At 72.5% G+C, this 57,671-nt stretch carries 46 protein-coding genes and 1 tRNA gene (1 of these 47 running past the window's edge); 21 read left to right on the forward strand and 26 right to left on the reverse strand.

The features are described from left to right. Nucleotides 1–105 precede the first annotated feature (105 nt). From ACIRJT_RS20490 to ACIRJT_RS20510, 5 genes are all read right to left on the reverse strand, one after another. Complete coding sequence (locus tag ACIRJT_RS20490; RefSeq protein ID WP_003966321.1) at nt 106–291, reverse strand: DUF6104 family protein; 186 nt, start codon at nt 289–291, stop codon at nt 106–108. Nucleotides 292–435: 144 nt separating this feature from the next. Further along, nucleotides 436–4,233: a multifunctional oxoglutarate decarboxylase/oxoglutarate dehydrogenase thiamine pyrophosphate-binding subunit/dihydrolipoyllysine-residue succinyltransferase subunit gene (locus ACIRJT_RS20495; RefSeq protein ID WP_403911120.1), complete on the reverse strand. Its 3,798-nt coding sequence runs from the start codon at nt 4,231–4,233 to the stop codon at nt 436–438. 281 nt (nt 4,234–4,514) lie between these two features. Next, nucleotides 4,515–5,591, reverse strand: coding sequence for an ATP-binding protein (locus ACIRJT_RS20500; RefSeq protein ID WP_371625891.1), 1,077 nt, complete (start codon nt 5,589–5,591; stop codon nt 4,515–4,517). Continuing rightward, complete coding sequence (locus ACIRJT_RS20505; RefSeq protein WP_267001914.1) at nt 5,588–6,325, reverse strand: response regulator transcription factor; 738 nt, start codon at nt 6,323–6,325, stop codon at nt 5,588–5,590. Before ACIRJT_RS20505 ends, ACIRJT_RS20500 begins: the two co-directional genes overlap by 4 nt. Nucleotides 6,326–6,558: 233 nt before the next feature. Further along, nucleotides 6,559–7,269, reverse strand: a complete 711-nt coding sequence (locus ACIRJT_RS20510; protein WP_403911551.1) for a spermidine synthase — start codon at nt 7,267–7,269, stop codon at nt 6,559–6,561. Nucleotides 7,270–7,525: 256 nt separating this feature from the next. On the opposite strand from ACIRJT_RS20510, the gene lon reads away from it, so the two are divergent. Beyond that, nucleotides 7,526–9,970, forward strand: a complete 2,445-nt coding sequence (lon, locus tag ACIRJT_RS20515) for an endopeptidase La (protein WP_403911123.1) — start codon at nt 7,526–7,528, stop codon at nt 9,968–9,970. A 94-nt stretch (nt 9,971–10,064) separates the two neighbouring features. Here the strand turns inward: lon and ACIRJT_RS20520 are convergent, their stop codons facing one another. After that, nucleotides 10,065–10,817: a polysaccharide deacetylase family protein gene (locus ACIRJT_RS20520; RefSeq protein ID WP_403911553.1), complete on the reverse strand. Its 753-nt coding sequence runs from the start codon at nt 10,815–10,817 to the stop codon at nt 10,065–10,067. 187 nt (nt 10,818–11,004) lie between these two features. Beyond that, a complete protein-coding gene (locus ACIRJT_RS20525) occupies nt 11,005–11,865 on the reverse strand; it encodes a lysozyme (protein WP_403911125.1) in 861 nt (286 codons plus the stop codon). Between the two features lie 252 nt (nt 11,866–12,117). Between ACIRJT_RS20525 and ACIRJT_RS20530 the strand changes: the two genes are divergently transcribed. Then, nucleotides 12,118–12,600 carry a MarR family winged helix-turn-helix transcriptional regulator gene (locus ACIRJT_RS20530; protein ID WP_403911127.1) on the forward strand — a complete coding sequence of 161 codons (483 nt, stop codon included), beginning with the start codon at nt 12,118–12,120 and terminating at the stop codon, nt 12,598–12,600. 22 nt (nt 12,601–12,622) lie between these two features. Here the strand turns inward: ACIRJT_RS20530 and ACIRJT_RS20535 are convergent, their stop codons facing one another. Further along, complete coding sequence (locus ACIRJT_RS20535) at nt 12,623–13,417, reverse strand: hypothetical protein (protein WP_403911129.1); 795 nt, start codon at nt 13,415–13,417, stop codon at nt 12,623–12,625. A 363-nt stretch (nt 13,418–13,780) separates the two neighbouring features. Here ACIRJT_RS20535 and ACIRJT_RS20540 point away from each other — a divergent pair, with 363 nt between their 5' ends. The 5 genes from ACIRJT_RS20540 to ACIRJT_RS20560 are packed head-to-tail and all read left to right on the forward strand — an operon-like array spanning nt 13,781 to nt 19,900. Then, a complete protein-coding gene (locus ACIRJT_RS20540; protein ID WP_403911555.1) occupies nt 13,781–17,086 on the forward strand; it encodes a nitrate- and nitrite sensing domain-containing protein in 3,306 nt (1,101 codons plus the stop codon). Next, nucleotides 17,083–17,562, forward strand: coding sequence for a roadblock/LC7 domain-containing protein (locus ACIRJT_RS20545; protein WP_403911131.1), 480 nt, complete (start codon nt 17,083–17,085; stop codon nt 17,560–17,562). Before ACIRJT_RS20540 ends, ACIRJT_RS20545 begins: the two co-directional genes overlap by 4 nt. Further along, the gene (locus ACIRJT_RS20550) at nt 17,559–17,975 is read left to right on the forward strand and encodes a DUF742 domain-containing protein (protein ID WP_403911132.1); all 417 of its coding nucleotides are present in this window, start codon (nt 17,559–17,561) and stop codon (nt 17,973–17,975) included. Before ACIRJT_RS20545 ends, ACIRJT_RS20550 begins: the two co-directional genes overlap by 4 nt. Beyond that, nucleotides 17,956–18,606 (forward strand): ATP/GTP-binding protein, encoded by a 651-nt coding sequence (locus ACIRJT_RS20555; protein ID WP_050360430.1) that lies wholly within the window; start codon nt 17,956–17,958, stop codon nt 18,604–18,606. The genes ACIRJT_RS20550 and ACIRJT_RS20555 overlap by 20 nt, the downstream gene beginning before the upstream one ends. 58 nt (nt 18,607–18,664) lie before the next feature. Further along, on the forward strand, nt 18,665–19,900 hold the full coding sequence (locus tag ACIRJT_RS20560; protein WP_403911134.1) for a styrene monooxygenase/indole monooxygenase family protein: 1,236 nt from the start codon (nt 18,665–18,667) through the stop codon (nt 19,898–19,900). A gap of 70 nt (nt 19,901–19,970) precedes the next feature. On the opposite strand, the gene ACIRJT_RS20565 is transcribed toward ACIRJT_RS20560, so the two are convergent. From ACIRJT_RS20565 to ACIRJT_RS20585, 5 genes are all read right to left on the reverse strand, one after another. Next, on the reverse strand, nt 19,971–21,335 hold the full coding sequence (locus ACIRJT_RS20565; protein WP_403911135.1) for a C40 family peptidase: 1,365 nt from the start codon (nt 21,333–21,335) through the stop codon (nt 19,971–19,973). A gap of 171 nt (nt 21,336–21,506) precedes the next feature. Then, nucleotides 21,507–24,431: a PQQ-binding-like beta-propeller repeat protein gene (locus tag ACIRJT_RS20570; RefSeq protein WP_403911136.1), complete on the reverse strand. Its 2,925-nt coding sequence runs from the start codon at nt 24,429–24,431 to the stop codon at nt 21,507–21,509. A gap of 104 nt (nt 24,432–24,535) precedes the next feature. After that, nucleotides 24,536–24,823, reverse strand: coding sequence for a hypothetical protein (locus tag ACIRJT_RS20575; protein ID WP_403911138.1), 288 nt, complete (start codon nt 24,821–24,823; stop codon nt 24,536–24,538). A 4-nt stretch (nt 24,824–24,827) separates the two neighbouring features. Next, entirely contained in the window at nt 24,828–25,604 is a 777-nt protein-coding gene (locus ACIRJT_RS20580; protein WP_403911140.1) for a TetR/AcrR family transcriptional regulator, read from the reverse strand. Nucleotides 25,605–25,654: 50 nt separating this feature from the next. Further along, on the reverse strand, nt 25,655–26,590 hold the full coding sequence (locus ACIRJT_RS20585) for a diiron oxygenase (RefSeq protein ID WP_403911142.1): 936 nt from the start codon (nt 26,588–26,590) through the stop codon (nt 25,655–25,657). A gap of 247 nt (nt 26,591–26,837) precedes the next feature. Here ACIRJT_RS20585 and ACIRJT_RS20590 point away from each other — a divergent pair, with 247 nt between their 5' ends. The 3 genes from ACIRJT_RS20590 to ACIRJT_RS20600 all read left to right on the forward strand — a co-directional run bounded on the left by ACIRJT_RS20590 (nt 26,838) and on the right by ACIRJT_RS20600 (nt 30,078). Then, nucleotides 26,838–27,950: a ferritin-like domain-containing protein gene (locus tag ACIRJT_RS20590; RefSeq protein ID WP_403911144.1), complete on the forward strand. Its 1,113-nt coding sequence runs from the start codon at nt 26,838–26,840 to the stop codon at nt 27,948–27,950. 225 nt (nt 27,951–28,175) lie between these two features. Next, nucleotides 28,176–29,075 carry an ADP-ribosylglycohydrolase family protein gene (locus ACIRJT_RS20595; protein WP_403911146.1) on the forward strand — a complete coding sequence of 300 codons (900 nt, stop codon included), beginning with the start codon at nt 28,176–28,178 and terminating at the stop codon, nt 29,073–29,075. Nucleotides 29,076–29,190: 115 nt separating this feature from the next. Beyond that, nucleotides 29,191–30,078, forward strand: coding sequence for a hypothetical protein (locus tag ACIRJT_RS20600; RefSeq protein WP_403911148.1), 888 nt, complete (start codon nt 29,191–29,193; stop codon nt 30,076–30,078). Nucleotides 30,079–30,129: 51 nt separating this feature from the next. Here the strand turns inward: ACIRJT_RS20600 and ACIRJT_RS20605 are convergent, their stop codons facing one another. The 10 genes from ACIRJT_RS20605 to ligD form a co-directional block, all read right to left on the reverse strand. After that, on the reverse strand, nt 30,130–30,615 hold the full coding sequence (locus tag ACIRJT_RS20605) for a DUF3291 domain-containing protein (protein ID WP_403911150.1): 486 nt from the start codon (nt 30,613–30,615) through the stop codon (nt 30,130–30,132). Then, a complete protein-coding gene (locus ACIRJT_RS20610; RefSeq protein WP_403911152.1) occupies nt 30,612–31,694 on the reverse strand; it encodes an amidase in 1,083 nt (360 codons plus the stop codon). Before ACIRJT_RS20610 ends, ACIRJT_RS20605 begins: the two co-directional genes overlap by 4 nt. 27 nt (nt 31,695–31,721) lie before the next feature. Next, entirely contained in the window at nt 31,722–33,179 is a 1,458-nt protein-coding gene (locus ACIRJT_RS20615; protein ID WP_403911154.1) for a penicillin-binding transpeptidase domain-containing protein, read from the reverse strand. Beyond that, nucleotides 33,176–34,555 (reverse strand): FtsW/RodA/SpoVE family cell cycle protein, encoded by a 1,380-nt coding sequence (locus ACIRJT_RS20620; RefSeq protein WP_403911155.1) that lies wholly within the window; start codon nt 34,553–34,555, stop codon nt 33,176–33,178. The genes ACIRJT_RS20615 and ACIRJT_RS20620 overlap by 4 nt, the downstream gene beginning before the upstream one ends. Nucleotides 34,556–34,701: 146 nt before the next feature. Next, nucleotides 34,702–35,202 carry an SH3 domain-containing protein gene (locus tag ACIRJT_RS20625; RefSeq protein WP_403911157.1) on the reverse strand — a complete coding sequence of 167 codons (501 nt, stop codon included), beginning with the start codon at nt 35,200–35,202 and terminating at the stop codon, nt 34,702–34,704. 92 nt (nt 35,203–35,294) lie between these two features. Continuing rightward, nucleotides 35,295–36,674, reverse strand: coding sequence for an ATP-binding protein (locus ACIRJT_RS20630; protein ID WP_403911159.1), 1,380 nt, complete (start codon nt 36,672–36,674; stop codon nt 35,295–35,297). Beyond that, the gene (locus ACIRJT_RS20635; RefSeq protein ID WP_403911161.1) at nt 36,671–37,423 is read right to left on the reverse strand and encodes a hypothetical protein; all 753 of its coding nucleotides are present in this window, start codon (nt 37,421–37,423) and stop codon (nt 36,671–36,673) included. Before ACIRJT_RS20635 ends, ACIRJT_RS20630 begins: the two co-directional genes overlap by 4 nt. Nucleotides 37,424–37,640: 217 nt before the next feature. Beyond that, on the reverse strand, nt 37,641–37,958 hold the full coding sequence (locus tag ACIRJT_RS20640) for a zinc-ribbon domain-containing protein (protein ID WP_371625914.1): 318 nt from the start codon (nt 37,956–37,958) through the stop codon (nt 37,641–37,643). Further along, complete coding sequence (locus ACIRJT_RS20645) at nt 37,955–40,186, reverse strand: PBS lyase (protein WP_403911164.1); 2,232 nt, start codon at nt 40,184–40,186, stop codon at nt 37,955–37,957. Before ACIRJT_RS20645 ends, ACIRJT_RS20640 begins: the two co-directional genes overlap by 4 nt. A gap of 223 nt (nt 40,187–40,409) precedes the next feature. Next, nucleotides 40,410–41,300 carry a non-homologous end-joining DNA ligase gene (ligD, locus tag ACIRJT_RS20650; RefSeq protein WP_403911166.1) on the reverse strand — a complete coding sequence of 297 codons (891 nt, stop codon included), beginning with the start codon at nt 41,298–41,300 and terminating at the stop codon, nt 40,410–40,412. Between the two features lie 106 nt (nt 41,301–41,406). Between ligD and ACIRJT_RS20655 the strand changes: the two genes are divergently transcribed. Then, on the forward strand, nt 41,407–42,534 hold the full coding sequence (locus tag ACIRJT_RS20655) for a Ku protein (protein WP_403911168.1): 1,128 nt from the start codon (nt 41,407–41,409) through the stop codon (nt 42,532–42,534). 139 nt (nt 42,535–42,673) lie between these two features. Next, the gene (locus ACIRJT_RS20660) at nt 42,674–44,476 is read left to right on the forward strand and encodes a protein kinase (protein ID WP_403911170.1); all 1,803 of its coding nucleotides are present in this window, start codon (nt 42,674–42,676) and stop codon (nt 44,474–44,476) included. Here the strand turns inward: ACIRJT_RS20660 and ACIRJT_RS20665 are convergent. Beyond that, complete coding sequence (locus ACIRJT_RS20665) at nt 44,445–46,097, reverse strand: hypothetical protein (RefSeq protein WP_403911172.1); 1,653 nt, start codon at nt 46,095–46,097, stop codon at nt 44,445–44,447. The genes ACIRJT_RS20660 and ACIRJT_RS20665 overlap by 32 nt on opposite strands. A 130-nt stretch (nt 46,098–46,227) precedes the next feature. Further along, nucleotides 46,228–46,854 carry a hypothetical protein gene (locus ACIRJT_RS20670; protein WP_403911174.1) on the reverse strand — a complete coding sequence of 209 codons (627 nt, stop codon included), beginning with the start codon at nt 46,852–46,854 and terminating at the stop codon, nt 46,228–46,230. A gap of 144 nt (nt 46,855–46,998) precedes the next feature. Between ACIRJT_RS20670 and ACIRJT_RS20675 the strand changes: the two genes are divergently transcribed. Further along, nucleotides 46,999–47,328 (forward strand): hypothetical protein, encoded by a 330-nt coding sequence (locus ACIRJT_RS20675; RefSeq protein ID WP_403911176.1) that lies wholly within the window; start codon nt 46,999–47,001, stop codon nt 47,326–47,328. Between the two features lie 215 nt (nt 47,329–47,543). Then, nucleotides 47,544–48,116, forward strand: coding sequence for a hypothetical protein (locus ACIRJT_RS20680; RefSeq protein ID WP_403911177.1), 573 nt, complete (start codon nt 47,544–47,546; stop codon nt 48,114–48,116). Nucleotides 48,117–48,248: 132 nt separating this feature from the next. On the opposite strand, the gene ACIRJT_RS20685 is transcribed toward ACIRJT_RS20680, so the two are convergent. Further along, nucleotides 48,249–48,320 (reverse strand) — tRNA-Arg (locus tag ACIRJT_RS20685). A 190-nt stretch (nt 48,321–48,510) separates the two neighbouring features. Between ACIRJT_RS20685 and ACIRJT_RS20690 the strand changes: the two genes are divergently transcribed. The 7 genes from ACIRJT_RS20690 to rho form a co-directional block, all read left to right on the forward strand. Beyond that, a complete protein-coding gene (locus ACIRJT_RS20690; RefSeq protein WP_371625923.1) occupies nt 48,511–48,945 on the forward strand; it encodes a response regulator in 435 nt (144 codons plus the stop codon). 139 nt (nt 48,946–49,084) lie between these two features. Beyond that, nucleotides 49,085–50,272, forward strand: coding sequence for an ArgS-related anticodon-binding protein NrtL (gene nrtL / locus ACIRJT_RS20695; protein ID WP_403911179.1), 1,188 nt, complete (start codon nt 49,085–49,087; stop codon nt 50,270–50,272). Between the two features lie 33 nt (nt 50,273–50,305). Then, nucleotides 50,306–51,697 (forward strand): diaminopimelate decarboxylase, encoded by a 1,392-nt coding sequence (gene lysA / locus ACIRJT_RS20700; protein WP_403911180.1) that lies wholly within the window; start codon nt 50,306–50,308, stop codon nt 51,695–51,697. 153 nt (nt 51,698–51,850) lie between these two features. Beyond that, entirely contained in the window at nt 51,851–53,149 is a 1,299-nt protein-coding gene (locus ACIRJT_RS20705) for a homoserine dehydrogenase (protein ID WP_403911557.1), read from the forward strand. Between the two features lie 7 nt (nt 53,150–53,156). Then, nucleotides 53,157–54,227 carry a threonine synthase gene (gene thrC / locus ACIRJT_RS20710; protein ID WP_371625926.1) on the forward strand — a complete coding sequence of 357 codons (1,071 nt, stop codon included), beginning with the start codon at nt 53,157–53,159 and terminating at the stop codon, nt 54,225–54,227. 399 nt (nt 54,228–54,626) lie between these two features. Next, the gene (thrB, locus tag ACIRJT_RS20715) at nt 54,627–55,544 is read left to right on the forward strand and encodes a homoserine kinase (protein ID WP_403911182.1); all 918 of its coding nucleotides are present in this window, start codon (nt 54,627–54,629) and stop codon (nt 55,542–55,544) included. A 391-nt stretch (nt 55,545–55,935) separates the two neighbouring features. Beyond that, a protein-coding gene (gene rho / locus ACIRJT_RS20720) for a transcription termination factor Rho (RefSeq protein ID WP_403911184.1) crosses the window boundary here: on the forward strand, nt 55,936–57,671 show its 5' portion. Its footprint extends 313 nt past the window's final position; only the first 1,736 of its 2,049 coding nucleotides appear in the window; its start codon is at nt 55,936–55,938; its stop codon lies beyond the right edge, outside the window.

The following is a 57,671-nucleotide window of genomic DNA, read 5'->3' on the forward strand; positions in this document are numbered from 1 at the left end:
CAGACCCCAAGCCCTACGTCTGGACCAAGACCGCGGACGAGATCCTCGAACGCCTCGCCTCATATCTGAACAGAATTCCTGACTCAGAAGACTAGAACGGGCGGGTCACGCGTCCTCGTCGTCCTCGTCGTCCAGCCGGGCCAGCCAGGTGGCGAGGCGCTCGACCGGCACCTCGAAGTCGGGGTTGAGATCGACGAACGTCCGCAGCTGCTCGGCGAGCCACTCGAAGGTGACCTCCTCCTCGCCGCGCCGCTTCTCCAGTTCCTCGATGCCACGATCCGTGAAGTACATGCGCACAGGATATCGAGGGCCGGGACGGCCTCCGGAACGCCGATTACACCGGATACACCGGATACGCCAGGGACCCGGCCCCGCGACGAGCGCGGAACCGGGTCCCTGTGGCGTACGAACAGCTCGTACGGCTGCCGCGTGGTCCTAGGCCTCGAAGACCTCGTTGACCAGCTGCGTCTGCTCCGCCTGGTGACGCTTGGCCGAGCCGACCGCCGGGGACGAGCCGTGCGGCCGCGAGATGCGGCGCAGGCGCTCGCGGGCCGGGAGGTCCGCGCCGACGCCGAGGTCCAGGTGGTCGATCAGGTTGAGCGCGATGAACGGCCACGCACCCTGGTTCGCCGGCTCCTCCTGGGCCCACAGGTACTTCTCGGCGTTCGGGTACTTCGCGATCTCGGCCTGGATCTCCGCACCCGGCAGCGGGTACAGGCGCTCCAGCCGGATGATCGCCGTCTCCGTGTCGCCGCGCTTCTCGCGCTCGGCGTCCAGGTCGTAGTACAGCTTGCCCGCGCAGAAGACGACCTTGCGGACGTTCTCGGGCTTGACCGACGCGTCGCCGATCACCGGGCGGAAGCCGCCGGTGGTGAACTCCTCGATGGACGAGGCCGCGGCCTTCAGACGCAGCATCGACTTCGGGGTGAAGACGATCAGCGGCTTGTGGTGCGGGTTGTGCACCTGCCAGCGCAGCAGGTGGAAGTAGTTCGACGGCAGGGTCGGCATCGCGACCGTCATGTTGTCCTGCGCGCACATCTGGAGGAAGCGCTCGGGGCGGGCGGAGCTGTGGTCCGGGCCCTGTCCCTCGTAGCCGTGCGGCAGCAGCAGCGTGACGCCGGAGGTCTGGCCCCACTTCTGCTCGGCCGAGGAGATGAACTCGTCCACGACGGTCTGCGCGCCGTTGACGAAGTCACCGAACTGGGCCTCCCAGATGACCAGCGACTCCGGACGGGCCAGCGAGTAGCCGTACTCGAAGCCCATCGCCGCGTACTCCGAGAGCAGCGAGTCGTAGACGTTGTACCGGGCCTGGTCGTCGGCCAGGTACAGCAGCGGGGTGTAGTCCTCGCCGGTGACCTGGTCGACCAGGACCGCGTGGCGCTGACCGAACGTGCCGCGGCGGGTGTCCTGGCCGGCGAGCCGGACCGGGGTGCCCTCCATCAGCAGCGAGCCGATGGCCAGCGTCTCGCCCATGCCCCAGTCGATCGTGGCGTTGTCCACCGAGGCCGCGCGGCGCTGCATCTGCGGCATCAGGCGGGGGTGGACGGTGATCGAGTCGGGGATGTTGACCTGAGACTCGGCGATCCGCTTGACGACCTCGGCGGAGACGGCCGTCTCCACGGTCACCGGGAACGCGGCCTGCGGCTCCGGGACGTGCGGGGCGGCGGGCTGCGAGGTGGCCTCGCGGACCTCCGCGAACACCTTCTCCAGCTGGCCCTGGAAGTCCTGGAGCGCCTGCTCCGCCTCTTCCAGCGTGATGTCGCCGCGACCGATGAGGGACTCGGTGTACAGCTTGCGCACCGAGCGCTTCTTGTCGACCAGCGTGTACATCTGCGGGTTGGTGAACTCCGGGTTGTCGGTCTCGTTGTGACCGCGGCGCCGGTAGCAGATGAGGTCGATCACGACGTCCTTGTTGAACGCCTGCCGGAACTCGAAGGCGAGCCGCGCGACGCGGACCACGGCCTCCGGGTCGTCGCCGTTGACGTGGATGATCGGCGCCTCGATCATGCGGGCCACGTCGGTGGCGTACATCGAGGAGCGCGAGGACTCCGGGGCGGCGGTGAAGCCGACCTGGTTGTTGATCACCACGTGCACGGTGCCGCCGGTGCGGTAGCCGCGCAGCTGCGACATGTTGAGCGTCTCGGCGACGACGCCCTGGCCCGCGAAGGCCGCGTCGCCGTGGAGCGCGACGGGCAGGACCGTGAAGTCCGTGCCGCCCTTGTTGATGATGTCCTGCTTGGCGCGGGCGATGCCCTCCAGGACCGGGTCGACCGCCTCCAGGTGCGAGGGGTTGGCGGCCAGCGAGACCTTGATCTGCTCGCCGTCCAGACCGGTGAAGGTGCCCTCGGCGCCCAGGTGGTACTTGACGTCGCCGGAGCCGTGCATCGAGCGCGGGTCGAGGTTGCCCTCGAACTCGCGGAAGATCTGCGCGTACGACTTGCCGACGATGTTCGCCAGCACGTTCAACCGGCCGCGGTGGGCCATGCCGATGACGACCTCGTCGAGGCGGGCCTCGGCGGCGGAGTCGATGACCGCGTCGAGCAGCGGGATGACGGACTCGCCGCCCTCCAGCGAGAACCGCTTCTGGCCGACGTACTTCGTCTGCAGGAACGTCTCGAACGCCTCGGCCGCGTTCAGCCGGCGCAGGATGCGCAGCTGCTCCTCGCGCTCGGGCTTCGGACGCGCGCGCTCGACGCGGTCCTGGAGCCACTTGCGCTGACTCGGGTCCTGGATGTGCATGAACTCGATGCCGGTGGTGCGGCAGTACGACTCACGCAGCACACCGAGGATGTCGCGGAGCTTCATCATCGTCTTGCCGGCGAACCCGCCGACCGCGAAGTCCCGCTCCAGGTCCCACAGGGTGAGGCCGTGCTCGGTGATGTCCAGGTCGGGGTGCTTGCGCTGGTGGTACTCCAGCGGGTCGGTGTCGGCCATGACGTGGCCGCGGACCCGGTAGGAGTGGATCAGCTCGAAGACCCGCGCGGCCTTGGTGACGTCGTCGTCGTGCGAGGCGTCGATGTCCTTGAGCCAGCGGACCGGCTCGTAGGGGATCCGCAGCGCCTTGAAGATCTCGTCGTAGAACTCGTTCTCGCCGAGCAGCAGCTGGGACAGCACCCGCAGGAACTCGCCGGAGGCGGCGCCCTGGATGACCCGGTGGTCGTAGGTCGACGTGAGCGTCATGACCTTCGAGATGCCGAGCTTGTTCAGGGTGTCCTGCGACGTGCCCTGGAACTCCGCCGGGTAGTCCATCGCGCCGACGCCCATGATGAGGCCCTGACCGGGCATCAGGCGGGGCACCGAGTGGACGGTGCCGATGCCGCCGGGGTTGGTCAGCGAGGCGGTGACGCCGGAGAAGTCGTCCATGCCGAGCTTGCCGATGCGGGCGCGGCGGACGATGTCCTCGTACGCCTGCCAGAACTCGAAGAAGTTGAGCGTCTCGGCCTTCTTGATGGCCGCGACGACCAGCTGGCGGTCGCCGTTCGGCTTCACCAGGTCGATGGCCAGACCCAGGTTGATGTGCTCCGGCTTCACCAGGGTCGGCTTGCCGTCCTTCACCGCGAAGGAGTGGTTCATCGACGGCATGGCCTTGAGGGCCTGCACCATCGCGTACCCGATGAGGTGCGTGAAGGAGATCTTCCCGCCGCGGGCGCGCTTGAGGTGGTTGTTGATGACGATGCGGTTGTCGAAGAGCAGCTTCACCGGGACCGCGCGGACGGAGGTGGCCGTCGGCAGCTCCAGCGAGGCGTTCATGTTCTTCGCGACGGCGGCCGAGGGGCCGCGCAGCGTCACGTACTCCGGGCCGCCCGGGGCCTCGGTGGAATCGTCGGCCTTGGCCTTGGCGGGCGCGGCGGCGGGCTTCGCCGGGGCAGGGGCAGGGGCGGCCTTGGCGGGGGCCGGCTGCGCGGGAGCCGCCGGAGCGGGCGCGGGCGCGGCCTTCGCCGGAGTCGGAGCGGCCGCCGGAGCGGGCGCCGGAGCGGGCGCGGCCGGGGCGGCGGGCGCCTCGGTCACCGGTGCGACGCCGGGAACGGGCTTGTCCGCCGTGCCGGAGGCACCCGGCTTGTAGTCGGCGAAGAAGTCCCACCAGGCGCGATCGACCGAACTGGGATCCTGGAGGTACTGCTGGTAGATCTCGTCGACGAGCCATTCATTGGCGCCGAACGCAGCGGCCGGGTTCGTACCCGGGCTGGCTTGGTCGGTCGAGATGCTCGAGTTACTGGGGGACTGAGACGACACGGCGGCAACCGCCCTCTTCCGCTTCACAAGGTGATGGACAGCGGAAATCAAGGCTACGCCCCCCGAACCGTTCCTTGCAGGCCGGGCCGGTGCTTCGTCGTGCACATCACATCAGAAGGCGGGTTTCGGCGCAGGAAATGGCGGGAAACAAGCGAGGTTCCACTGCACTTCGGGTACGCGGGACCGAGGATACGTTCATCCGACCGTATCCCCGTGGGTCCCGTGCTGGAAGGACACAGGAGAACGTGCCCTTTCGGTTCGACCCTATGTCAAGCGCGCCGTCAACCGCGCGGCTCGGGGATTCCCGGGAGGGTGACCTGGATGCGGCAGCCCTTCGCGGATTCGGCCACTCCGATCCGGCCGCCGTGCAGATCGACCGCCCAGCGGGCGATGGCCAGCCCCAGTCCCGTACCGCCGTCGCTTCCCGGACCGTGCGGGGAGGGCGCCTGGCCCCGGTTGAAGCGCTCGAACACCCGGTGGCGCTCCGCCTCCGGGATGCCGGGCCCCTCGTCGACGACCTCCAGCTCCAGGGACTCGGGACGGTCCCCGCGCCGCGCGAGCACGGTGACCCGGCCGTGCGGCGGGCTGTGCTTGACCGCGTTGTCGATGAGGTTGGCGACCACCTGGTGCAGCCGCTCCGCGTCCGCGTGCGCGGTGAGCTCCGGCGGCGAGACGTCCAGATGCAGGTGGACGTCCGTACGGGAGTGATTGCCCGAACCCGAGGACAGGCGTCGGTGGGAGGCGGCGAGATTGGCCTCTTTCAGTACGCCCGACAGATACGGCCAGACCTCGAAACGGCGGGCCTTGAGCGCCACCACCCCGTTGTCCAGCCGCGACAGGTCCAGCAACGTCTCGACCAGCCGGCCGAGCCGCTCCGTCTGCTTCAGCGCCGTGCGCATCGTCTCCGGATCGGCGGCGGACACCCCGTCCACCACGTTCTCCAGCACGGCTCTGAGCGCCGCGATGGGGGTGCGCAGCTCATGGCTGACATTGGCGACCAGCTCTTTTCGATGCCGGTCCTCCGCCTCCAGATCGTCCGCCATGCGGTTGATCGTCTGCGCCAGGTCCCCCAGCTCGTCCCGCCGCCCGGCGCCGCTCACGCGGCGGGTGTAGTCGCCGTGCGAGATGGACCGGGCCACCGCTCTCATCTCGTCCAGCGGCGCGGTCAGACCGTGAGCCACGAACTGGGTGATCAGCAGCGTGGCGATCACCGAGAACACCGTGATGAAGCGGAACTCCGTACGGGTCCGCAACGCGACGATCAGCAACCCCGTGGTGATGAACACCGAGACCACGACGAGCGTGCCGAGCTTGGCCTTGATCGAGAAGGGCCGCAGTCCGGACCCTGGCCGCGTCATGGCGCGGGAGTCTCCAGGGCGTAGCCCACGCCGTGCACGGTACGGATCCGCTCCGCGCCGATCTTCCGGCGCAGCGCCTTGATGTGGCTGTCGACCGTGCGGGTGCCCGAGGCGTCCGCCCAGTCCCACACCTCGGCCAGCAGCTGCTCCCGGGAGAGCACCGCGCGCGGGGTGTTGGCGAGGCAGACCAGCAGGTCGAACTCGGTCGGCGTGAGGTGGACGTCCTCGGCGCGCACCCGGACCCGGCGCTGCGCGTGGTCGATCTCCAGCTCACCCAGACGCAGTATCCCGCTGCGCGGGGTGACGGCGGCCAGCGCGGCCCGCTCCACCCGGCGCAGCAGCACGTGCACCCGGGCGGCCAACTCCCGCATGGAGAACGGCTTGGTCATGTAGTCGTCGGCGCCGACCCCGAGCCCGACCAGCATGTCGGTCTCGTCGTCGCGTGCGGTGAGCATCAGCACCGGTACCGGACGCGTCGCCTGTACCCGGCGGCAGACCTCCAGCCCGTCGAAGCCGGGAAGCATGATGTCGAGCACCATCAGGTCGGGCTGCCAGGCCTCGGCCGCGTCCACGGCCGCAGGGCCGTCCAGTGCGGTCTGCACGAGGAAGCCCTCCGCCCGCAGGCGGGCGGAAATGGCGTCGACGATCGTGGCGTCGTCCTCGACCACCAGCACCCGGCGCTGAGCCCCCGGGGTGGCCGCGACGCCGTTGTGGGTGGTGTGTGTCTGTTCCATCGCCCCGCCCCTGCCCGTTCTCGCGGGAGCCATTCCCCCGGAGGCACGGTTTTCGCTCGTGGATTTCGTGGGTGATCCCGTGTGCCGGTCAGCAGCGTAAAGGCAGCGGAGGGCTTCCGGCTACGCAGGGTGTTGCCCCGGAGGTGCGAGTTCAGGCCGACCGCGCGGCCGGATCGTCGGCCTTGTGCCGGTTGGCCCGTGCCACCGCCGGTGCGCGCATACCGGGAGGGGGTTCACGCCGCCCGAAGTGCGAGATGGACCACGTCGGGCACACCTCGGGCAACGGCCACCTCTTCCGTCCGTACCCCGCTGAACCCGGCATTCCGCAACGCCCGTTCGAAGGGCGGCGACGGCTGCGCGGACCAGACGGCGAGCACTCCGCCCGGGGTCAGCCGGTCGTGGCAGTGCGCCAGGCCGCCGGGGGAGTAGAGGGTTCCGTTGTCCTCCGTGACGGTCCAGTCCGGCCCGTTGTCGATGTCCAGGCACAGGGCGTCGTAACGCTCCGTGGTGGTCCGGAGGTGGGCGACGAGATCCGTGTGCAGGATCCCGGTCCGGGGGTCGGACAGCGCCGGCCCGGAGATCCGGCCCAGCGGCCCGGCCAGGTGCCAGTCCACGATCGCCTGCTCCCGCTCCACGACCACGATCCTCCCCCAGCGCCCCTCCTCGGCGGCCCGCACCAGCGAGAACCCGACGCCCAGCCCGCCGATCAGCACCGAGGGGCCGGTCCGTCCGGCGGGCAGGGCGGTCAGCGCGGCGTCGATCAGCAGCCGCTCGGAGCGCCCGTCGGAGGTGTCCATCAGGAAGCAGCCGTTGGCGATGATCTCGAAGTGCTCCCCGCGCTCCCGCAGCGCGACTTCGCCGAAGGGGCCCTCGCGGCGGTCGAGGACGACGGGGGTCTCGGCGGAACGCGTCGGCATCGGGTCGGGGGCGTGCGGCGCGGACATCGCGGGCATCGTGTGGCTCTCCGGTCTCCGGTCGTAGCGGTGGGTGTTCGTCATCCTGTCCCGCGCCGGGGGCGAAGGCCAGCGAGTTCCTCCTTCCGGGTGCGGGGAACAGTGGCCCGCCCCGCGGTGCTGTCCCCGGAGGCGGTCCGGGGCCGGAAAGCGGCTGATCGCTCAGAGCAAACAAGTGATGGGGAACATTCGGCGGCTCATGAGCATTGAGTCGACATAGCTCAACTTGCCTGCCGAAGGGGAGATCATGACTAACGAGTCCGAGGCGTTCACACCGATCGACCTGCCCGTGCTGCCGCTCGACGACGAGGTCGTCCTGCCCGGCATGGTCGTGCCGCTCGACCTGTCCGACGCCGAGGTGCGCGCCGCCGTGGAGGCCGCGCAGGCCGCCGCCCGTCCCGGCGGGGGCAAGCCCCAGGTGCTGCTGGTCCCGCGGATCGACGGCACGTACACGGGGACCGGTGTCCTCGGCACCGTCGAGCAGGTCGGACGCCTGTCGGACGGCGACCCGGGCGCGCTCATCCGGGCCCGCGACCGGGTCCGCATCGGCGCCGGGACCAGCGGGCCCGGCGGGGCGCTCTGGGTCGAGGGAACCGTGCTCGAGACCGCCGCCCCCGACCCGCTGCCCGGATCCGCCGCCGAGCTGGTCAAGGAGTACAAGGCGCTCGCCACCAGTTGGCTGAAGAAGCGCGGCGCCTGGCAGGTCGTGGACCGGGTCCAGCAGATCGACGACGTCTCCGCGCTCGCCGACAACTCCGGATACTCGCCGTTCCTCACCACCGCCCAGAAGGTCCGGCTCCTGGAGACCGTGGACCCGATCGCCCGGCTGAAGCTCGCCGTCCAGTGGCTGAGCGAGCACCTCGCCGAGCAGGATGTGGCCGAATCCATCGCCAAGGACGTCCAGGACGGCGTCGACAAGCAACAGCGCGAATTCCTGCTGCGCCGCCAGCTGGACGCCGTGCGCAAGGAGCTCTCCGAGCTCAACGGCGACCCGGATGACGAGTCCGACGACTACCGGGCGCGTGTCGAGGCCGCCGATCTCCCCGAGCACGTCCGCGAGGCCGCGCTCAAGGAGGTCGAGAAGCTGGAGCGGTCCAGCGACCAGTCGCCCGAAGGCTCCTGGATCCGCACCTGGCTGGACACCGTCCTCGAACTGCCGTGGACCGAGCGGACCGAGGACGCCTACGACATCCGCGGCGCCCGGGAGATCCTGGACGCCGAGCACGCCGGACTCGGCGACGTGAAGGAACGCATCACCGAGTACCTCGCGGTGCGCAAGCGCCGTGCCGACCGGGGGCTCGGCGTGGTGGGCGGCCGCCGCGGCGGCGCGGTGCTGGCCCTCGTCGGCCCGCCCGGCGTCGGCAAGACCTCCCTCGGGGAGTCCGTCGCACACGCCATGGGCCGCGAGTTCGTCCGTGTCGCGCTCGGCGGTGTCCGGGACGAGGCGGAGATCCGAGGCCACCGGCGTACGTACGTGGGCGCGCTCCCCGGCCGTATCGTGCGGGCCATCAAGGAGGCCGGTTCGATGAACCCGGTCGTCCTGCTCGACGAGATCGACAAGGTCGGCTCCGACTTCCGGGGAGACCCTGCCGCCGCCCTCCTCGAAGTCCTCGACCCGGCGCAGAACCACACCTTCCGCGACCACTACCTGGAGGTCGAGCTGGACCTCAGCGACGTGGTCTTCCTCGCCACCGCCAATGTGCTCGACGCCATCCCGGAGGCCCTGCTCGACCGCATGGAGCTGGTCCGCCTCGACGGCTACACCGAGGACGAGAAGGTCGTCATCGCCCGGGACCACCTGCTCCCGCGCCAGCTGGAGCGGGCCGGACTGGAGAAGGACGAGGTGGCCCTGGAGGAGTCGGCGCTGCGCAAGCTGGCCGGCGAGTACACCCGCGAGGCGGGCGTACGGAATCTGGAGCGGGCCCTGGCCCGGCTGCTCCGCAAGGTCGCCGCCCAGCACGAACTGGGCGACCGCGAGCTGCCGTTCGCGGTGACCGACGCGGATCTGCGCGGCCTCATCGGCCGCCCGCACCACGTGCCCGAGTCCGCACAGGACCCGGCCGGGCGTCGCACCGCGGTGCCGGGCGTGGCCACCGGGCTCGCGGTGACCGGGGCGGGCGGTGACGTCCTCTTCGTCGAGGCGTCGCTCGCCGACCCCGAGACCGGGGCGTCCGGGCTGACCCTGACCGGTCAGCTCGGGGACGTCATGAAGGAGTCGGCGCAGATCGCGCTGAGCTTCCTGCGGTCGCACGGCGCTGAGCTGGAGCTGCCGGTCGCGGACCTCAAGGACCGGGGTGTGCACATCCACTTCCCGGCGGGCGGCATCCCCAAGGACGGTCCGAGCGCCGGCATCACCCTGACGACCGCCCTCGCCTCGCTGCTCTCCGGACGCCTCGTCCGTACGGATGTGGCGATGACCGGTGAGGTCTCGCTGACCGGGCGGGTGCTGCCGATCGGCGGCCTCAAGCAGAAGCTGCTGGCCGCCCACCGGGCGGGCATCACCACCGTGGTGATCCCGCAGCGCAACGAGGCCGACCTGGACGACGTCCCGGCCGAGGTGCTGGAGAAGCTGGACGTCCACCCGGTCGCCGACGTCCGCCAGGTGCTGGAGATCGCCCTCGCCCCGGCGTCGGCCGCCCCCGTGGCCGTGACCGGGGCCAGGACCGAGGAGAGGCTCCCGGCCGCGGCCTGACGGTGGAACGGCCGTACGCCACGGCCCGCGAGCGGCCCGCTCCCCGAGTCAAGGGGGAGCGGGCCGTCCCGTGTGCCGTGCCGGTCCGGTCCGGTCAGGGGCGGTAGATCGTGCCCGGCTCCGGCACGGCCGGAGCCATCAGCTCGGGGACGGTCACGAAGGTGTAGCCGTCCTTCTGGAGCGCGTCGATGATCCCGGGCACGGCGGGGACGGTGCCCTTGTAGATGTCGTGCAGCAGGATGATGCCGTCCTTGCTCGCCTGGTCCAGGATCCGCTTCTCGATCAGCGCGGAGTCGTTCGTGGAGTAGTCCTTGGCGGTGGCGCTCCACAGCACCTGGGAGAGCCCCAGGTCCTTGCTGATGTCCGAGACGGCGTCGTCGGTGCGGCCCTGCGGCGGGCGCATCAGCCGGGGCTTCTTGCCGGTGATCTTCTCGATGGCCAGCTGCGTCTTCTCCAGCTCGGTGCGTATCTCGTCCGGCTTCTGGTCGGTCAGCACCTTGTGCGTCCAGGTGTGGTTGGCGACCTCGTGGCCCTCGTCCTCGATGCGCCGCACCGTGTCGGGGTGCTTGATGACGTGGTGCTTGCCCAGCAGGAAGAAGGTGGCGTGCACCTTCTTCTCCTTCAGGATGTCCAGCAGCCTCGGTGTGTCCTTGCCCGGGCCGGCGTCGAAGGTCAGGGCGATGCACTTGGCCTTGCGGCAGTCCACCGGCCCGAACGAGCCCTTGGCGTCGGAGGCCGCCTCGCCGCGTGCCGTGCCCGGTGCCGTGGTGTCCATGGAGCAGCCACTCACTGTCAGTGTGAGCGCCGTCACCAGCGTCGCGGTCAACCCGATGGTGGACGACGGCATCTTTCCGGGCACGACACATCACTCCTCTGAGCGGGGAAATTCCGCACAGGTGTGCGGTACACCCAGGACTATACATAGCGCGTATACATGCTGTGCATAGTGGGGTCGGGGCCGCGAAGAGCCCCGGTGACCTGGGATGCGGTCGCCGGGGCCGGTCGAGCGGTCGGTCGGTGCGGGGCCGGCCGGATCAGCCGTTGGCCAGTGCCTGTACGCGGTCGAGGGCGCCGTTGAAGCGGTTGTGGTCGCCGACCGTCGGGCCGGTCGAGGTGTACTGCCACATGGTGTGGAAGCCCCAGCCGGCGGGCAGCTCACCGACCGTCGTGTTGTACCGGGCCACCCACAACGGGTTGGTGGCGCCGAAGCCCGCGTTGTTGCCGGTGCAGTCCTTCCACCAGCTGGTCGCGGTGTAGATCACCGCGTCCCGGCCGGTGCGCGCCCGGTAGGTGTTCGTGAAGTCGCGGATCCAGTTGACCATCGCCGCCTGGCTGAGCCCGTAGCACTGGGCGCCGTACGGATTCCACTCGATGTCGAGCACGCCCGGCAGGGTCTTCCCGTCCCGTGACCAGCCACCCCCGTTGTCCACGAAGTAGTTCGCCTGCGCGGCGCCGCTCGTGGTGTTGGGGGTGGCGAAGTGGTACGCGCCGCGGATCATGCCGACGTTGTACGAGCCGTTGTACTGCTGCGCGAAGTAGGGGTTCTTGTAGTAGGTCCCCTCGGTGGTCTTCGCGTAGGCCCACTTCACGCCGCTGTTCCACAGCGTCCCCCAGGCGACGTTGCCCTGGTGGCTGCTGACGTCCACGCCCTCGGTCTGGGCTGCCCGGGAGTCGCGCGGCAGGCCGCCCTGTCCGTCGTGCTCGATGACGCCCTGTCCCATCCGGGCGGTGCCGCGGGCGGGGGCGTCGTCGGCCGCGGCGGCCGTGGCCGCGCCGGGCAGGGTCAGGAGGAGGGCGACGGCGGCCAGGAGTGAGCCCGCGGCGGCGAGGCGCCGACGGCGGGGCCCGCCGGGCGTGCGGGACGTCTGGGGCGTACCGGATCTGTGCGCGGGCATGAGCGTGCCTCCGGGGTGGGGTGGGGCGCAGGGAAGGGCGGGGGTGCGGGTGCGGAGATGCGCCGGACCCAGGACATGGTGTGTCCATGTCATGAGCCCTGCCGTGGTCGACGCTACGCACGTAGACCCGGGTGCGGAAGAGGGCCGGACCGCCGCCGTTGGTCTACTCCTGCGAAATACTGGCCGAACTGCGGCGTCGACCGGTCGCGGAGGAAACTTTCATCGGCAGGAAACCGTACGAGGGGTACTGACGTGCGCGGGAACGACAGCGAGCCGGAGCCGGGCGCGACGGGCGGAAGTGGTGTGGACCATGAATTTCTGGCACTGGAGCGCGAGCTGGCCGTGTTCCTGCGCCGGGCGCGCGCCACCTCGGGCGACATGGCCCGGGAGGTCCACCCCGAACTGGAGCCCGCCGCCTACGGCCTGCTCGTCCGTCTGGAGGCGGCGGGCCGGCAGCGGGCCACCGAGCTGGCCGCCTACTTCGGCGTCGGCAAGGCCACCATGAGCCGCCAGCTGCGCTCCCTGGAGAACCTCGGGCTGGTGGCCCGCGAACCCGACCCGGCCGACGGGCGGGCCTGGCTCGTCCACCTCACCGACGACGGCCTGGCCCGCTTCCGCAGCGTCCGGGACGCCCGCCGGGGGCGCTACGTGCGCAAGCTGGCCGACTGGGACCGGGCCGAGGTCGCCGAGCTGGCCCGGCTCCTGCGCCAGCTGAACGCCCGCGCCGAGAGCTGAACCGCCCTGCCGCCCGTCGTGCTCAGCCCAGCTCCACCAGGAGTGCGGTGGCGTCGTCATGCGTCTTGCCGCGCCCCAGCCGTACGCGCCCGGCCTCCGCGTCGGCGTCCTCCAGCTCCCGCACCCGGTCGATCAGGCCCTGCGGCCCCGCCTTCCGCAGCAGCTCCAGCGCATCCGCCCAGTCGCCCTCGCCGAACACCTCCGTCCAGCGGGCCGCGCCGTCCGTGAGCGCGGCGAGGGCTCGGACGCCGGCCGCGGGCGTGCTGCCCGTCACCGCGCGCGCCGCCACCGACGGATCGGCGGCGGCGGTGAAGAAGCCGCCCTCCTTGTTGCGCACCGTGGCGTCGGCGATCTCGTTCGAGGCGAGCGAGCCCGGCGGCAGCCGGTCCAGCCGGTCGTCGAGGACCGCCCGGACCGTGCCGTCGGGGGACTCCAGCAGCAGGGCCGAGTCGGAGAGCACCAGGTGTTCGATCGCGCGTTCGCCCCAACGGGCCAGCACCACGGTCGCCTGAGGCGTACGCACGTGAGAAAGGTCACAGGTGACTCGATGCGTGTCGGCTGTACGGGAGATGGCCTCGGCCAGAACCTCGGTCAGCGTCAGGTCGGCGCGGGAACCGGACAGTTCCACCAGTGCGCCGCCCAGCCGGGAGGTGAACCACGGGACCGAGTGCACACAACCGTCGTCCCCCCGTGGTGGGGTGACGCCGTCCAGCAGGACCAGCACACCGCCCTGGCCGGACGCGGGAAGGGCCCCGGAGGCCCAGTCCTCGTTGGGGCGTTCGGGGCTTCCGGGCGCGGTGGCGAGTTCGATGCGCATGCCGCCAGTCTGCACGAGCCCTTCACCATCTCCCCACGCGACCGGAAATGGCCTGTACTAGCAGGTCAACGCGGGCACACGGGCCGGAAGGGGCTGCTCCGGACCGATGCGGGCGGGCATCCTGCCAAAGGCTGCGCGGAAGTTCCACCCCATGGTCCACGCATGGTCAGAGGCGCGTCAGGGGAGACTTGTTCGCCAACTCAAGAGTGATGTTCACTCCTTCGAGTGGCGGAGCGGTTGATGCGCGCCCCCCTCTCAAAAGCGCTGGAATGGTCAGAAGCCGTACCAGGAGCGGGGCGCCCTTCCATGTGACCGTGCGTCACCTCTGCTTCAAGGGTGGACGAGTCAAGATTGCGAGCACCGGTGCAGAAGAAGCGGCCGCGGAGCAAGGGCACGACGCGCGACGGTTCCGGGGCGACGCCTCCGGCGCCCGGCGCGGACAGGCGGACCGTGCGGGTGCGCAGCCGACTGGTCGCCGGTGTCGCGGTCGTCGGCGTCATCGTCATAGCGGCGGGCGCCCCCGCAGTGCTCGGCGCCTCCACCGATCTGACCGAGTCCCAGCGGCTGGTCACCCTCGCCGAGCTGAACCAGCAGGCGGTCACCCTCGGGCACTCCCTCGCCGACGAGCGCGACGCCGTCACCGCGTACATCGCCGACGGCCGTGACGAGAAGGATGACGACGGCGCGAAGAACCGCACCGCCCGCACCACCCGCGTCGACCAGCAGATCGACGAGATCCACGAGGCGGCCTCCGCGGCCCTGCGTCGCGACCTCTCGACGGTTCCCTCACTGCGCCGTGAAGCGCTGACCGGCAAGGGCTCCGCCCTGGAGGCGCACCAGGCGTACTCCGACGTCATCGCCAAACTGCACGGCATCGCCGCCGAACTGGCGGAGAAGACCCCGCCGCGCGCCGCCGACGCCACCCGGGCCCCGCTCACCCTCGGCGGCGCGTCCGAACAGGCCGCCGCCACCCGCGGGCTCCTCCTCGCCGCGCTCGCCGTGCCGAGCCCCGAGCCGACCACCCGGACGGACCCCTTCACCGGGCTCCCCGTGGCGACCCGGGACGAGGGCGACACCCGGGCCGGCCGCGAACGCGACGAGCTGAGCGCCGCCGCCCAGCAGGCCCGCGTCCGGGAGCTGGCCGCGCTGGCCGACTTCGACCAGGCGGCGGACCCGGAGGCCCGCGACAAGCTCTCCGCCACCGTCACCGGATCCCAGGTCAACAACGCGGAGAAGTACCTCACCCGCCTCACCGACCGCCCCGAACTCTCGGAGGCGGAGCGCGGGATCAGCCCCAAGAAGCTGGAGGCCGCGCTCTCCGCCCGCGTCGACCGGATGCGCAGCGTCGAGTCGGCCCTGACCACCGGCCAGGTCCAGCACCTGGAGGGGATTCGCGACGACGACGTCACCGCCCTCGAACTGAGCATCGCCCTGCTCGGCGGCTGTTTCCTGCTCGCCGTCGGCGTCTCCACGGCCGTCGCCCGCACTCTCACCCAGCCGCTCGCCGTCCTGCGCATCGGCGCCGCGCGCCTCGCCGAGGACCCCGAGGGCGCCGAACAGGTCCGCTACACCGGCCGCAACGACGAGTTCGCCCAGGTCGTCCGGTCGATGAACTCCCTGCACGGCAGGCTCACCACCCTCCACCAGGACCTCGGCGGACGCGTCGAGAGCCTCACCGGCGAACGGTCCAAGCTGATCGCGGGCCGCGAGACCCTCGTCGCCCAGCGGGCCGAACTCCAGACACGGGCCGCCGAGCTGGCCACCCAGCTGGAACAGCTGCGGAACACGGTCAACCACACCTTCGTCAACCTCTCCCTGCGCACCCTCGGGCTGGTCGAGCGGCAGCTCGGCGTCATCGAGGGCCTGGAGGAGCGTGAGCAGGACCCGGAGCGCCTGGCCACCCTGTTCAAGCTCGACCACATGGCCACGGTCATGCGCCGGCACAGCGAGAACATGCTCGTCCTCGCGGGCGCCGAGCACGGCCACGGCCACGCCGGGCCGATCCCGCTGGTCGACGTGGCGCGCGCTGCCGTCAGCGAGATCGAGCGGTACGAGCGGGTCACCATCCAGTCCCTGCCGCCGCACGCCCAGATCGCCGGGTTCGCCGCCGACGACCTCAGCCACCTCCTCGCCGAACTCCTGGAGAACGCGACCTCCTTCTCGCCGCCCGACTCCCACGTCGAGCTGTCCGGCTGGCTGCTGGAGAGCGGCGAGGTGATGCTCTCGGTGTCGGACGCGGGCATCGGCATGTCGACGGTCCGGATGGGCGAGCTCAATGCCAGGCTGGCCGACCCGGCCTCGTTCGAGCCGGGGGAGCGGCACATCGACATGACCGGGGCCGGACTCGGCCTCCAGGTCACGTCGTTGCTGGCCGCCCGGCACGGTGTACGGGTCCAGCTGCGCGAGCAGAAGGGGAGTGGTGTGACGGCCGTCGTCGTCCTGCCGAGCGCTCTGCTTCCCAACTCCCTGCCCGCCTCCTCGCCGCCCGCCGTGCAGCTGCCCGGTGAAGCGCCCACGCTCAACCTGCCGGGCTCGGTGGCGGAGGCGAACTCCAACGCTCTGCCCAGCCGGTCGCCGCTCCCGCTCGCGGCGCCCGTGACCGGGGAGCCCGCCGAAGCGGAGCCCACCGCGACCCCGGCACCGACTCCGGCCCAGGCCCAGGTACCGGCACCGGAGCCCGAGCCCGAGCCCGAGGCCGTGTCGGACCCCGGGGCGGAGAACGCCCCCGAGGCGGCCGTCGAGCCCCTGCCCGCCGTCGACCCGCTGATCGTCGCCGCCGAGCGGACCATCCGCGAGAACGCGATCCAGGAGACGGCGAGCCAGAAGGCGGCAGCCGAGAACGCGGCGCTCGACGAGGCCCCGGAGGCGACCGCCGTACCGCCGGGGGAGCAGGAGCAGGAACAGGAGCGGGAGCAGGACGCGCGGCAGCCGGTCGCGGAACACGGGACCGGGTCCGAAGCCGGGGCCGAAGCGGAATCCGGGGCCGGGACCGAATCCGGAACCGAATCCGGAACCGAATCCGAGTCGGACTCCGAGATCACCCTGCAGGTCCGGCTCCCGAAGCCTCCCCCGGCCCCGGCCGACCCCGTGGCCCCCGACGCCCCGGCGGCAGGCGACACCCCGGCCGTTCCGGCCACCGCCGACCCGTACGCGATCGGCCCCGACCGCCATGAGCGCCCGGCCGAGACCGGCCCGGAAGACCAAGGCCCGGACGGGCCCTCGTTCCGCCCCGCGCCCCACGCCGAAGCGGCCGCGGCCCCCGCCGAAACGGTCCCCGGCCCCCGCCGGCCCGAGGCCGGACGGATCACGGACAAGGGGCTGCCGAAGCGCACCCCCAAGGTGGTCCGGCCCGACGCGACCCCCGCCGCCGGGCGCACCGGCAGCCTCGACCGGGACGCCCTGCGCCGCCGCCTCGGCAGCTTCCACCAGGCGGCGAAGGAGGGCCGGCGCGACGTCGAGGCGGAGATCGCCGGGAGCGGCGGCATCACCGTCGCCGGCCCCGGGGGCGTACCCGACGGGCGTACGGGGCACGAGAGCACCACCGCACACGCCACAGGCGCCGCACAGGACGCACGTGACGCAAGGACCGCACGGGCCGCCGAGACCGGCGGCCGGGCGGACGGCCGGAACGAAGAGACGGGGGACACAGTCGAGGAGGCACGCAGTTGACTGCGCCCAGCACATTCGGGCTGAGTACCGAAGCCCGGAACCTTCACTGGTTGCTGAGCAATCTCGTGGAGGAGGTGCCAGGGGTCCACTCCGTCACCGTCGTCTCGTCCGACGGCCTGATGCTGCTCTCCTCCGACCCCGGCCATCACGGCCCGAAGCCGGCCGGACCGTCGGACGGCCCCAAGGGATCCAGCGCCGACCTGGCCACGATCGTCTCCGGCATCGGTTCGCTGACGGTAGGAGCGGCCAAGCTGATGGACGGGGGCGGCGTCAAACAGACGATGGTCGCCATGGACGAGGGCAGCGTCTTCGTCATGTCGATCAGCGACGGCTCCCTCCTCGGCGTCCACGCCACCCCGGACTGCGACATGAGCATCGTCGCCTACCACATGGCCCTCTTCGTCGGCCGGGCCGGACACGTACTCACCCCCGAACTCCGCAGTGAGCTGCGCACATCGATGGAGAGCGCCCTGTGACCACCGCCGCCGCAGAACCCGCCCCCCGGCTCCCCCTCCGCGGGGCGGACAAACGCCCCGCCCGGGTCCGCCCGTACTCCCTCACCGGCGGTCGCACCCGGTTCGGGCACGTCCTGCTGGTCGAGACGTTCGTCGCGGCCCTCGAAGCACCCGACGAGCGCCGCGAACTCACCAACGGCAACCTCGCCTCGCGGGTCATGCCGGAGCTCCGGGCCATCGTCGAAATCTGCCGCCGGATGCGTACGGTCGCGGAGATCTCGGCCCTGTTGAAGATGCCGCTCGGAGTCGTCCGGGTGCTGCTCAGCGATTTGGCCGACCAGGGAAAGATCCGCGTGTACGGAACCGGCCACGGCACCGGCCAGCCCGACCGCGCACTGCTCGAAAGGGTGCTCAATGGACTCCGCCGTCTCTGAGGCGCCGCTCTTCGCCCCGCGCCAGCCGGGGCCCCGGGAACAGGCCGAGGAGTCCCTCCAGGCCTGGCAGCTCGACCACACCCGCGCGCCCACCGCCACCAAGATCGTGGTGGCGGGCGGATTCGGCGTCGGCAAGACGACGTTCGTCGGCTCGGTCTCCGAGATCACACCGCTCCAGACCGAAGCGCTGATGACCCAGGCCAGCGAGGAGACCGACGACCTCTCCGCGACGCCCGAGAAGACCACCACCACCGTGGCCATGGACTTCGGCCGGCTCACGCTGGAGGACGACCTCGTCCTGTACGTGTTCGGCACCCCGGGCCAGCAGCGCTTCTGGTTCATGTGGGACGACCTGGTGCGCGGGGCGATCGGCGCGGTCGTCCTCGCCGACACCCGGCGGCTGGAGGACTGCTTCCCCGCGCTCGACTACTTCGAGAGCTGCGGGCTGCCGTACATCGTGGCCGTCAACCACTTCGAGGGGACGCCCGGTTACGAGGCGGAGGACGTCAGGGAGGCCCTGACCGTACCCCCGCAGGTCCCGATAGTGATCATGGACGCTCGTAACAGGATCACGGTCGTCGAGTCGCTGCTCGCCCTGGTGGGCCACGCTCTCGACGCCACCCCCGCCTAGGCCCTGTCGGGGTGGCCCCCCTGGACCTCCTCGAAATCAGAGACAACGGAGAGCCGCGATGCGGAAGATACTCATAGTCGGAGCCGGCCAGTCCGGGCTCCAGCTCGCCCTGGGCCTGCAGTCCAGAGGCTACGAAGTCACCCTGATGTCCAACCGCACGGCGGACGAGATCCGCACCGGCCGGGTCATGTCGACGCAGTGCATGTTCCACACCGCGCTCCAGCACGAGCGGGACTACCAGCTGAACTTCTGGGAGTCCCAGGCCCCGAGGATCGAGGGCCTCGGCGTCTCCGTCGCCGCCCCCGACTCCTCGCGCGCCGTCGACTGGGTCGGCAAGCTGGACGGCTTCGCCCAGTCCGTCGACCAGCGCGTGAAGATGGCCGGCTGGATGGAGACCTTCGCCCAGCGCGGCGGCCAGCTCGTCATCCACGGGGCCGCGGTCTCCGACCTGGACTACTTCTCCCGCACCTACGACCTGGTGATGGTCTCGGCCGGCAAGGGCGAGCTGGTCTCCATGTTCGGCCGGGACGCGGCCCGTTCGCCGTTCGACGCCCCGCAGCGCGCGCTGGCCGTCGCCTACGTCCACGGCATGGGCCCGCGCCCCGAGCACCCGGAGTTCGACGCGGTCCGCTGCAACCTGGTGCCGGGTGTCGGCGAGCTGTTCGTGATGCCGACGCTCACCACCTCCGGCCGCGCCGACATCCTCTTCTGGGAGGGCGTCCCGGGCGGACCGCTGGACGCGTTCCAGGGCATCAAGGACCCCTCCGAGCACCTGGCGAAGACGCTGGAGCTCATGGAGAGGTTCACGCCCTGGGAGTACGCCCGTGCCACCAAGGTCGAGCTGACCGACGCCAACGGCACCCTCGCCGGCCGCTACGCCCCCACGGTCCGCAAGCCGATCGGGCGGCTGCCCGGCGGCGGCCTGGTCCTCGGCGTCGCGGACGTCGTGGTGGCCAACGACCCGATCACCGGCCAGGGCTCCAACTCCGCCTCCAAGTGCGCGAACGCGTACCTGGACTCGATCATCGAGCACGGCGGGAAGGAGTTCGACGCGGAGTGGATGCAGTCCACGTTCGACCGTTACTGGGAGACCGCGCAGCACGTCACGAAGTGGACCAACGCGATGCTCGGCGCCCCGCCGGAGCACGTGCTGAACCTGATCGGCGCCGCAGGCCGGCTCCAGCCCGCCGCGGACCGCTTCGCCAACGGGTTCAACAACCCGGCGGACTTCGAGAACTTCTTCTACGAGCCCGAGAAGACGAACGCCTACCTGTCCTCGCTCACCGGCGCCTGACCGCCCCTCCACCGCTTCGGCGGCCGGACCCGCACCGCCGGTCCGGCCGCCGAGCTCTGTCCGTACCGGTCTACGGGGCGTCCGGCGCCGCGTCCGTGCCGTAACCGGTGTCCGCGCCGTCGCGTGCGCCCTCGGGCAGCTCCGGGAGCGTGTACGCGGACAGCGGGGTGCCGCCGGGGTCGGGCCGGACGGCGCCCAGCAGCGGGTTCGACGCCAGCGGTGAGACCTTGACCTTCGATCCGGGGCGGGGGGCCTGCACCACCAGGCCGTTGCCGATGTACAGCGCCACGTGGGTCGCCTTCGGGAAGTAGATCACCAGGTCACCGGGGCGCAGGGCGGAGACCGGCACCTTCGGGAGCCGCTTCCACTGTTCCTGCGAGGTGCGCGGGATCGTCCGCCCCGCCGCCGACCAGGCCCGGGAGGTGAGCCCGGAGCAGTCGAAGGAATCGGGCCCCTCGGCCCCCCACACGTACGGTTTGCCGATCTGCCGGACCGCGTACGCGACGGCGTCGCCGCCCTGCCGGGTGGGCGGCCGGGCGGAGCTGAGCGCTCCGGAAGCCACCAGGTCGCGCTGCGCCTCGGCCACGCCCCGCTGTTCGAGACCGGCCAGCTGGGCCAGCTGCTCCTCGGAGAGCGTCGCGAGCAGCCCCTCGATCTCCTTGAGCTCGCCGCGCACGGCGTCGCGCTGCTTCTTCTGCCGGTCGGCCAGCTTCTTCTGCTGGTCCAGCGCCTTGCGGGCGGCGGCGGCCAGCCGGTCGGTCCGCCGGGCGTCGCCGGTCAGCCGGTCGACCGTGGCCGCGCGGTTCGCGGCCAGCCGCTCCACGACATGGGTCTGGTCCAGGGCCCGCAGGGGGTCGCGGGACAGCAGCAGCCGGAGGTACGCGGAGAACTCGGTACGCCCCCGGTACTGCTCCCGGGCCAGCCGCCCCGCGTCCCCGCGGCTCAGTTCCAGCGCGGACCGCGCCTTCGCCAGGTCCGCGTTCACCTTCTTCACCTGTGCGGTCCGCTGCTTCAGCTTCTCGGCGGTGGCGTTGTAGGTCTCGCTCGCCTCCTCCGCCGCCTGGTAGCGGGCCCGCAGCTCGCGCAGCAGGGCCGCGACGCTCCTGGTCGCCCCGGGCGCACCGAGGGCGGTCCCGGCGTCGACCTCCGCGGCGTCCACCCCGCCGGAGTCCTCCACCTCGTCCGGATCGTCCGCGCCGGAGGACTCCTCCGCCGCGTCCGGGTCGGCTCTGTCGGAGGGCTCATCCTCGGTGCCCTCCGCGCCCTCGCCGGCCTCCGCGTCGGTGGGGGCCGCCCCCGCGGTCTCCTCGGCGAGCGGTACGGATTCCCCGGACGGTACGGGGCCCGGCCCGGCCGACGAGGCGGTGGCGGGGGAGACCGTGAGCGCCGCCGCCAGCGCGGTCGTGCAGACCGCGCGCAGGAGTCTGCCTGACACGACACCACCTCCGTGACGGAGACGTAGCCCGGCTACGGGCTCGTCCATAAATGGGCGAATCCGATCATCCGGTCACGTGGTGTCAGGTGATGCAAGCACCGGTCGGCGCGCCGTCCGGGGGACCCCCCGGACGGCGGTGGTGATGGTGAAAAGAGGCGGGCGGGCAGGGCCTCAGGCCACCGGGAAGCCGTAGAAGGCCCTGTCCCGCTGGACGACGACGATCTCCCCGGCGGCGAGCGTCCGGTACGCCGTGCTCACCGTCGCCCCCTTCGGATCGGCCGACCCGATGTCCTGGAACTTCCACAGACGTTCGCCGTCGGCCGCCGAGAACGCCGTGACCTGGACGGCGTCGGAGGCGATCAGAGTCTTCTCGCTGCCGCTGAGAGTGAGCGACGGGGCGTTCCCGATGCCCGGCACCTCCGTGGAGCGCCGCCACACGAGCCGGCCGCTCTCCCGTTCCACCGCGCCGACCAGCCGACTGCGCTCGGTGGTGTGGAGCAGGGGCCCGGCGACCAGCGGGGTGCCGAACACCGAGCCGTCGCTGCCCTCGACGCGCCACAGCGGCTTCGTCGTGTCCGCCTCGAAGGCCTGGAGGCCGTTGCCGACCGCCGCGTACAGCGATCCGTCCTCGTCGGCCGCGGTGGCGGCCTCGGGGGAGGCCGCGCCGTACTGCTCGGTCCACAGCAGCTTGCCGGTCTTCTGGTCGAACGAGCGGACGGAGCCCTTCTTCTTGGCCGCCTTGACCTCGGCCGCCGTCAGGCTGGCCGCGTCCTGTCGTACGAGGACGTCGGCGGAGCGTTCCACGACCACCCGGTAGGCGGGGGTGCCCGGGGCGCGGCCCGCGGGCACGGCAGTCCGCCACAACTCCTTGCGCTGCACGATGTCGTACGCGAAGAAGTAGGCCCGGACGGCCTCCTTGTCCTTGCCCTTCTTCTTGCCCTTCTTCGGCTTCGGGGCCTTCACCGTGACCGTGTGCGAACCGGTGAACCAGATGACCGGCCCGGAACTCCCGGCCAGCCGCCCGACGTCGAGGCCCGGCAGGTCGGCGAAGGCGTCCGTGTAGCGATCGCGGTGCACGACCTTGCCGTTCTTCGGCGACAGCCACAGGAACTCCGTCGGGCTCGCCAAGAAGACCAGCTCGGCGCCCGCCGCCGGCGCGGCCTGCCCCTTCGCCCCGTCCGCGCGCTGCCACAGCCGCTTGCCGGTGCGCAGGTCCACGGCGCTCGCCTGGCTCTCGCTGGTCACCACGAGGAGCTTGTCGCCCCAGACGGCGGTCGTGAGCGGGGACGATTCGGAGGCCGGGTGCGCGTAGGTCCAGCGCGGCTCGGGGGGCTGCCCGGGGAGCGTGCGGCGGGGCTTCGGCGCGGGCTTGTCGTCCGTCGCCACGGCGGTGTCCCCGGACCCGAGTGCGGCCACCGAACCGCCGCCGACGACCAGCCCGCCGACGGCCGCCGCCGCGACGGTCAGCAGGGTCCGGCGGCTCGCGGCGGGGTCGGGCGCCGGCGCCGGCGCGGGAGGCAGTGGCAACGACACCATCGGGCCCCCGCCCGCGCCGCCGGGTCCGCCGGGTCCGGCAGGGAGCGCCGCCGCGGGGTACGGGGCGGGCCCGCCGTGCGGATGGCCCGGCCGCTGCTGCGGGGCGGCGGGCGTGAAGGGTGCGGTGGACGCGGCGGGTGCGGCGGGCAGGGCGGGCGGCAGCGGGTACATCGCCGGGGGCGCGGTGAGCTCGTGCGGGAGGGAGAGCTGCGTCGTCGGGCGGTCGTTGTGCGGCGGCCGCGGCCCGGTGTTGAGGAACCGGGTGGTGCCCCGGTCCTCCCCGATGTCCCCGTCGCCCGAGGAGACCGGTGCGGCGACGGGCTCATCGGGTGCGGGTGCGGGTGCGGGCGCGTCGATCGGTCGGGCGTCCTCAGGTCGGGCGTCTTCCGGCTCCCGGGTCGCGGGGCTCCGTGCGGGCTCCGGGGCCGCGGAGGTCGCCACCGGCGCGGCGGGCGCGTCCACCGACGGCGCGCTTGCCGGCCGGGCGTCCTCGGGCTCCTGGATCGCCGGTCCTTCCCCGGGCTCCGGGGCCGCCGCGACAGGAGCCAGGGCCTCCTCCGGAGTCTGCCGGTCCTTCCCCAGCGCCTCCGCGCTCTCCTCCGGCGCCTCCGCGTCCTCCTCCGGCGCCTCCGCGCTCTCCTCCGGTGCCTCCAGGGCCAGGACCCGCGCTTCCTGGTCCGCGACCGCCGCCGCGAGCCGTTCGGGGAGCCAGCCGCCCCGCGCGAGGCCCGCCGCGCCCTCCAGGGCCAGTTCGGCGGCGACCGTGCCGGCGGTGGGCCGCTCGGCCGGGTCCTTCGCCAGGCAGTTCGTGATCAGCTCGCGCAACGCCTCGGGTACGGCGTCGAGTTCGGGCTCGTCCCCGGCGATCCGGCGGGCGGCCTCCTCGGCCGGGCCCTCCGTGAACGGGGTCGTCCCGGTCGCCGCGTAGGCCAGCAGCAGCCCCAGCACGAACACGTCGGAGGCGGCGGAGACCTCCTTGCCCTCGATCTGCTCGGGCGTCAGATAGCCGAGCCGTACCGAGAGCTGGCCGCCCGGCCGCGCCTGCGCCGACGCGGCCGCGCCCAGCGGGCCGAAGGCGGTGAGGCGGGGGCCGTCGGCGGCCAGCAGCACCGTGCCGGGGGCCAGCCCCTGGAGCACGGAACCGGCGGCGTGCACCCGGGTGAGGATCTCGGCGATGCCCGCGCCCAGTATCCGCAGGGCCCGCTCCTCCAGCGGCCCGGCGATCCCGATCGCCTCGGCCAGCGGCAGCGCGGGGACGTAGGCCGCCGCCGTCCACAGGGGTTCCGGCCCGTCCGCCGGGGCCTCCGGCTCCTCGCCGGTCTCCAGGGGCTGGGCCACCCAGCCGCCCGCGAGGCGTTCGGCGGTGCGCGCCTCGGCCTGGAAGCGGCGGCGGTAGGCCGGTACGGCGGCCAGCTCGGGGCGCGCGGCGGTGATGAGGGCCACCTCGTCGGACGCGGTGTCCCGCGCCACGTATTGCACGGCGCTCGCGCCTTCGTGGAAGCGGGCCAGCGTGGTGAAGCGACCGAAGCGGCGTGGATCGTCCTGACGCAGCGCCTCCATGGCGCACCCCCCTTGTGACCGTCCTACGGCGACCGGGTGACCCGTCCTCCGGCGCCTGACCGTCGATCTTAGGGCCTGTGCCCCACGGGCCGTCCGCCCGCCGCTCAGTCGCGGCCCGGGGAGCTCGTGGGAGTCTTCGACCAGGGCCACTTGAGGGCGCGGTGCTCGCGGCCCCCGGGGGCGTACTCGTACACCCAGCCGCGCTGGAGCCCGAGGCGTCTGGTGTAGCCGGCCGGGACCCGCTGGTAGGCGTACACGGTGGCGGGGCCGCCGTCGGGGGAGGGCACCGGGACCTCGTACCACTTCGGCGGATGGCCGGTCGGGCCGAGCAGGATCGGCAGGACCCGGCCGTCCAGGGGGCCGCCTCGGAAAGGGGTGTTCTCGCTCTTCACCCGGTCAGTCTGACGCAGCGGCGGCGGGCAGCAGGTGCGCCGCCTCCGCGACGACCGGAATCACCCGTACCGCCAGCTGCCCGGCCGGTCCTTCGGAGGTCTCCAGGGCCAGCAGGTCGTTCACCACGGCCGCGGTCTCCGGGTCGGTGGCGGCGGTCGCGGCGAGCAGGGCGATCAGATGGTCGACCAGCCAGCCGCGCAGCTCGGCCGCGGCGGGTCGCTTCCCGTCGTCCAGCCAGATCAGGGAGGCCGCCTCGACGGCGGCGATCCAACTGCGCACCATCATCCGCAGTCGCGGCCCGGCGGGCTGCTCCCCGGCCTCGCCCATCCGCCCGAGGTGGCGCAGGATCTCGTCCGCCGCCGCCCGTCGCACCCCGTCCACGATCGTCGTCGTGCGGGAGGTCTCCACGACGCTGCCGCCGCGCAGCAGGGCGCTGAACCCGGTGTCGTGCTCGTCGACGAAGCGCAGATAGCGGTCCAGCACCCGGGCGACCCGCTCGGTGGGCGGGCCGACCGGCGGCTCGGTGAAGCACAGCGTCAGCTCGTCCGCCGCCGAGCCGAGCGCGGCCTCGTACAACTGCTGCCGACCGCCCGGGAAGTAGCGGTAGACCAGCGGCCGGGACACCCCGGCCGCCACCGCCACCTCGTCGAGCGAGACCTCGTCGGGCGCCCGGTGGGCGAAGAGGCCGAGTGCGGCGAGCAGCAGCTGGGCGCGGCGCTCCTCGACGCTGAGCCTGCGGTACGTCGCCCGGGGCGGCGGGACTGCGGCGGTGGAGGTCATGCCACCGACCCTAAGGCCACCGGGGACCGCACCTCCCGTCCGCAGGGCTTTCAGGCCAGCAGACCGGAGCTGCGCCACAGCCGGCGGCCGACGCCGTTCAGCAGGCCGATGTCGTCGAAGAAGTCGGTCAGCCGTTTCGCGCCGGACTGCATCACCTCGGCGCGGTGGCCACTCGCCTTCACCTGGGCGACGGCCTCCCGGCGGTCCAGGCCGACGTTCTCGTACACCTGCGGGTTCACGAAGCAGATGGAGAAGACCCGGGCCGCCTCGCCGCAGCTGACCTTGGTGAGCTCCCGCTCCCAGCGCGGGGCGGTCACCATCTGGCGGCGCAGCTCCTCGCGGGCGTACCGGACGTGCCGGGCCTCCTCGATCACATGGATCCGGGTCACCCCGCGTACCAGGGTCTGCACGCGGTCGTCCGGGAAGGTCAGGCGCTGCATCCAGTCGAGGATCTCCTCGCCGAGCAGGGTCGCGGCGAACGAACCGGGGGTGGTGGAGACGGTCTTCAGGACCCGCGCGAGGTTGTGGTAGACGCGCGGCACCGGATACGCCGGGGCGCCGCCCCAGTCGATCATGCGGCCGAACATCATCGAGTGCCGGCACTCGTCGGCTATCTCCGTGAGCGCGTAGCGGACGTGATTGCTGGTCACCGGCTTGTCGTAGACGTGCCGGACCAGCAGCTGCATCAGGATGATCTCGAACCAGATGCCGAGCGAGGCGAGCGCGGCGCCCTCGTGCCGGGAGAGGTCCAGGCGCTGCTCCTCGGACATCCGGTCCCACATCGGGGTCCCGTACAGCGAGAGCAGCTCCGGCGGCCAGAACCACCTGCCCTCCTCGACGGCCGCGTCCCAGTCCAGTTCGGTGTCGGGGTCGAAGGAGTGCTTGGCCGAGGATTCGAGCAGCCGCAGGGCGACCTGCTCGCGGTCGCGGAGCGGACCGAGTGCGTCGCGGAGCGCGGTGACATCGCGAGCGGTGACGGGCGTCATGGCGGGAGCACCTCACACGGGGGTTGCCGGAAACGGGAGTTACCGGCGGTCACCTCTTATGAGACTGCTTGTCAGCAAGGCCGTCAATCCCTTGGGTGCGACTCCGTACGACTTGTTGACCCGCCGTCTACCAACGTGTGAACCTGCCAGGGAGGCGGCCGGTGCACCTGCTCGCGCGCACTCAACTGCCGTCGGTGTCACGGAACTTGTCCATCAGGTCGAGTCAGTCGAGGCGAAGGAGCCGTCCGTGTCCACCCATGACCTCTACACCACTCCGCCCGCCGAACCGGTCTGGCAGGTCCCCGCCACCGGAGCCGCCCGTTTCAGCTGGGACTACGACGACGGCCGCGAACGCCTCCTCGCCCTCTACCAGAAGGGCAAGGACAAGCAGTGGGACGGCAACAGGCGCATCGACTGGTCGCTGGAGGTCGACCCCGCCGATCCGCTCGGCACCCCCGACGAGGCGCTCACCCTGTACGGCACCGCGCACTGGGCGAAGATGACGGAAAGGGACCGGGGCGAGCTCCGCACGCACTACACCTCCTGGCAGTTCAGCCAGTTCCTGCACGGCGAACAGGGCGCGATGGTGTGCGCGGCGCGCATCGTGGAGTCCGTCCCCGACCTGGACGCCAAGTTCTACTCCGCCACACAGGCCATGGACGAGGCCCGGCACGCCGAGATATACGGCCGCTTCCTGCACGAGAAGATCGGCATGCTCTACCCGGTCAACGACAACCTCCAGGGGCTGCTGGGCGACACCCTGCGCGACTCCCGCTGGGACATGCCCTACCTCGGGATGCAGGTGCTCATCGAAGGTCTGGCGCTGGCCGCCTTCGGGATGATCCGCGACACCACGACCAAGCCGCTGCCCAAGCAGATCCTGGCGTACGTCATGCAGGACGAGGCCCGGCACGTCGCCTTCGGGCGGATGGCCCTGCGCGACTACTACCGGCAGCTGAGCGACGCCGAACTCCGTGAGCGCGAGGAGTTCGTCATCGAGGGCTGCTACCTGATGCGCGACCGGCTCAGCGGCGTCGAGGTCCTGGAGAACTTCGGCATCGGCAAGCAGGAGGCGAAGGAGCTCTCGGAGCAATCCGAGTTCCTCCAGCTCTTCCGCAAGCTGCTGTTCAGCCGGATCGTCCCGTGCGTCAAGGACATCGGCCTGTGGGGCCCGCGGCTCCAGAAGGCGTACGTCGACATGGGCGTCCTGGAACTCGGCGACCTCGACCTCGACCTGCTGATGTCGAGGGACGAGGAGATAGCGGAGGAACTGGACCGCGAACGCTTCGCCGTCGAGGAGGGGGCCCGGGTGGCGGAGGTCGCGGAGGCGATCGAGGAAGGCGCGGCCGACGCCGCCTGAGGGGGCGCGGTACGGCGGCGGCGGCAGGACCGGTGCGGGACCCTCCCCGGGTGCGGGGCGTGGCCCCCGGTGCCGGGCGCGGCCCTCGGCCCGAGCAGGCCGAGGGGGCGGCCCGCCGTCCAGGTCGGCGCAGACCTCCTCGAAGTCCCGGGCACGAGCCGGTGCGCTGCCCCGCGGGCCGATAATGGATGTACGCCACCGGGCCCCGGCGGTCACGATGCGGGCATGACGACGAACCCGCCCGCAGCCACCGCCGCCGGACGCGCCGCCGCCCGCCGCAGCCTCGAAGCCCTCGCGCTCGGCGACGCGTTCGGGGAGCGCTGGTTCCCGCTCTTCCGCGAGCCCCGGCAGGCCGTGAACGAGATCCGGGCCCGCCGCACCCCGCCGGAGCCCCGCTGGCACTGGACCGACGACACGGCCCTGGCCCTCGCGCTGAACCGCTCCCTCGACGAGCACGGCCACGTCGACCAGGACCACCTGGCGCTCTGCTACGCCCTGGCTTTCGACGCCGACCAGGCCCGCGGCTACGGCCACGGCATGCACCTCCTGCTGCCCCGACTTCTTCAGGCCCCGGCCGACTGGCGCACCCTGGCCCCCGGGCTCTTCGAAGGCGGCAGCCTCGGCAACGGCGCGGCCATGCGGGTCGCACCGCTCGGAGCCCGGTTCCACGAGGACCTGGACCACGTCGCGTGGCAGGCCACGCTGTCGGCGGAGGTCACCCATGCCCACCCGGACGGCATCGCGGGCGCGGTCGCCGTCGCGGTGGCCGCGGCGCTCTCGGCGCGCGGCGAACTGACGCTGGACGCGGTGGCGGACCGCACGCCCGACGGGCCGGTACGCGACGGAGTGCGGCGCGCCGCGCGGACGCCGTTCACCACGGAGCCGTGGAAGGCCGCGGACCTCCTCGGCAACGGACAGCGCATCCGGGCCGACGACACCGTGCCCTTCGCGCTGTGGACCGCGACCCGCCACGGGGACGACCTGGAGGCGGCGCTCTGGGCGACCGCGGAGGGCCTCGGCGACGTCGACACCACGTGCGCCATCACCGGGGGCGTGGTCGGGGCGGCGACGGGGACGGCGGGTGCGCCGGAGGGCTGGCTGCGCAGGCGCGAGCCGTTGGGGTGAGGCGACGGCCCTGGGCGGCGCGAGGGCTCCGGCCGCTCGGGGCCGATGCTCTCGACCTGGTACCGATGTCGGACACGTCGAAATTCCGTTCGCAAACGTGTCGTACGGTGAGCGCATGACCACCCCGCCGCACCCGCCGCAGGGCCCGTACGGGCCGCCGTCCCCGCAGAACCCCTACGGCCAGAACCCCTATGGAGCGCCGCCCACCGCGCCGGGCTCCGCGCCGCAACAGCCCTACGGCTACCCGCAGCAGCCCCCGGCGCCGCCCCAGCAGGGCGGCTGGGGTCAGCCCGGCTGGGGGCAGCAGCCCGGCATACCCGGCGGGGGCGGTCCCGGCGCGGCCGGGTGGCCGCCCCAGGGGCCGCAGCCGCCGCGGAAGAAGCGGGCCGTACTGGTCGTCGGGATCGTGGCCGGCGCGGTGCTGGCGGCGGGCGGAATCACCTACGGTGTCTCCCAGCTGTTCGGGAAGGCCACCGACGCGGCGTTCCCGGAGGCGGAGTACGAGCTCGTCCTGCAACAGGAGTTGATGGACGGCGAGTTCACCCTGGCCCAGGACCTGTCGTCGGGCGAGGGCAAGAAGATCGAGGACATGTACGACCCCACCGTCCGGGACGCGAAGGCGGTCGTCGGCCAGTACAGCTCGGCCAAGGGCGGAGCCCTGGTGATCTCCGGGATGTACGGGCGGTTCACCAAGCCGGAGGCCATGCCCGGCAAGATGATGAAGGGCGGGGCCGAAGGGAAGGGCGCGACCGTCGCCGTCCCCCCGAAGGAGTTCACCCCCGCCGGTCACGACATCACGCTGAAGTGCCAGGTGCTCCAGTCGAACCAGAACGGCGTCAGGGCGAACATCCCGATGTGCGCCTGGGGCGACGACAACACCGGGGCGTCCGTGGGGATCATCCGTCCCGAGACGGCCCTCGAGGACCCTGCGGCGATCGACCTGGAGGCGGCCGCGGTCGAGACCGCCGAGATCCGCGAGGAGATCCGCCGGCCGATCGGCTGACCCGTCGCGGTCCGGGTGCGCGGGCCGCGGCTCTCCCCGCCCCGGCGCCGGTCAGTGCACCCCGGCCGGTGCAGGGAAGCGGGCGCGCAGGGTGAACGCCCGCTCGGTGGGGCCGTGTTCCCGCAGATGCAGCAGCCGCTCCTCGGCGTCCGCCACCGTCGGGCGTTCCCCGGCCGGCACCCACCACAGGGCGGTCATCGCCTCCCGGATCTGCTCGAACCACTCGCGGCGCCGGCTCATCAGCTCCCGGTGCCGCCCGGCGAACATGAAGCCGGTGAGCGCTTCGACGTCCCGCCACACCGACATGTTCACGATCATCCAGTCGTCCCCGAAGACCGGGACGTCCGTGGCGTTCCCGGATTCGGAGCGCAGGCGCCAGACGAAGCCGTCGGCATCGTCGGCGACCGCGTTCACCGGGTCCAGTCCCTCGACGAAGTCCTTCAACCGCGGTGAATCCAGAGGGAATCGGAGGCGTGAGATGTTCACCTGCGCCAGCTCGTGTGTGCCGCGGCCGAGGTCGGTCCCGATAGAGGTCATGGCGGCACGGTAGGCAAGACGCTCTGCGCCGCGCGGGCCATTCCGAGCAGCGAGATGTCCGCCCCGCGTGCCGCCACCAGATGGAGCCCCACCGGGCAGCCGTCCGCGGTGAATCCGGCGGGCAGGCTGGCCGCCGGATGGCCGCTCAGGTTGAACGCCCAGGTCAGGGCGGTGGAATAGAGGTCGCCCGGGCCCTCGTGCCCGTGCGGCCGATTCGGCGTGACCGGGGTCAGCAACAGGGGCGCGGCGGCGAAGAGGTCATCGAGCCGGTCGTCGTTCGCCCGCCGGACCGCCGCCGCCTCCGGGTCCCCGGGTGCCCCGCCCCGTACCGCCTGCCAGGCCCGCACCGGGTCGAGCAGGGCGCAGTCGGCGTCCAGCAGGCGTACGGTCCCCGCGGCGACGAGCCGGCCCACCGCCGCCCGGACGACGGCCGCCACCTCCGGGTCCACGTCCGCGAAGCCGAGGTCCTCGCTGTACACGGCGGGAAGCGGGAGAGCCGGGGCGGCGGTCGGCTCGTATCCCTCCAGCACATGGCGGAGATACCGCTCGGCATCCGCAGCCGTCCGGGCCAGCACCCCGGCCGAGGCCAGCCCCGACCGGTCGGGGGAGGGGAGCAGCCCGTTCGTCGTCTTCAGCCCGAACACCCCGCACCAGGCGGCCGGGATACGGACCGACCCGGCCCCGTCGCTGCCCGTCGCCAGCTCCACCATGCCCGTCGCCACCGCGACCGCCGAGCCCGCCGACGAACCGCCGGGCGTACGGTCGGCCCGCCACGGGTTGACCGTACGCCCGTGGGCGCCCCGGCCCCAGGTCTGCCAGACCGTCCCGGGACCGGCGACGGAGGTCGCGCCGACCGGGACCCCGCCTGCCGCGATCAGCCGACGGGCCGCGTACGAGCGGATGCCGGTGGGGCCCTTCACCGCGAACGGCAGACCGCCCAGCGGGAGTCGCCGCGCCAGGGCCTCGCGTTCCCGGGCGAGCGCCTCGTCGGGCCAGACCTCGACGAACGCGTTGAGCGCCGGATCCAGCCGGCCGATCCGCTCCAGGGCCCGCTCCACCGCGGACGGTCTCCGTGTCATGCCCCCAAGTCTCCAGGAGAGCGCGGGTCACTCCTCCAACGCCGCCTCCATCACGGCCCGGGCGATCGGGGCCGCGCTGCCGCCACCGCTGATGTCGTCCCGGTCGGCGGCGGCGTCCTCCACGACCACCGCCACCGCGACGGCCGGGCGGCCGGAGTCGGGAGCCTGGGCCCAGGAGATGAACCAGGCGTACGGCAGACCGGAGTTGTCGACGCCGTGCTGCGCGGTACCGGTCTTGCCGCCGACCCTCACCCCGTCGATCGCCGCGTTCGCCCCGGTGCCGTTCTCCACCACGTCGACCATCATCCGCTGGAGCTGCACGGCCGTCGAAGGGCTCATCGGCCGCTGTGACGGGTCCGACCCCCGCTGCCGGACCGTGTCCCCGTCGTCGGTGGTCACCCGGTCCACCAGATGGGGGCGGCGCAGATCCCCGCCGTTGGCCACCGCCGAGGCGACCATCGCCATCTGGAGCGGGGTCGCCGTCGTGTTGAACTGCCCGATCGAGGAGAGCGCGAGCTGGTCGTCGCTCATGTCCGTGTCGAAGTTGCTCCTCGCCACCCCGGACGGGATGCGCAGCCCGGTGTCGTTGAAGCCGAATCCCTCCGCCGTCTCCACCATCCCCTCCAGGCCGACCTCCACCCCGAGATGGGCCATCACCGTGTTGCAGGAGACCCGGATCGCGTCCGCCAGGGACGCCCGCTCGCAGCCTCTCGCCTCGTTCGGCAGGGTCGTCCTCGTGCCGGGCAGGACGTACGGCGACGGGGTGTCCGTGGGCGCGTCGGCGTCCGTCGCGGCCCGCGCGTCCAGGGCGGCCGCCGCCGTCACGATCTTGAAGGTGGAGCCCGGCGGATAGGTCTGCCGGATGGCCCGGTTGAGCATCGGCAGACTCTTGGCCGCGTTCAGCCGCGCCCACGCGTCGGTCACCGCGGAACCGGTCCCCGACAGCCGCTCGGGGTCGTACGACGGGGTCGAGACCAGCGCCAGGATCTCGCCGGTCGACGGATCCAGCGCCGCGACCGCCCCCCGCCGCCCCCTCAGCCCGTCGTACGCGGCCTGTTGCATCGACGCCCTGATCGTGGTGACGACATCGCCGCCCGGCTGCCGGCCCCGGGTGAACTCGTTCCAGAAGGGCAGCGGCGCCAGCACCGAGTCCGTACCGGACAGGACGGGGTCCTCGGCGTTCTCGATGAGTGTGGTGCCGTACGTCTGCGAGGCGTATCCGGTCACCGGGGCGTAGAGCGGGCCGTGCAGATAGGTGCGCTCGAAGCTGAGCTGCTCGCCGGTCTCCTTGCTGCCGGTCACGGGCCGGTCGCCCACCAGGATGTTGCCGCGCGGCTGGTCGTAACGGGCGATGGCGTTGCGGCGGTTGGCCGGATTGCCGTCCAGCTCGTCGGCCTCGAAGACCTGGATCCGGGCCGCGTTGACGAGCAGCGCCACCAGCAGCAGCAGACAGAAGGCGGCGGCCCGCCGGATGTAGCGGATCACCGGTCCTCCTCCGCGGCCGCCGCGATGACGCCGGTCTCGGCCTGTTCCGGGTGGGGTCTGCGCGCGACGTCGCTGAGCCGGATCAGCAGCGCCACGATGATCCAGTTGGTGACGACGGAGGAGCCGCCCTGCGCGAGGAACGGCATCGCCATCCCGGTCAGCGGGATCAGCCCCATCACCCCGCCCGCGATCACGAACACCTGGAGCGCCAGGATCGACGCCAGGCCGATGGCGAGCAGCCGCCCGAACGGGTCCCGCAGGGCGAGCCCGGCCCGGTAACCGCGCGCCACGAGCAGCGCGTAGAGCAGGAAGACCGCGGTCAGCCCGCTCAGGCCCAGCTCCTCGCCCGCGGTCGCCAGGATGAAGTCGGACTTGGCGGCGAAGCCGATCAGGATGGAGTGGCCCGCGCCGAGCCCGGTCCCGAGCATTCCGCCCGCGGCGAAGGCGAACAGCGACTGGGCGAGCTGGCCCGGCCCCTGCCCCGCGTCGATCGAGGCGAACGGGTCCAGCCAGTCCTGCACCCGGCTGTGGACGTGCGGTTCGAAGGAGCCGACGACGAAGGCCCCGACGGCGGCCAGGAGCAGTCCGACCGCGATCCAGCCGGTCCGGCCGGTCGCCACGTACAGCATGATGACGAAGAGTCCGAAGAACAGCAGCGAGGTGCCGAGGTCCCGCTCCAGCACCAGCACCCCGACGCTCAGCAGCCAGATCGCGACGATCGGCCCGAGCACCCGGCCGGAGGGCAGTTGCAGCTTCCAGAAGGTGCGGCCGGTGTACGCGAGCGCGTTGCGGTTGGCGGCCAGGTAGGCGGCGAAGAACACGGCGAGCAGGATCTTGGCGAACTCGCCCGGCTGGAAGGAGAGTCCGCCGATCCGGATCCAGATCTTCGCCCCGTTGACCGCCGGGAAGAAGATCGGCACGGTCATGAGCGCGAGCGCCGAGGCGACCGAGAGGTACGCGTACCGCTGGAGCACCCGGTGGTCGCGCAGTAGCACCACCACGGCGGCGAACAGCGCGACGCCGAGCGTGGACCAGACGAGCTGGGTGGGCGCGGCCTGGTCCCTCGGGGTCTCCAGATCGAGCCGGTAGATCAGCACCAGGCCGAGCCCGTTGAGCAGAACGGCGATCGGCAGCAGCAGCGGATCGGCGTACGGGGCCCGGAAACGGACCGCGGCATGGGCGAGCAGCGCGAGCGTGCCGAGTCCGGCGCCGTACCCGGCGACGTCGGGGGGCACGACGCCGTCGTGGGCGAGGCCGACCGCCGCGTAGCCGAGGACGGAGATCAGGACGCCCCCGACGAGGAGGGCGAGCTCCACCCCGCGCCGCTTGGGCAGGCGTAGCTCGGGCGGGGGAGCGTCCGCCGTCGTTGCGGTCATGCCCCGCAACGTAGCAAGAGGTGTGCGATATTTCCTTTATGTCACACCTTTGCCTCTGTCAGTGCCTATCGGACACGCGCCCGCCCGCGGAGCCGACGGCGACGCGGCCGGGCTCCACGGGCGGGCGGTGTGCGGGTGACGCGAGGTCAGCACCACTTCGGCGCGGCGCCGATGTTCTCGATGTAGCGCGCCGAACCCCAGGCCCAGGTGCCGTTGGTCAGCAGGTACCAGCGATTGTTGTTGTCGACGTTGTCACCCTTGGTCTTGCAGAAGATGTTGACGATCTCGCCGTACTCGGCCGAGCCGACGACGCGGCTGCTGCGGGTCGGCTTGTCGCGGAGCAGCAGGTACGGCTTGGCGATGACGCGTCCCTTGTAGGTCCGCTTCGGCGCCTGGGGCTTCGCCTGCCCCTGCTTCTGCGCCTCCTCGCGAGCCTGCTTCTGCTGCGCCTCGTGCTCACGCTGCAGGGCCGAGGCGGAGAGCTCGTCGGACGTCGGGTCCGGAGCGACGGCCTCCGCGCGCTGCCCGACGGGCTGGGGGTCGGCCGCCAGCGCGGCGGGAGCGGCGGCGGTGAGCGCCGCGAGCGTGCCGGTGGCCACGCAGAGACCGAGCCGGCGGAGCCGCGAGGAGCGGGACAGGGGGGACATGCTGCCTCCATGCGATGAGGAAGGGACCGTGGGGGACACGAGCTGGGCTCGTGATCGTCACGCTAGGTTCGCCACACACGGTCGGCAACGCGTCACGGTACGTGAGAGCGGCTCCCTGTTGAGCCGTCCGGGTCGTCCCGGCCCTCCGGACCCCCGTCACCACCGGGATTCCGGTCGCATTCCCCGTCATCCAGGCGTACGTACTCCGGCAGGGTCATCCGGGCGATCGCCCCGCCGTCCGGCGGATTGTCGAAGTCCAGCCGGGCGCCGATGACCTGGGCCTGGCCGACGGCGATGGTCAGCCCCAGGCCGTGCCCCTTGCCCGCGCCGTCCGTGCGGAACCGCTGCGGCCCGCCGTCCAGCAGATACGCCGGGAACCCCGGACCGTGGTCGGTCACGGAGACCACCGCGCCGTCCACGCTCAGCACCACCGGAGGACGCCCGTGCCGATGGGCGTTGGCCACCAGATTGCCGATCACCCGCTCCAGGCGCCGCCGGTCCGTCTCCACCCGGGCCGCGTCCGTCACCCGCACCTCGGTGTCGGTGCCCGACGCCCGGACGACCCGCTCCGCCAGCGGTGCGAGGTCGTGCACGGCGAGGTCGACCTCCTCGGTGCGGGCGTCGAGCCGGGAGATCTCCAGCAGGTCCTCCGTCAGCGCCCGCATCGCCCGCACCCGGTCGCGCACCAGCTCCGCCGGGCGGCCCGGCGGCAGCAGTTCGGCGGCGGCCGACAGGCCGGTCAGCGGGGTGCGCAGCTCGTGCGCCACGTCGGCGGTGAACCGCTGCTCGGTCTGGAGCTTGCGCTGGAGGGTCGAGGCCATGGTGTCGAGCGCGCCCGCCACGATCGCCACCTCGTCCTGGGCGCGGACCGGGCGCGCGGTCCGGGGGTCGTGCACCCGGGCGTCGAGATCGCCCGCGCTGATCCGGCGGGCCACCCGGGCGCTCTGGTGGAGTCTGCGGGTCACCCGGCCGACGGCGAACAGGCCGACGAGCAGGGTGGCGGCGATGGCCAGCAGCGAGGAGCCGATGATCGCCCGGTCGAGGCCGCCGATGGTGCGGGCGCTGTGGCTGTAGTCCGTCCAGGTGGCGAGCGCCCGCCCGTCCGCCGGGCCCGCCGCCCACATGGCGGGGCCGCTCCGCCCGTCCGGGTCGCCGGGCCGGTGCGGACCGTCCGCGACGAGGGTGCCCCGCTCGCCGCCCGCGGCCAGGGCGCGCAGCGAGGCGGGCAGGCCCGGCGGGTCGACGCCGGACCCCGGCGGCAGCGGTTCCCCGGCCTCGTACGCGTCGGTGACCGTCTCCAGTCGGTCCAGCGTCTTCTCCCGGGCCTGCTCGACCGTCTGCCGGGTGACCGCCGTGTGCACCAGGAGGCCGAGGAGGGCCGCCAGGGTGCAGCACATGACGGTCAGGAAGACCGCGGACTTCCAGGTGAGGCTCGCGGTCCAGGAGGGCGAGCGGAACCGACGCCGCCTCATCGCGTCCCCGTGGAGGACGTGGAGGACGTGGAGGACGTGGAGGACTCGGAGGATTTCGGAGTGGGTTTCGGCGCCTTCCGGTGCTCGGGCGTCCGCAGGATCTCGTCCCGGGTGGGCAGCATCGCGCGCTGCCGGTCGTCCCAGGACCACGCGGTGCGGTACTCGTACCCCGGGATCACCGAGGGAGCCCGCATGATCAGGTCCCGGCCCGCCAGCTCCACGCTGATGACGGCGTCGTAGGTGGACATGATCCGGGTCAGCCGGCCCCCGTCCGGCATGTAGACGCGCACGGCGAGCTGCCGGTCGGGCATCCGGATGCCGAGCACCAGTTCGTCCCTGCCGTCGCCGGTCAGATCGCGGTAGTACGGCGGGAGGACCGGGCAGTCGTCCGGGGCGGTCCGGCACGCCTCGATCCGCCGGACCGTCCCGTCCGGCAGCTCGTCCAGGCCGCTGTCCCGGTCCGTCTTCGCCTTCAGCCCGGCCTGCGCCACGGTCACCGGGTCCAGCCGCCGTACATCGCCGCCGGTCACCCGGATCCCCGGGATGCGCGCGGTCTCGCCCTCGCCGTAGTCGTACGGGGCGGCGGAGGCGGGCGGCAGCTCCGGCCACAGGCTCTTGGGCTCGACGGCGGACGGCGCGTCCCCCGCGCTCCTCAGCCCGCCGGCCGCGCCGCAGCCGGACAGCAGGATCAGCCCGGCGAGGGCGGACACGGCGGTACGGGTCGCCGCCGGGGCGCGGTGCGGACGCACGGCTCGCCTCCTCTTCGACGACGGACGACACAGCGGTCTCACACCCTAATCGGACGACCGTGCGCAATGCCGACTTCGTACCCCTGTGTGACGTTGTGCGGCCCCGCAGTCGTGGGACCACGGGGCCGGGGCGGTCAGGAGGGCCGCAGGACCAGCGCCGGCAGGAGGTCGGCACCGGTGTGGTTCAGCGCTGGTGCGGGTCGAGCGCCGGTGCGGCTCAGCGCTGGTACGGGTTCTGCCCGGGAGGCGTGAAACCGGGCTGCTGCGGGGCCTGGCCGTGGGCGTTGCCGTCCTGCCCGGCCGCGGCCTGGGCGAGCAGCCGGTCCGCCTCCTCCTTGGGTATCTGCCGCTCCCCGCCGCAGAACGTGCACTGCGTGACGTACTTCGTCGAGAACGGGAACAGCGGCACGAAGAACAGCGTGAACTTCGTGACCCGCTTGCGCAGGGTGTGCGCCGCCGGATTGCCGCACCAGCCGCACACCATCGTCAGGATGGCCAGCTGGTAGAGGTAGCCCTTGGTACCGAAAATGATCATGCCGTGGTTCCTTTCCCCGTCCCCCGGAGTGCCCGTCGGCACAGCGCCAGGAGCTTCTCGTCCTCGTGGATGTCATGACTGCCGTACCCGCCGTCCATCGCGTTGTGACGGCGTACGGAGGCGAGTTCGCTCCGCAGGACGTGTGCTGCGGCCGACCCTTCCGGGACCGGCCCCATCCGTGCCACGCATTCTGCCACCCGGACCCGCACATGACGGCTCCGATCCCAGTCGGCGAGCAGTGCTTCGAGGGTCTCCCGGGACCGGCCGGACACCTCCCACAGCGCGATCGCCGCGTCGACCCGCAGCCACAGCTCCTCGTGTGCCAGCAGCCCGCGCAGCCGGGGCGCGACCACCGCGGCGCGCGGCCCGAGGGCGCCCAGCGCCACCGCCGCCGCCCGCCGGTCGTGCACCTGGTGCGACTGGAGGCCCTCGATCAGCGCAGGCAGCACCGCCTCGGCGTCCCCGGAGATCGCCCACAGCGCCTCGGCCGCCTCCGTCGCGGAGGCCGCCCCCGGGCGGCGGATCAGCGCCCGCAGCTCCGGGACGGCCTCCCGCGCCGCGGGCCCGAACGAACCCAGCGCCCGCAGCGCCGCCGTACGCAGCCACTCGCCCCGGTACTCCGGGGCGCCGCGCAGCACCCGCAGCACCTCGGGGGTCGCCTCGCCCGCCCGCAGCCCCGTGAGCCCGGCCAGCAGCGGGCTCGCCCGGTCGTAGGCCCCCTCGTCCAGCTCCACCTCCGCGAGCCTGCGCCGCAGCGCCCCGGCGAGCGGCTGGGCCGCCGTCCCCAGGTGGCCCACCGCGAACCCCACGTCGTGCGCCACCTGCGGCAGCTCCAGCGCCGCCGCGAGCGCGGGCAGCACCCGGGCGTCACCGAGGCGCGCCAGGGCCTTCACGGCGGAGCCGAGCCCGGGCGGACCGCTGGCCCAGGACCTCACCCAGTCCCCGGGGCGGTCGGCCAGCCGGGCGGCCAGGGCGTCCGCCGCGGGCGCGGCGAGGCCGAACAATTCCTCCAGCACGTGGGACGCGGCCTCGGCCAGCCGGGGCTCGGGGTCGGACAGCTGGTCGCCGACGAGCGCCACCAACTCCTCGTAGGGGCCGCGCCAGGCCCGTATCAGCCCCCCGCTCATCCGTACGGCGTCGATGCGCTGCCGACGGTCGGGGCTGCGCAACTGGTCGGCGAGCAGCGCCGTGCGGTCGCCCACCCGGTCGTCGAGGCCGACGTGCAGGGTACGCAGCAGGTCCGCCGCCCAGGGAGCGCCGCGCCCGGCGTTCTCCTGCGCGGAAAGGGACCGCAGCTGCCCCACGAGCGTCGGCGTCGCGACCTGCTCGCCCCGGCAGGTCTCCGCGGCGGCCACCGGCTCCGTCTCCACCGGCTCCGTCTCCACCGGTTCCGCGTCCACCGCCTTCGTGTCCGTCGGCTCGGCGTCCGGGTCGCGCGGCTCCGCTTCCGGTTCCCGGCCGGGAACCGCCTCGTCCCCCGTCGGGGCGGACTTCTCCGGCGGGGAACGCATCTCGCGCAGCAGCCCCGAGACCACCGGCACCACATCGCCGGGCAGACCGTCGGGCGCACAGCGCGCCAGCTGGGCCAGGGCCGCGAGCCGCAGCCCCGGGGAGTGCGCCCGCGACGCCAGCCGGCCCAGCCACTCCGCGACCCGCCCCGCCAGCGGCCGGTGCCGCAGGGCGATCCGCCCGGCCGCCTCCACGAGGGCGAGCCGCACCTCCTCCTCGGGCTCCACCGGCAGCCGCTCCCGCAGCAGCGCGAGCACCCGCACGGGGTGCCGGTGCAGCGTGGCGAGCGCCAGCGGTGCCGCGAGCCGCACGCCGGCGTCCTCGTCGGCGACCAGCTCGAAGAACACCCCCGCGCCCGCGGTGACCGCCGCCGCCGCCATCGCGTAGTTCGCGGCGCCCTCGATCTCGTCCTCGTCGATCTCCGCCTCGTCGTCCTCGTCGAGGTCGAAGCCGCCGATGCTGGTGAGCAGTTCGACCACGCTGCCGCGGTCCTGTACCCCCGGGTCCACGGCCAGCTCGAACAGGAACGGGATGCACGCGAGCGTGCACGCGTACACATCGCCCTGGTGGTGCACCGCGCCGTACATGCCGTCGAGCGCCGTCTCGCGCTCCGCCGGATCGTCGGATGCCAGCCCCCGCAGGAGCTCCGGAACATCGTCGGCAGGCCCGTAGGCATGCTCCATCGAGGCCCAGTCGACCTCGTCGATCCCCGAGAACACGCCATCCCCTCCCCACGATCACGGCGGCGCCCGGACCGGCGCGCCCCGTGGCGCGTCCTGTCCGTCACACCCCTCCCGGCGCGCCCTGGAGAAAGCGCCTGCGCAGAGTGTGCACCACCGGTCCGACAATCCACCCGCCACTTGTGGCCTTTCCTCGCGCCGTAACCAGGTCATGACCCGGTCAAGACGATTCGGCCGTGGATTCCTGTGCACCGGGGGAGTGTCACGCGGGCAGCGGAAAGGCCTGTTCCGGGTCGTTCAGCGGTGCGAGCAGATCGCCGTGCCGATCCAGCCGGGCCGCCATGTCCCCGGCACGGAACACCAGCGCACCGGCCTCCCGGCACCCCGCGATCTCGTCCCAGGTGACCGGGGCCGACGCGGTGGGCTCGGGCCCGGCGCGCAGGGTGTAGGGCGTGGCGGTCGTCTTCGCCGCGGCGTTCTGGCTGAAGTCGACGAAGACCTTCCCCGGCCGCAGGGCACGCTTCATCCGGTGCAGGGCCAACCCCGGAAGGGCCGCCTCCGCCTCCACGGCGAGCCGCTTCGCGTACGCGGACACCTCGCCGGACGGGGTGGGCTCCAGCGGGACCAGCAGGTGCAACCCCTTGGACCCGGACGTCTTCCCGTACGCCGCCAGCCCGTCGGCCGCGAGACGCTCCCGCAGCCAGAGCGCCACCGCGCAGCACTCCACGACGGTCGCGGGGGAGCCGGGGTCCAGGTCGAAGACCATCCGGTCGGCGATCTCCGGCGCGTCGTCACGCCACTGCGGGGTGTGGAACTCCACCACCAGGTTGGCCGCCCACATCAGGGAGGCCAGATCCCGCACGACCACCTGCCGGGCGCCCGGGTCCTCGCTCCGCGGAACCGCGGTGGTCCCCACCCAGGCGGGCGTACCGGGCGGCGGGTTCTTGGTGAAGAAGACCTGGCCGTCCGGCCCGTCCGGGTAGCGCAGGAAGGACACGGGGCGATCGCGCAGATGGGGCAGGATCACGCCGCCCGCGGTGGCCGCGTAGTAGTGCAGCACCTCGCCCTTGGTCGTCCCGGTGGCCGGATACAGGACCTTGTCGAGATTGCTGAGCGAGACCCGTCGCCCCTCCACCTCGGTGATCGGCGTCATACGATAAGAGTCACACGAAATCATGCCAGAGCGTCATCAACGGCTTCTTCTCTTCGGCGGCGTCTTCAATGCCTCGGAGTGCTCACGGGTCGGCAAGGGGTGAACGGTGAGGTCCATCTGGAATGGCGCGATCTCCTTCGGGCTGGTCAGCATCCCGATCAAGCTGGTCAACGCCACCGAGAACCACTCGATCAGCTTCCGGCAGATCCACCTCGCCGACGGTGGCCGGATCCGGTATCGCAAGGTCTGCGAACTCGACGAGGAGGAGGTCTCCGGCGGCGAGATCGGCAAGGCCTACGAGGACGCCGACGGCACGATGATCCCGATCACCGACGAGGACCTCGCCCAGCTCCCGCTGCCCACGGCGAAGACCATCGAGATCGTCGCCTTCGTGCCCGCCGACCGGATCGACCCGCTCCAGATGGACTCGGCGTACTACCTCTCCGCCAACGGGGTCCCGGCCGCCAAGCCGTACGCCCTGCTCCGCGAGGCCCTCAAGCGCAGCAACAGGGTCGCCGTCGCCAAGTACGCCCTGCGCGGCCGCGAACGGCTCGGCATGCTCCGCGTCGTGGACGACGTGATCGCCATGCACGGCCTCCTGTGGCCGGACGAGATCCGCGCCCCGGAGGACGCCGCCCCGGACGGCGACGTCACGGTCCGCGACGCCGAACTCGACCTGGCGGACGCCCTGATGAACACCCTCGGCGAGGTCGACATGGACAGCCTCCACGACGACTACCGGGAGGCGGTCGAGGAGCTCGTCGCCGCGAAGGCCGCCGGCGAGAGCGTGCTTCCGGCCGCACCCGAGGACGCCGGCGAGGGCAAGGTCATCGACCTGATCGCGGCCCTGGAGAACAGCGTGCGGGCGGCCAGGAAGTCCCGGAACGTCGAGGGTGCGGGCGCCGGCGAGGGCGATGGAGGCAGCGGCGACATGGCCGACGTCCACCCCATCGGGAAGACGTCGTCGAAGGCGCCCCGTAAGTCCGGGCGGGCCGCCCAGCCCGCGAAGAAGACCACCCACCGCACTCCGACCGGCAAGACGGTCACCCGTTCCGGAAGCTCCGCGACGAAGAAGTCCGCACCCAAGTCCACCGGCGCGAAGAAGTCCACGGCGAAGAAGGCCGCTTCGAAGAAGACCGCGGCGAAGAAGGCCACGGCGAGGAAGGGGACGTCGTCGAGCGGCGGCACGGCGGCGAAGAAGACGGCATCCTCCCACGGACGCACATCGGCCTGACGCGGACGCGGACGAGGCCCGAGGCCGCCGCGGCCCGACCGCGCCTCGCGAACGGGGCACGGCCGAAGGCCTGTTGCGGCCCGGCAGCCCCTTCCGCCCCGCCGCCCCGCTGTCCTGAGTCCCCCGTACGCTACGGCCCATGAGCGCAGAGGCCCCCTCGGGACGGGTGATCGACGGCCGCTTCACACTGGTGGAGCGGCTCGGCAGCGGTGGCATGGGCATGGTCTGGCGGGCCCGCGACGAGGCGCTCCACCGCGATGTCGCCCTGAAGGAGGTACGGCCCCCGGACCCGGCGCTCGCGGAGTACGACCCCGAAGGCGCCCGCACCCTGCGCGCCCGGGTGCTGCGCGAGGCCCGCGCCCTGGCCCGGGTCGACCACCCCAACGTGGTCACCGTCCACCACATCGTCGACCCCGGCGAGGACGGCTACCCGTGGATCGTGATGGAGCTGGTGGCCGGCTCCTCCCTCCACGACCGGCTCGCCCACGGACCCATGGAGCCCGCCGAGGCCGCCGAGCTGGGACGCGGCATCCTCTCCGCCCTCCGCGCCGCCCACGCCTCCGGCATCCAGCACCGCGACGTCAAGCCCGCCAACGTGCTGCTGCGCACCGACGGCCGCCCCGTCCTCACGGACTTCGGCATCGCCGCCATCCGCGAGTCCACCAGCCTCACCATGACGGGCGCCCTCATCGGCTCGCCCGACTACATAGCCCCCGAGCGGATCCGCGGCACCGAGGGCGACCCGTCCTCCGACCTCTGGTCCCTCGGCATGATGCTGTACGTGGCCGTCGAGGGCCGCCACCCGCTGCGCCGGGCCACCACCCTGGCCACGCTGGCCGCCGTGCTCGACGAGGAGATCCCGCCGCCGGTGCGGGCCGGGTCCCTCACCCCGGTGCTCAAGGCGCTCCTCACCAGGGACATCCCGGCCCGCCCGGACGCCGAGGCCCTCGACCGCCTGCTCGCCGAAGCCGCGCGGACGGGCGGGAGCCCGGTCCCGACGCCCACGGAGCCCGTACGGGAGCGGCCCGCGTCCGCGCACTCCGGGTCCGTGCACGCCACGCCCACGCAGACGGCCGCCACGCCGCCGCCCGGGAGGGGTCCCACCTCCGCGCCCGCGGGCCCCAAGGACCGCATCCCGACGGGCTACGGTGTCCCGCCCCGCGCTTCCACCCCGACGCCCGCGTCCGGCGCCAACCCGTACCAGCGGCCCGCCACCGCTCCTCACGACGCCTCTCACGAGCGCGGCCGCCGCGTCGAGCGCCGGGTCTGGCGGATCAGCGCCGCGTCCTCCGTCGTCTCGGCCGTGGTGATCGCGGGCGCCATCATCTGGACGGCCGACCCGTTCTCGTCCAGGGGCTCCAACAGCGACGACCGCCCGCGCGACCGGGCGAGCGCCCCGCAGGTCTCCGCTCCGGCGCCGGACCCGGTGGCCGGTGACACCGACGGGCCCGGTGGCACCGGCGGTTTCGAGGAGGAGGCGCCGGAGCCCGTGGACCTGCTGACCCCGGACGGGGCGCGCACCGCGATCAAGGCGCTGAAACCCCTCATGGGCGGCACGAAGGTCACCGACTTCACTCTCTACGACGTGCACGCCTACGCCGAGGCCCCGCTGAGGTCCAACTCCGCGCTGTACGACCGCTTCAGCTACCGCGACGGCCGGGCGAAGAACGACGACATGGGCGGCACGCTGATGTCCGGGTCCAGGACGATCGACCTGGACTCCATCGACTGGGACGCGCTGCCCGCCCTGCTGAGGACGGCGGAGAAGACGCTCAACGTCGACGAGCCGGAGAGCCGCTACGTGATCGTGGACCCCTCGTCGCCCTTCCACAACGACCGCCCGGTGCTGCGCGTCCACGTCTCCGACTCGCACGGCGGCGCCTTCCTCACCGCCGAACCGGACGGCCGGGTCATCGAGAAGAACCCGCGCCCCAAGGGCTGAGCACCGGCTTGACCGGATCCGGAAGCTGCGGCAGGTCCAGGTCGAACGGGCTCCGCTCGATGACATACGTGCAACTGGTGTAGGTGTAGCCCGGCTGGACCTTCGTCCCGGAGGAGTAGCTGTCCACCCGTGCGGTCGCGCCCGTGCCGTGCTTGTACAGGAAGTGGTACTCGCCGGCGGGAAGCCGGAGCCGGGCCTTCGGGTAGTTCCTGCCGCTCGCCTTGCAGGCCCGCCGCGAGCCTTCGGAGGCGCTGTAGCGCTCGCAGCCGGCGCAGGTCTTCAGCCTGACGGTGCCGGTGACCGGACCGGTGTAGAGCACCTCGACCGCGTTCGGCGCGTCGTTGCTGATGACCAGCTCCATGCGGGCCCCGCCGGGCCGTTTCGTCGGCGGCAGTCGCTTGCCCGCCGACGGCCGGTCGGCGGCGATCTCCGCGGCTATGGCGATGTTCCGCGCCTGCCGTACCCGCCCGTCACTCCTGTACGTCCGCGCGAAATCGCTCAGCGTCGTGCGAGCGTCGTCGAACTTCTCGTCCTCGAACTGGTCGACCCCACAGGCGTACACGCCGTCCACGACACCCTTGTCGGCATCGCCGCGCAGCGCCTTCACGCCTTCGGCGGGCAGTTCGGACGCGGTGGCGCCGAGGTCCCGCAGCACCTCGGTGGCGGCACACGGCTCGGCCCCCTTCAACGCCGCGACCTGGTCCTTGATCCGCGTCCCGATCGCGGGCCCCACCTGCTGCGCGGGAGCGGAATCGGGGAACGTACGCAACAGCTCACCCAACTCGGCGGCGCCGCCGCCCGCCCCGCCCAGACGCGACACACCGCACCCGTACAACGACGCGGCGAGCGGTTCGTCGGGCCATGCGGCGAGCGCGCCCAGCAGCTTTCCGTCCACCGAGTCGGGAAGCGTCCGCAGATAGGTCAACGGCGCGACGGCTTCACAGAGCCGCTTCTCGGCGTACGGGGCGGAGACGGCGTCGTAGTAAGCCTTCAGGCGGTCCGGGACGAGCTTCGCGGCCCGGGAGCCCGGATGGTCCTGACCGAGCGTGCGGTAGATGTCGAGCGCCCGCTCGTACTCGCCCTTCGCCGTGCCGAACTGCTGCCGCGAGGCCGCCGTGACCCGCTCGTCCCCGGCCGCCAGCCGGTCCAGCAGCATCTGCTCCCGCGCCTCGTCCCGTGCGGAGCCGTACACCACCGCCCCGCCCGCCGGCACGGCCAGCAACACCACGCCGAGCCCGACCGCCAGGACGGGCCGCCACGCCCCGCCCAGCGCCGAACGCCGGGCGACCCACGCCCCGTCGGCGGCGGCGAGCACCAGCACGAGCAGATACCCGCCGAGGACGCCCCCGGGCACTCCGTCCGGATCGGCCGGCAACGCCGCCCACAGCAGCGCCGCCGTGGCCGCCCAGCACACCGCGGCCCGCGCCCAGCGCCCCAACAGGGCGTAACCGAGCCCGAGTCCGGTCAGATTGAGCAGCGCGGCACCGGCCATACGCAGGGGCGCACCGGGCGGCGGCGGCCCGACGGCCGGCGCACGGGAGGGCGGCGGTGGCACAGGCCCGCCGAACCCGAATCCGTCGGCTCCCTGCCCCGCAGCCCCGTACCGATCGTCGGACTCCATAACGGTCCCCCCACCGCCGAGCCGTAAAAGTCACCCTGACTCTGCCCGGTTCCGTCCCGCTCCACGCACGAGGGCCATCGGTGCTTTCCGTGCGGTCACCTCGAAGGCCGCCCCGGCCCGGCCGGCCGGCCTACTGGGCCTTGCCCACGGGAGGCGTCACGGATGGTTCGACGGTCGACCGGACATAGATCCGCGTGGTGCCCGCGTCGAGCTCGTGGGCGAAGAGGTCGACGCAGCGCTGGAGGTACGTGCCTTCCGGAGTCATCAGGTCATCGGGGCAGAGGCTGGTTCGCCGCAGCCCCTGCACGAGCGTCTCCGGCTCGGGAAGACCGAGGTGGCCGAAGGCGGCCGCAGGGCGGTATCCCTTCTCCTCGGGGTGGGAGTTATCGATCATCACCGTGTCCTTCTCGACGAGCCGGCCGGTGTACGCCTCCGCCTCCTCGCTCGGAAGGACGAAGGACAGCAGACCGGTGTCGTAGCGTTGCCCGACCTTGTAGCCCGCCCGTCGGTCCGATGCTCCCTCCGGAATGCGGATGCCCAGCTGACCGCTCATCCAGGCGGGCGTGGCCCCGTCCTCCCAGCAGCAGGTCATCTCCTGGTCGGTCAGGTCCGACGACACCTCGTCGGCGGCCCAGGAGACCACACCGATCGTGGCGGCGACGCAGGCGAGGAGCACGAGAGCGACGACGGCCGGGACCGGCACACGACGGCGACGCACCGGATGCACGGCGGCAGCGTTCTCACGGGAGGTGTCCATCGGAGCATCATGGGCCCTCGGCCCTGTGCACATGACACGGTCCGTGCGCCGTCTTCACCCGTTCTCCGCCCTCCGCACCGCCCGGTGTGGCACCGTGGATCAACTGACGACTCGGATGTCCGGGCGTCCGCGTAGGGGGTCTTCATGCGATTTCGCACCGTCGCGGTCTCAGCCGCACTCGTCCTGTGCGCCTCGGCGGGCGTAGCCGCCTGTTCGTCCTCGTCGGACACCCCCGACGCCACCCGGCCCGCCGACCCCGCCGCCTCCGCGACGCCCGTTCCCGTGGACGGCATGGCGGGCTACATCGAGACGGGCGAGCGACGCGCCGGTCCGCCCGAGACGGACGGACGGGTCGGGGCGGGCCCCGCCGCGTGCGAGACCTCCGCCGCCGCCATCCCGGCGGAGTGCGCCCTCGATCTCTCGTTCCACGACATCGCCGAGGGGGAGCCGGCCGCGGGGCCTCCCGCGCGGTGACACCGGTACGCAGGAGGGGCGGGCGCACACTGGTGTGCCCGCCCCTCCTGCTGTGCCCACGGCGTGCCCGCCGCGTGTGCGTCATCCGCACCATGGAGCCCCTGCGTCACAGAAGCCCCTTCCATCCGTCACGACGATCTCTTAGTCTCACACTCTGTTCACATATTGATATTTGATGATCTCGCAACAGGGATCAGGCGCGGGGGTAGTGCGGCATGCGTGGAAACTGGCGCTCGAGGCTGAGCGTTCTCGCTGGTGCGTCAGCACTGGCGCTCTCGGCGGTCACCGGGCCGCCGGCGCTGGCCGACGACGCACCGGCGAGCCCCCAGGAAGTGCGGATGCCTGCCGACGTACGGATCGTCGAGGGCGGGGCCACGGAGCCTGGGGAGACCGTTCCCTCCCCGGCGGGACCGGTGGAAACCCCGGCACCGGGCGGACAGGCGGAAGCCGTGGCCGCGGCCAAGGCCGCTCCGTCGTCGAGCACGTGCCTCGGTTCGACCACCGCCTACGGCTCCAGCGGGTGCTTCCAGCACAACGGCGACATCATCTGGGCGGGCGACACGAAGAAGGACGGCATGTCCGCGGCCATCGGGGTCTACACCGACTACGGCCGCGCCGAGGAGGTCTGCGTCAACAAGCTCGGCGTGGACAGCTGGGCGACCTGCAACAAGGACTACCGCGAGACCGGGAACGTACGTCTGCGCGTCCTGCGCTACGACGGCGACACCGGCAAGTTCTACCAGCCCGAGGCCTGGTCCGGCTGGGTCCCGGTCGACGGCAAGTACTGACCTGCCCACCTCGCGGGGGCGACCGGACCACGCTCCGCTCGCCACCGCGAGGGCGCGGCCCACGCGGTGCGTATGCGACGCATACGAAAAAACCGGACCAGCCTCTGCTGGTCCGGTTCTTCAATCCGGAAGTGCCCCCGGCAGGATTCGAACCTGCGCACCCGGCTCCGGAGGCCGATGCTCTATCCCCTGAGCTACGGGGGCGTATCGCGGTGCTGCTCTGCGACGGGTGAAACACTACCAGCTCCCACGGGGTGTCCGTGAACAGGTATTCCGCCGTGCCTCCGCTCCTTTTCCTCCCGGCCGGGAGGCCGGTGCGGGCGGTGGCCACCCGTCCGGGGCGGAAGTGGACAAAACCCGGACGCCGCACCTCCGGTCGACCTACTCTCGAAGGGTGTCAGGGGCGTACGGCCGCGTGCTTGTTGTCGACGACAACAAGGTCATCCGGCAGCTGATCAGGGTCAATCTCGAGCTGGAGGGCTTCGAGGTCGTGACCGCGGCCGATGGTGTCGAGTGCCTGGACCTGGTCGAGCGGGTCCGCCCCGACGCGATCACCCTCGACGTCGTGATGCCCCGGCTGGACGGTCTGGAGACCGCCACCCGTCTTCGCTCCGACCCACGGACCCGCCGTCTTCCCATCGCGGTCATCAGCGCCTGTACGCCCTACGAGGTCGACGCGGGCGTGGCCGCCGGGGTCGACGCGTTCCTGGCGAAGCCGTTCGAGCCGAGCGAGCTGGTGCGGATCGTGCGCCGGCTGGTGACGGGGGAGGAAGAGCCCTCGGCGGACGGGCGGCGCGGCGCCGGACGGGCGGGGAGCGCCACCGGCTGACCGGGGCGAGGACTCCGGGTCCGGCCGCTGCCGCGGCGTCGAACCGGATCCGGCGGTCGAGGGCGCCGGACCGGGGCCGGCCGACCGGATGGCGAAACCGGGTCGCGGAGTGCCCCCCTCTCTCACCTAGGCTTGACCCGTGACTCCCGCCGACCTCTCCCGGACCGTGCTGCACGCCGTGCGCCGCGCGGTCGACGAGGATGCCTTGCGCGCACCCGTGCCCGCGCGCGTGCGGGTGGAGAGGACCCGGCCCGGCGGCAGCGGGGACTACGCCTGCGCCGTCGCGCTCCAGCTCGCCGCGCCCGCCGCGCTGCCCGCCCTGGAAGTCGCCCGCATCCTGCGGGAACGGATCGCCGCCGAGCCCGGCGTCGGGCGGGTCGAGATCACCGGACCCGGGTTCCTGAGCTTCACCCTCGACGCACCGGCCGTGGGCGACCGGGCCGTGCTCGACGCCGTACGGCAACAGGGCCTCGCGTACGGGCACGGGGGCGCGCTCCGGCACGAGATCCTCCAGTTCCACCACGCGCGGGAGGTCCGCGCCGCCGTCACCACTCACGCCGTGCGTCGGCTCGTCGCCGCCCAGGGCGCCCGGGTCCGGGTCAGCTGCGAGGAGGCGTCCGACCCGGACTGGGCCCGTCTCGGCGTCACCGTCGACGCCCACGGGACGCCCCCCGTGCCGCTCACCGAGGTCCGGCCCGTCCCCGCCGGGGCCACCGCGGGAGAGCTGCTGGAGCGGCTCGGGCCCGACGCCGCCCGCTGGGGGCTCCTGCGGCCCGCCGGCCACGACCGCGCCGCCCTCGGCCCCGAACTGCTCGTCCAGGGCGAGGCCAACCCGCTCTTCCGGGTCCGTTACACCCACGCCAGGACCCGTGCCCTCACCCGCGGGGCCGCCCTCCTCGGCTTCACCGCCGAACCCGCCCCGCACGCCGGGCACAGCGGAGGCCACGCCGAACCCGCCCCGCACTCCGAGCCCGTCGCCCATGGCGAAAGACCCGATCAGCACGTCCCGTACGCCCCGCACGTCCCGTACGGCGCCGCCGCCGTCCCTCACGACGGCGCGGCCCGCCCCCTCCTCGACCTCCTCGCCGACCACCCCGGCGTCCTGCTCGCGGCAGCTCGTCACCGCGCGCCCGACCGGGTCGCCCGGCAGCTGGAAGCCGTCGCCCACGCGTTCTTCGACTTCCACGACTCCTGCCCGCCCCTGCCCTCCGGCGACGAGAAACCCTCGGCCGCCCACCGTGCCCGGCTGGCTCTCGCCGAAGCCGCCGGGACGGTGCTGGCAGGCGGCCTGACCCTGCTCGGCATCCGCGCGCCCGAACACCTCTGACGCGATCAGAAGAGACCCGAAAGAACCCTCACGATGAGCCGCTCCGCACACCCCGCAGGACCCCGTCACGCCGACGTCCTCACCGAGGGGCACTACTCCGCGCCCGCCGCCGACCTCAACGTCCTCGACGAGAAGGTCTGGTCGCGCACCGTCACCCGCGACGCGGAGGGCGCCCTCACCGTCGGCGGGATCGCCGTCGCCCGGCTCGCGGAGGAGTTCGGCACGCCCGCCTACTTCCTCGACGAGAGCGACTTCCGGGCCCGCTGCCGCGCCTGGTCCGACGCCTTCGGGCCGGACGCCGACGTCTTCTACGCCGGGAAGGCCTTCCTCTCCCGCGCCGTCGTGCGCTGGTTGAAGGAAGAGGGGCTGAACCTCGACGTGTGCTCCGGCGGGGAGCTGACCACCGCGCTCGACGCCGGAATGCCCGCCGAGCGCATCGCCTTCCACGGCAACAACAAGACCGTCGCCGAGATCGAGCGGGCCGTCGGGGCGGGCGTCGGGCGGATCGTGCTCGACTCCTTCCAGGAGATCGTCCGCGTCGCCCACATCGCCCAGCGCCACGGCGTCCGCCAGCGGGTGCAGATCCGCGTCACCGTCGGCGTCGAGGCCCACACCCACGAGTTCATCGCCACCGCGCACGAGGACCAGAAGTTCGGGATCGCGCTCGCCGACGGGCAGGCCGCCGAGGCGGTGCGCCGCGCCCTCGCCCTCGACGGCCTCGACCTCATCGGCGTCCATTCGCACATCGGCTCGCAGATCTTCGACATGGCCGGCTTCGAGGTCTCCGCCCGCCGTGTGGTGCAGCTGCTCGCCGAGGTCCGCGACGAGCACGGCGTCGAGCTGCCCGAGATCGACCTGGGCGGCGGTCTCGGCATCGCCTACACCTCCGAGGACGACCCCCGCGAACCGCACGAGATCGCCAAGGCGCTCAGCGCCATCGTCACCCGCGAGTGCGAGGCGGCGAAGCTGCGCACCCCCCGCATCTCCGTCGAGCCGGGCCGCGCCATCGTCGGACCCACCGCGTTCACGCTGTACGAGGTCGGCACGATCAAGCCCCTGGAGGGGCTGCGGACGTACGTCAGCGTCGACGGCGGCATGTCGGACAACATCCGCACCGCGCTGTACGACGCCGAATACAGCGTCGCGCTCGTCTCCCGCAGCTCCGACGCCGAACCCATGCTCGTCCGGGTCGTCGGCAAGCACTGCGAGAGCGGCGACATCGTGGTCAAGGACGCGTTCCTCCCCGCCGACCTGGCCCCCGGCGACCTGATCGCCGTCCCCGCCACCGGCGCGTACTGCCGTTCCATGGCCAGCAACTACAACCACGCACTGCGCCCGCCGGTCGTCGCGGTGCGCGACGGCGAGGCACGAGTGATCGTCCGGCGCGAGACGGAGGAAGATCTCCTGCGCCTCGATGTCGGCTGATGAAATAGTCATCTCAGGATCCGGACGAGGGTCAGAAACTCCCGTCCGGTGAGTGAGACTGGTCCCCAATGAGCATGTCCTTCCGGCGATGGGAAGGTGGGGCGCCGCCCCCTGATCGCCGGAAGGTCCAGGTATGAGAAACGAGGTCGGATGATGCGTACGCGTCCGCTGAAGGTGGCGCTGCTGGGCTGTGGTGTGGTCGGCTCAGAGGTGGCGCGCATCATGACGACGCACGCCGACGACCTCGCGGCGCGCATCGGCGCGCCCGTCGAGCTCGCCGGCGTGGCCGTCCGCCGGCCCTCGAAGGTGCGTGAGGGCATCGACCCCGCACTGATCACCACCGACGCCACCGCGCTCGTGGAGCGCGGCGACATCGACGTCGTCATCGAGGTCATCGGAGGGATCGAGCCCGCCCGGGCGCTCATCACCACCGCCTTCGAGAACGGCGCGAGCGTCGTCTCCGCCAACAAGGCGCTGCTCGCCGAGGACGGTGCGGCCCTGCACGCCGCCGCCGAGAAGTACGGCCGCGATCTGTACTACGAGGCCGCCGTCGCCGGTGCCATCCCGCTGGTGCGGCCGCTGCGCGAGTCGCTCGCCGGGGACAAGGTCAACCGGGTGCTCGGCATCGTGAACGGCACGACCAACTTCATCCTCGACAAGATGGACACGAGCGGCGCCGGCTACTCCGAGGCGCTCGACGAGGCGACCGCCCTCGGATACGCCGAGGCGGACCCGACCGCCGACGTCGAGGGCTTCGACGCCGCCGCGAAGGCCGCGATCCTCGCCGGGATCGCCTTCCACACCCGCGTGAAGATCGGCGACGTGCACCGCGAGGGCATCACCGAGGTCTCCGCCGCCGACATCGCCTCGGCCCGCCGGATGGGCTGCACGGTCAAACTGCTGGCCATCTGCGAGCGCGCCGCGGACGGGGCCTCCGTCACCGCCCGCGTCCACCCCGCGATGATCCCGCTCAGCCACCCGCTGGCCTCGGTCCGCGAGGCGTACAACGCGGTCTTCATCGAGGCCGACGCGGCCGGGCAGCTCATGTTCTACGGACCCGGCGCCGGCGGCTCGCCGACCGCGTCCGCGGTCCTCGGCGACCTCGTCGCCGTCTGCCGCAACAAACTGGGCGAGGCCACCGGCCCCGGTGAGTCCGCCTACACGCGCCTGCCGGTCAGCCCCATGGGCGAGGTCGTCACGCGCTACCACATCAGCCTCGACGTGGCCGACAAGCCGGGCGTGCTCGCCCAGGTCGCGACGGTCTTCGCCGAGCAGGGCGTATCCATCGACACGGTACGTCAGCAGGGACGTCCGGACGGAGACGGCGAGGCATCCCTCGTCGTCGTCACCCACCGCGCGCCCGACGCCGCCCTCTCCGGGACCGTCGAAGCGCTGCGCAAGCTCGACACCGTGCGCGGTGTCGCCAGCATCATGCGTGTTGAAGGGGAGTAAAGGACCCATGACCAGCAAGGGCACCCACCAGTGGCGCGGCATCATCGAGGAGTACCGGGACCGGCTTCCGGTCACGAGCACGACGCCCGTCGTCACGCTTCGTGAGGGCGGTACGCCGCTCGTTCCGGCGCAGGTCCTCTCCGAGCGCACGGGCTGCGAGGTGCACCTCAAGGTCGAGGGCGCCAACCCCACCGGTTCGTTCAAGGACCGCGGCATGACCATGGCCATCACCCGGGCCAAGGAGGAGGGGGCGAAGGCCGTCATCTGCGCCTCCACCGGCAACACCTCGGCCTCCGCCGCGGCGTACGCCGTGCGCGCGGGGATGGTCTGCGCCGTCCTCGTACCGCAGGGCAAGATCGCGCTCGGCAAGATGGGCCAGGCGCTCGTGCACGGCGCCAAGATCCTCCAGGTCGACGGCAACTTCGACGACTGCCTGACCCTGGCCCGCTCGCTCTCGGACAACTACCCGGTGGCGCTGGTCAATTCGGTCAATCCGGTCCGTATCGAGGGCCAGAAGACCGCCGCGTTCGAGATCGTCGACGCGCTCGGCGACGCCCCCGACATCCATGTCCTGCCGGTCGGCAACGCGGGCAACATCACCGCGTACTGGAAGGGGTACACCGAGTACGCCGGTGACGGCGTCTCGACCCGCTCCCCGCGCATGTGGGGGTTCCAGGCCTCCGGTTCCGCGCCCATCGTGCGCGGCGAGGTCGTCAAGGACCCCTCGACCATCGCCACCGCGATCCGCATCGGCAACCCGGCCTCCTGGGACTACGCGCTCGCCGCCCGCGACGAGTCGGGCGGCTTCATCGACGAGGTGACGGACCGGCAGATCCTGTCCGCGTACCGGCTGTTGGCCTCCCAGGAGGGTGTCTTCGTGGAGCCCGCGTCGGCGGCTTCCGTCGCCGGCCTGCTCAAGGCCGCCGAGGAGGGCAAGGTCGACCCCGGCCAGCGCATCGTCTGCACGGTCACCGGCAACGGCCTCAAGGACCCCGACTGGGCCGTCGCGGGCGCACCGCAGCCGGTCACCGTCCCGGTCGACGCGGCCACCGCCGCCGAGAAGCTCGGACTCGTCTGATCCCTCGCGCGCCGGTCGCGGCCGAGCGCCGCGGCCGGTCCGGGCCATCGCGACAACCCGCTCAACCAGCCCCTTTCCCGGGCCGAGAGCGCATGGGAGGCGGGCGACACGCATCGTGCGCCTCCTGTGCGCCCTATGTCGCCACAGAACCTTCCTTCGATAAGCTGTACCCCATCCGCCCGGCATCCGCCCGCCGGACCGCCACGCCTGCGGTCCCCGTCGTGGCCGCCGGGCCGGCCGCCGGATTCCCGCACCGTTCCGGAGCCCGCCGCACAGCCGCGACCCCCCACCGCCATGACCCCCGCCGTTCACCCCCGCCCCTGAGCCCCGCCCTCGGGCCCCGCCGCCGCAGAGCCACCGCACTGCATCCCCGCCGCCTTACAAGGAGTGGTCCGACCGATGGCCGGTCCCGCGTTCCGAGCCGCCGCCGTCAGGGTGCGCGTCCCCGCAACCAGCGCCAACCTGGGTCCGGGTTTCGACGCCCTGGGCCTCTCACTGGGGTTGTACGACGACGTCGTCGTCCGGGTCGCCGACTCCGGGCTGCACATCGACATCGCAGGTGAGGGCGGCGAGACGCTGCCCCGCGACGAGAGCCACCTGCTCGTGCGCTCCCTGCGCACCGCGTTCGACCTGCTCGGCGGCCAGCCCCGCGGGCTGGAGATCGTCTGCGCCAACCGCATCCCGCACGGCCGCGGCCTCGGCTCCTCCTCCGCCGCCATCTGCGCCGGAATCGTCGCCGCCCGCGCCGTGACGACCGGCGGTGACGCCCGTCTCGACGACGCGGCGCTGCTGGAGCTGGCGACCGAGATCGAGGGGCACCCCGACAATGTCGCGGCCTGTCTGCTCGGCGGCTTCACGCTGGCCTGGATGGACGGCGGCGCGGCCCGGGCGATCAGGATGGATCCCGCCGCATCCGTCGTCCCGGTCGTCTTCGTACCCGGGCGCCCGGTGCTCACCGAGACGGCGCGCGGCCTGCTGCCGCGCACCGTCCCGCACGTCGACGCGGCCCTCAACGCCGGCCGGGCGGCCCTGCTCGTCGAGGCCCTGACCCGTCGTCCGGAACTGCTGCTCGCCGCGACCGAGGACCGGATCCACCAGGAGTACCGGGGCCCCGCCATGCCGGAGAGCGTGGAACTGGTCCACCGCCTGCGCGCCGACGGCGTGCCCGCGGTCATCTCCGGCGCGGGGCCCACGGTCCTCGCGCTGACGGAGGAAGGCTCGGCCGACAAGGTCGCCCGACTGGCGGGGGAGGGCTGGGCGGCGAACCGGCTGGCCCTCGACGCGACGGGCGCCAGTGTGCTGCCGCTGGCCGCGTGACCACAGGTGATTACCGGTGAGCGAGAGGGGGAATGTTTGTTGGAGCCGGTAGTGTTAACCTCAAGTCTGCAACCGACGTCTTTGAGGCGCGTTGCTTCGTGTCCCCCTCCGGGACCACCATTCTTCCGGGAGCCTCCCCAACTGCCTGAGCAGCCTGCCTGAGCAGTTTCGAGCACGCTCCGGAACCGGCACGACACCCCTCGCTCGTCCAGGAGTGGGCCGAGCAGGGGGATCTCGCGCCGGACCCCGCACGTTCATCTCTCCGCCGTACACCCGGCGGACCACCGCCCCGGCAAGGTCCGCGATCCAGCAAGATCAACAGACCGCAGTCGGACAGCACAACCGGTCGCCGAGCCAGAAGGCCGACGTCCGCTCCAGGGAAGGACCCTTCGTGAGCGACACCACCGATCTGATGGGCGTGACTGCCGACAAGAGCGTCGACAGCGCCGCGCCCGCCGAAGGTGCTGCCACTGGCACCACCGCACGGCGCCGCCGCTCCGGCACCGGCCTCGAGGGCATGGTCCTGGCCGAGCTGCAGCAGGTCGCGTCCGGCCTCGGCATCAGGGGCACTGCGCGGATGCGCAAGAGCCAGCTGATCGAGGTCATCAAGGAGGCGCAGGCGGGTGGCGGATCCGCAGCCCCCAAGGCCTCCTCCAAGGCCGCAGAGGCCCCCGCCGAGGCGGAGAGCAAGCCGAAGCGCCGCGCGACCTCGAAGGCGCGCACCGGGGACGAGGCCGCCGCTGCCGCAGCCGAGAAGGACGCGGCCCAGCAGCAGATCGACATCCCCGGTCAGCCGGCCAGCGACGACCAGCCCGCGGGCGAGCGTCGTCGCCGCCGTGCGACGGCGCAGGCGGGCAGCCCCGACACCAAGACCGAGGCGAAGGCCGAGGTCAAGGCCAAGGCGGAGCCCCAGGTCGAGCAGAGGACCGAGGAGCGGGGCGAGCCCAAGGGCGACGCCAGGGCCGAGGCCTCCGCCGACACGGCCGAGGGCCGTCGCGGAGACCGTCAGGGCCGCGGTGAGCGCGGTGAGCGTCGTGAGCGTCAGCGCGACCGTCGCGGCAAGGGCGACGACCAGGGCCAGCAGGGCGGCGGCGGGCAGCGCCCGCAGCGCCAGGGCCAGGGCGGTGGCGGCCAGGGGCAGGGCCAGGGCCAGGGCCAGCAGAACCGTGACAACGGTCCGCAGGACGACTTCGACGACGAGGCGGGTGGCCGTCGTGGCCGTCGCGGCCGGTACCGCGACCGCCGTGGCCGTCGCGGGCGCGACGACTTCGCCAGCGATGTGCAGGTGGCCGACGACGACGTCCTGATCCCCGTCGCGGGCATCCTGGACATCCTCGACAACTACGCGTTCATCCGCACCTCCGGCTACCTGCCGGGCCCGAACGACGTGTACGTCTCGCTCGCCCAGGTCCGCAAGAACGGCCTGCGCAAGGGCGACCACGTCACCGGCGCGGTGCGCCAGCCCAAGGACGGCGAGCGGCGCGAGAAGTTCAACGCGCTGGTCCGCCTCGACTCGGTCAACGGCATGGCCCCGGAGTCGGGCCGCGGCCGCCCCGAGTTCCAGAAGCTGACCCCGCTCTACCCGCAGGACCGGCTCCGTCTGGAGACCGACTCCAACATCCTGACGACGCGGATCATCGACCTGGTGGCCCCGATCGGCAAGGGGCAGCGCGGACTCATCGTGGCCCCGCCGAAGACCGGCAAGACCATGATCCTGCAGGCCATCGCCAACGCGATCACGGTCAACAGCCCCGAGTGCCACCTGATGGTCGTCCTGGTCGACGAGCGTCCGGAAGAGGTCACCGACATGCAGCGGTCGGTGAAGGGCGAGGTCATCTCCTCGACCTTCGACCGTCCCGCCGAGGACCACACCACCGTCGCCGAGCTGGCCATCGAGCGCGCCAAGCGCCTCGTCGAGCTGGGTCACGACGTGGTCGTCCTGCTCGACTCGATCACCCGCCTGGGCCGCGCGTACAACCTCGCGGCGCCGGCCTCCGGCCGCATCCTGTCCGGTGGCGTCGACTCGACCGCGCTCTACCCCCCGAAGCGCTTCTTCGGCGCCGCGCGCAACATCGAGGACGGCGGCTCGCTGACCATCCTGGCCACCGCGCTCGTCGAGACCGGCTC

Source organism: Streptomyces sp. NPDC102283 (assembly GCF_044766265.1).
Classification (GTDB): Bacteria; Actinomycetota; Actinomycetes; order Streptomycetales; family Streptomycetaceae; genus Streptomyces.

Excerpts from the sequence above, each read along its gene's own strand:
- ACIRJT_RS20490 (WP_003966321.1), bottom strand. The coding sequence starts at position 291 with ATGTACTTCACGGATCGTGGCATCGAGGAACTGGAGAAGCGGCGCGGC.
- ACIRJT_RS20500 (WP_371625891.1), bottom strand. The coding sequence starts at position 5,591 with ATGACGCGGCCAGGGTCCGGACTGCGGCCCTTCTCGATCAAGGCCAAG.
- ACIRJT_RS20505 (WP_267001914.1), bottom strand. The coding sequence starts at position 6,325 with ATGGAACAGACACACACCACCCACAACGGCGTCGCGGCCACCCCGGGG.
- ACIRJT_RS20510 (WP_403911551.1), bottom strand. The coding sequence starts at position 7,269 with ATGTCCGCGCCGCACGCCCCCGACCCGATGCCGACGCGTTCCGCCGAG.
- lon (WP_403911123.1), top strand. The coding sequence starts at position 7,526 with ATGACTAACGAGTCCGAGGCGTTCACACCGATCGACCTGCCCGTGCTG.
- ACIRJT_RS20520 (WP_403911553.1), bottom strand. The coding sequence starts at position 10,817 with ATGCCGTCGTCCACCATCGGGTTGACCGCGACGCTGGTGACGGCGCTC.
- ACIRJT_RS20525 (WP_403911125.1), bottom strand. The coding sequence starts at position 11,865 with ATGCCCGCGCACAGATCCGGTACGCCCCAGACGTCCCGCACGCCCGGC.
- ACIRJT_RS20535 (WP_403911129.1), bottom strand. The coding sequence starts at position 13,417 with ATGCGCATCGAACTCGCCACCGCGCCCGGAAGCCCCGAACGCCCCAAC.
- ACIRJT_RS20555 (WP_050360430.1), top strand. The coding sequence starts at position 17,956 with ATGGACTCCGCCGTCTCTGAGGCGCCGCTCTTCGCCCCGCGCCAGCCG.
- ACIRJT_RS20560 (WP_403911134.1), top strand. The coding sequence starts at position 18,665 with ATGCGGAAGATACTCATAGTCGGAGCCGGCCAGTCCGGGCTCCAGCTC.
- ACIRJT_RS20570 (WP_403911136.1), bottom strand. The coding sequence starts at position 24,431 with ATGGAGGCGCTGCGTCAGGACGATCCACGCCGCTTCGGTCGCTTCACC.
- ACIRJT_RS20580 (WP_403911140.1), bottom strand. The coding sequence starts at position 25,604 with ATGACCTCCACCGCCGCAGTCCCGCCGCCCCGGGCGACGTACCGCAGG.
- ACIRJT_RS20585 (WP_403911142.1), bottom strand. The coding sequence starts at position 26,590 with ATGACGCCCGTCACCGCTCGCGATGTCACCGCGCTCCGCGACGCACTC.
- ACIRJT_RS20595 (WP_403911146.1), top strand. The coding sequence starts at position 28,176 with ATGACGACGAACCCGCCCGCAGCCACCGCCGCCGGACGCGCCGCCGCC.
- ACIRJT_RS20600 (WP_403911148.1), top strand. The coding sequence starts at position 29,191 with ATGACCACCCCGCCGCACCCGCCGCAGGGCCCGTACGGGCCGCCGTCC.
- ACIRJT_RS20605 (WP_403911150.1), bottom strand. The coding sequence starts at position 30,615 with ATGACCTCTATCGGGACCGACCTCGGCCGCGGCACACACGAGCTGGCG.
- ACIRJT_RS20610 (WP_403911152.1), bottom strand. The coding sequence starts at position 31,694 with ATGACACGGAGACCGTCCGCGGTGGAGCGGGCCCTGGAGCGGATCGGC.
- ACIRJT_RS20620 (WP_403911155.1), bottom strand. The coding sequence starts at position 34,555 with ATGACCGCAACGACGGCGGACGCTCCCCCGCCCGAGCTACGCCTGCCC.
- ACIRJT_RS20625 (WP_403911157.1), bottom strand. The coding sequence starts at position 35,202 with ATGTCCCCCCTGTCCCGCTCCTCGCGGCTCCGCCGGCTCGGTCTCTGC.
- ACIRJT_RS20630 (WP_403911159.1), bottom strand. The coding sequence starts at position 36,674 with ATGAGGCGGCGTCGGTTCCGCTCGCCCTCCTGGACCGCGAGCCTCACC.
- ACIRJT_RS20640 (WP_371625914.1), bottom strand. The coding sequence starts at position 37,958 with ATGATCATTTTCGGTACCAAGGGCTACCTCTACCAGCTGGCCATCCTG.
- ligD (WP_403911166.1), bottom strand. The coding sequence starts at position 41,300 with ATGACGCCGATCACCGAGGTGGAGGGGCGACGGGTCTCGCTCAGCAAT.
- ACIRJT_RS20660 (WP_403911170.1), top strand. The coding sequence starts at position 42,674 with ATGAGCGCAGAGGCCCCCTCGGGACGGGTGATCGACGGCCGCTTCACA.
- ACIRJT_RS20665 (WP_403911172.1), bottom strand. The coding sequence starts at position 46,097 with ATGGAGTCCGACGATCGGTACGGGGCTGCGGGGCAGGGAGCCGACGGA.
- ACIRJT_RS20670 (WP_403911174.1), bottom strand. The coding sequence starts at position 46,854 with ATGGACACCTCCCGTGAGAACGCTGCCGCCGTGCATCCGGTGCGTCGC.
- ACIRJT_RS20675 (WP_403911176.1), top strand. The coding sequence starts at position 46,999 with ATGCGATTTCGCACCGTCGCGGTCTCAGCCGCACTCGTCCTGTGCGCC.
- ACIRJT_RS20680 (WP_403911177.1), top strand. The coding sequence starts at position 47,544 with ATGCGTGGAAACTGGCGCTCGAGGCTGAGCGTTCTCGCTGGTGCGTCA.
- lysA (WP_403911180.1), top strand. The coding sequence starts at position 50,306 with ATGAGCCGCTCCGCACACCCCGCAGGACCCCGTCACGCCGACGTCCTC.
- ACIRJT_RS20705 (WP_403911557.1), top strand. The coding sequence starts at position 51,851 with ATGCGTACGCGTCCGCTGAAGGTGGCGCTGCTGGGCTGTGGTGTGGTC.
- thrC (WP_371625926.1), top strand. The coding sequence starts at position 53,157 with ATGACCAGCAAGGGCACCCACCAGTGGCGCGGCATCATCGAGGAGTAC.
- thrB (WP_403911182.1), top strand. The coding sequence starts at position 54,627 with ATGGCCGGTCCCGCGTTCCGAGCCGCCGCCGTCAGGGTGCGCGTCCCC.